This is a genomic window from Candidatus Pseudoscillospira sp. SGI.172 (assembly GCF_050313575.1).
Classification (GTDB): domain Bacteria; phylum Bacillota; class Clostridia; order Oscillospirales; family Oscillospiraceae; genus Vermiculatibacterium.
In genome coordinates this window covers 1-51,158 of sequence record NZ_JBNPLQ010000022.1, presented here as the reverse complement: position 1 = coordinate 51,158, position 51,158 = coordinate 1, and the positions used below count along the sequence as shown (strand labels likewise).

Below are 51,158 nucleotides of genomic sequence, written 5' to 3'. Positions count from 1 at the left end.
CGGTCAGGGGGCCGCCTTTTTGCTTAAATTCCATTTCTCTGCGTGGTACAAACCAAAAACCTTTATGTTTTCTTCATGCCCGCGAAAGAAAGCCTACATGCATCACTGGTATACTTGGACTTGAGGAATTACAAAGCCGTCCTCACGATGGGGGGCGGTGTGTCCATCCAAAAGAAAGGCGGGCCGGAACATGAAAGCCATTTTGACTGTAGAACAACTGACCAAGACCTATGGCAGGGGAGACAGCCGCACCCACGCGCTCCGCGGGCTGGATCTCTCCGTCCTGCCCGGAGAATTTGTGGGGGTCATGGGTCCTTCCGGGAGTGGTAAGACCACCCTTCTCAACTGCATTTCCACCATTGATGCACCTTCCTCCGGGCGGGTCCTTGTGGAGGGAAAAGAGCTTGGCACCCTGCGGGGAAAAGAGCTGGCCCGGTTTCGCCGGGAGCGGCTGGGATTTATCTTTCAGGACTGCAACTTGTTGGATACCCTCACCGGACTGGAAAATATTGCGCTGGCGCTGACCATTGGAGGTGTGCCCGCGCGGGAAGTGGAGCCCCGGGCCCGACAGGCGGCCGCGCTCCTGGGGGTGGAGGAGGCACTGGAGCAATTTCCTTATCAGATGTCCGGCGGTCAGCAGCAGCGGGTGGCTGCGGCCCGGGCGATGGTGACCGCCCCGGCGCTCATTCTGGCTGATGAGCCCACCGGAGCGCTGGACTCCAAATCGGCCCGCCTGCTGTTGGAGCAGCTTTCTGCCCTCAACCGGGAGCGGGAAGCCACCATCTTAATGGTGACGCATGACGCCTTTGCCGCTTCCTGGTGCAGACGGATTCTCTTCCTGCGGGATGGAGAGCTCTATCGGGAGCTCTGCCGGGAGGGGGAGGACCGGCGGGGCTTTTTCCGGGAAATCCTGTCGGTGGTGAGTGAGCTGGGAGGTGACGGGACCGATGTTTTGTAAATTGGCCCTTCGAAACGTGCGGCGGAGCCTTCGGGACTACGCCGTCTACTTTCTGACCCTCACCTTTGGGGTATGCCTTTTTTATGTGTTCAACGCCCTGGACAGCCAGAGCGCCATGGAGTTTCTGCGGGCCGGCAGGGGGAGCGGGACGGTGGAGGCGATTTTTCGGCTGGTAGAAGTATTTTCCGTTTTCGTGGCAGCCGTGCTGGCAGGACTGATCCTCTACGCCGACCGCTTTCTCATCCGCCGCCGCAAGCGGGAGCTTGGAACCTATTACCTGCTGGGGATGCCGCAGGGAGCGGTGGCCCGGCTGCTGGTAGGGGAGACCCTGCTGATTGGACTGGCCGCGCTGGCGTCGGGGATCGCCTTGGGGATGCTTGGCTCCTGGGCCCTGGACCGTCTCACCCTGTCCATGTTTTTGGCGGTGCCGGACAGTCTGGCCGCTTTCCGCCTGTCGCTGCCCGCAGTGGGAAAGACCGTCCTCTACTTCGGGGGGATCTTTTTACTGGTAATGCTTCTCACGGGCCTGTCGGTCTCCCGCTCCCGGCTGATCGACCTCATTCGGGGCGAAAGGAAGAACGAGGAGCAGGCCAGGCGGCCCCTGTGGGAGTCCGTTTTCCTCTTTATTCTGGGCTGTACCCTGCTGGGAACGGCCTACGCCCTGCTGCTCACCCGGGGACTGCTCCGGGTGGATGGGATCTTCTTTCTCATGCTGGCCCTGGGTACGGCGGGGACCTTTCTTTTGTTTCGCTCTCTTTCCGGTTTTCTTCTGCGGCTGACCCGAGGGCACGCCGGATATTATCGGGGCCTGAACATGTTTGTCCTCCGGCAGTGGAGCGGCAAGGTACACACAAACTGCCTGTCCAATACGGCGGTGTGTCTGCTTCTGCTCCTGGCCATCGGGGTCACCGCCTGCTCGGCGGGGCTCAACGACACCATCTCCGGTGCAGTGGGAGAGGACGCCCCTTATGATCTCACCGTGCTCAATTACGGGCGGGGCGCGGTCTACGAGCGGGCCGATCTGGCGGCGCTTTTCCGCGGGGCGGGGATCGACCCGGACACGGCTTTTGATCGTATGGAGAGTGTTACGGTCTATTATAATGACCCCGCTGTGACCGGCGTGGGAGAGGAGTCGGCCTACGCCGCTGTCTCCCTGAGCGATTACAACGCCGAGATGGCGGGCCGCAGTCTGCCTGAGATGGAGGAGGGGGATCTCCCAGCGAAAACGGAGTATCCCCTGGTCAACGGCCCCGCCGCACAGGGGGTGATCGTGGTGCCCAACGCCATGACCGCCGCTCTGGAGCCCAGGAGGCAGATGGTGAACATCAACTATCGGGGCGATACCGCCCGGGTGGATGCCGCCGTTCGGGAGGCGTTGGAGCGCGGCGGTTTTGGGCGGGGGCTGGACATCCAGGGAAACTACCGTCTGGATACCTACTACGACCTCATGGGCAACAAGCTCCTGACCCTTTATATGGGCCTCTACCTGGGACTGACCTTCCTGCTGACAGCGGCGGCGGTGCTGGCGCTTCAGCAGCTTTCCCAGGCGTCCGACAATGCTGTCCGCTATCAGCTTCTCTCCCGGCTGGGCGCTCCGGAAAAGATGCGCCGGCGGGCGCTGACCGCCCAGGTGGCGCTGGCCTTTCTTCTTCCGCTGGTCCTTGGGATTGTCCATGCGGCGGTGGGAATGACAGCCGCCAACGCCGTGATCGCTCAGGTGGGCAAGGTGGATTCCGTCCGTTCCAGCGCCGTCACCGCACTGTTCCTGCTGGTCGTCTATGGAGGTTATTTTGCCGCCACCTGCCTGGGAGCCTGGCGGGCGGTGCGGGAAGCGGGGGGACGGGAGAGCGGATCAAGGCCGTTCCGGTAAAAAATGACGCCGGAAAAAGAATAAAAGCCGCCCGGGGCCTTAATGGCTCCGGGCGGCTTTGGTATTTAATCTTTTTTGAAGAGACCGATAAAGTCGTTCCAGAGGCCTTTGAACAGGTCGCCTACCCGGCTGAAAAAGGTGCCGTTGTCCGTCTTTGCCCGGGTGGCGGACGCCTCAGGTTCGTCGTCGGGGATCTTGATCTCCTGGGTGCGCATGATGTACTGGATGCTGTGGGGGGAGGGGTTGCGGGAATCGGTCATGGACAGGGGCGCGGCCCCGGGATCCATGAGGAGAAGATTGTTATCTCCTCCGGTGTGAGTGTCCCACTCGTCGTCGATGAGGTTGGTGATGGTGTCTTTGGAAGCGCGGATGGTGCCGGTCTGGCTCAGCCCGGTAGTGGAGCGGCGCAGGGCGTCGGACAGGCCGGAGAGGGTCTGACGGGTGCCGCTGTCCAGTCCCTGACCGCTCTGGCGGATCAGGGCCTCGGCGGAGGAAAGGGCGCTGCCCGTGTCGTGGAGGGTGGACTGGGCCGAACCGGACAGGATTTTGCCGTCGCCGAGGGCCTGCTGGAGCTGGGGCTCATAGGTGTTGAGGATCCCGTTGAGAGAATCCAGTTGGTCCAGTGAGTCCTGCGCGGTTTGGCTGACCCGGCTTGCCAGAGAACCGAGGTCGTCCAGGTGGCCGAGGAGGGCGGAACCATCTCCCTCGTGGGCTTTCATGGTTTTCAGCAGATCCCGGCAGAGCTGGGCCAGAGAAGTGAGATCGTCGGTCATGCCGCTGTCGCCTATCGTTTCACACAGATCTGAGAGGCTCCTGACCAGGTTGGCGGTGGGGCCGGTGAGGTTGGAGATGAGTGTGTTGATCTCGGTGATCTTGGCGTTGGCGGCCGGGATCACGCTGGTGTTGGCGGTATCCAGCAGCTTGAGCTGCTCCTGGAGCTCATCGGAGCTCATGGAGTGGACGGTGTCATAGAGCTGCGCGGCGCCTTTGGCGGTGGCGGCGGCCTCCTGCCCCTGGGCGGTCTGCAGGAACTCCGCCTGAGAGACTGGCGTACCGCCTGCGGCCACGACGGCCTCCGCATACTTTTTGTAAGAGGCGGCAATCAGGAAGTTTTCAAAGGAGAGCTGATCGGGGGTTAAATTATTTTGGGCCAAATACCCTTGGTACTGAGCGTGGTATGCCTCCACTTCGGCCACTTTTCCTTTGATCTCCGAAGAGGAAGTCATGCCTCCGATCTCAATCTTGTCGAGTTTGGAGACACCCTTTGTATTGTTCAGCGCTGTTTCCAGCAGATCCAGACGCACTCTGAGATCGTTCATATTGTCGTCCAGATCGTCCATTCCGTTTGCCAGACTGGTAGCGATGGCGGTGGCCTTTTTGTTGTAGCTCTCCACGTCGGTGAGAAGCTGGCTCAGAGCCTTGGTGTCCTTCTGGAGGTCGGCGATGGTGCCGCGGAGCTTCTCCAGCTCCGGCTTCAGGGACTGAACCGAGCCGTTGAGCTGATTGAGGGTGGCGGTGGAGTCGGTGAGCGCCTGGGAGGCGGTGTCCAGATAGGTATCCATGCTGCCCAGAGCTCCGGCCAGGCCGTCCAGATCGGAGATGGCCAGCTCGGCCTTGTCATAGACCGGATCTTTGCCTGCGGAGATGGTCCCCCGGGCACTGTTGAGCTGATCCAGGCCGTTGGCGGTGGCGTTGAGGCTTCCGCTCATGCCGTCCAAAGAGTTCAGGATCACGTCCAGGCTGGCGTTGATGGCGTCGTAGGAGTCCTCCACCTTTTCCTTGGCTTCCCGGAGGTCGGCCACCTGATCCAGCTGCTGGAGGGTGGCGGGGACGGCCAGAAGGACCAGACCGGGGAAGGTAAAGCTGTCGCTGCCCACCCGGATGGCAAAATGCTGCTCCTCTCCGGGGAGAACCGCGAAGAGCACTGCCCGCAGGTTGCCCAGCAGCTGGACCTGGGCCCCCGGGGCCTCCAGGGAGAGGATGTCGTCGTCGTTGAAGGCGGTAGCGGCGGTGAGCACCAGGTTGTTCCGGCTGTACTCGGAGGCGGCGGGGTTGGGCACCACGTCCAGGTCGATTTCCACCAGCCCGGTCTTGCCTGCCAGATCCTCTGCCAGGGCGGGAGCCCCGTTGAGCTGATAGGAGACGGTGATGGTCCAGGGCAGTTCCCGGAAGGGCTGCTCGGTCTTGCCCTCAAAGTAGAAGCGGCTGGGGGCGTCCTCTCCCAGGTCGAAGGTGACCGCCCCGTCGGAGACGGTGGGGGTGCGGTCATCGGTGAGGTTGATGATGGCGTCGTAGACGCCGTAGTCGGTGAGCTTGCTCTGGCCCCGGGTCTGGAAGCTCTTGACCACACTGGAGTCCATCAGTCCGCCGTAGTAATTCAGGGTGGCATAGTAGGACTCGTCAAAAGAGGGGGTGAGGGCTGCGTCCGCAGCCAAAGCGGCGGGGGAGAGAAGAGCGGCGCTCAGCGCGGCGGTGAGGGTCAGCGCCAAGACCCGTTTGGTGTTGTGTTTCATCCTTACGGACTCCTTTCAGTGTTTTTCTGCGGCGGCGGGTTCTTTTTCGGGGGCTTCCGGCGCAGGCTGACCGGCGGGCGCTTCCGGCAGCGCCTCGGTCTGGGCGGCGTTCCTGGCGGCCTTGGCCGCCAGGGCCTTCCGAACCTGAGAGACCTTCAGGGGCTTGGGCGTCCGCCACCAGCGGCTGGTGCGGGCAATGACGGGCTCGCAGACCGCCAGCAGGGAGGGGAGGATGAACACGCTCACCACGGCGGAGATGATGGCGCCCCGGGCCAGCATCAGGCACAGGCTGCTGATGATCTCGATCTTGGAGACGGTGCCCACGCCCAGGGTGGCGCAGAAGAGCACCAGAGCGCTGGTGAGGATGGAGTTGTCGGAGGCTGTGGCCGCCACATGGATGGCCTCCTTCCGGTCCCGGCCTTTCTGGATTTCTTCCCGGAAACGGGTGGTCATAAGGATGGCATAGTCTACGGTGGCGCCCAGCTGGACGCAGCCGATGATGGTGGGTGCCACGAAGGGCACGGCTGTACCGGTGAAGTAGGACACGCCCTGGTTGATGAAGATGGCCAGCTCGATGGCGGCCACCAGCAGCAGCGGCACCGAGATGGACTGGAAGAGGATGGCCACGATGAGGAAGATAGCGGCCACCGAGATGTAGTTGGTCATCTTGAAGTCCACGGCGGCGGTGGAGATGAGGTCCTTGGTGAGGGCCGCTTCGCCGGTGATGTAGGCATTCGGATCCAGTGCCTTGACGATGCCGTCGATGGCGTCCAGCTGCTGGGCCACCTCATCGGAGGCGGCGGGATAGGCTGAGTTGACCATCATGAGCTGGAGGCCGTCCTTTTTGCACAGATCCTTGAGCTCCTGGGGGACAAAGAAATCCGGTACGGCGGCGCTCATGAGCTTGTCGTAGGCCAGCACGGAGGTGACGCCGGGTACGGCGTCCACCTCTTTCTCCATTTTCTTCAGGGCGTTGTGGCTCAGATCGTCCCGAAAGACGATGAAGTGGGAGGAGGCCATGTCGTAGTCGTTTTTCAGTTTGTTGGTGGCCACGATGGAGGGCAGATCCTGGGGCAGGGCCTCATCCAGCTTGTAGTAGACGGCGGCATGGTTCTGGGCGTATACCGCCGGGAGGAAGAGTACCAGGAAGAGGGCCACGAAGGCCTTGCGATGGCGGACCATAAAGCGGTTGACCCGGTCGAAGTCCAGATTGAGCGTTCTGTGGTGGTATTTGCGGATGCCCTTGTCCAGCACCAGCAGGATGGCGGGGAGGACCAGCACCACGGTGGCCACGCCCAGCACCACGCCCTTGGCCATGACGATGCCGATGTCCTTGCCCAGCAGCAGCCGCATGGCGCACAGGGCCAGGAAGCCGGCGATGGTGGTCAGGGAGCTGCCCGACAGAGAGGTGAAGGCAGCCACAATGGCCTTGGCCATAGCATCCCGGTTGTCGTCGTAGTTGGCCCGCTCTTCCTCATAGCGGTGGTAGAGGAAGATGGAGTAGTCCATGGTCACGCCCAGTTGGAGCACGGCGGCGATGGCCTTTGTGATGTAGGAGATCTGGCCCAGAAAAAGATTGGTGCCGAAGTTGTAGAGAATGGCCAGACCGATGCTCATGAGGAAAGCCAGGGGGAGGAGCCAGGAGTCCATGGTGAGGGACATGGCGAGAAAGGAGAGCACCACGGCCAGCAGGATGTAGATGGGCAGCTCCTGATCCACCAGGTCCTTGGTGTCCTTGATGAGGACGGAGAACCCGGCCAGGAAGCAGCGCTGGTTGCAGAGGCTGCGCACCTGGGAGATGGCCTGCATGGTCTGCTCCGAGGCGCCGGGCATGTCGTACTGGACGATCATCATGGTGGAGTTGCCCGAGAAGAAGGTCTCCCGCAGATCCTCGGGGATCATCTCTTGGGGGATCTGGATGCCCACCAGGGAGGACACCCACACGGCGCTGCTGACGCCGGGGACCTGTTCAATGTCCCGGCGGAGCTGATTGGTGTACTCGGGCGGCATATCCTCCACGATGAGCATAGTGGTGGCCGCCATGTGGAAGGGCTCTTCCAGCAGGGCCTCGCCCTTGGAGGAGTCCAGGTCGGGGGGCAGATAGGTCAGGATGTCGTAGTTGATGCGGGTGGCGGCTGTCCCTATGAGGCTTGGAATGAGGAGCAGGACGGCAATGAACACCACCAGCTTGGGTTTCCGGGTCAGACCCCGGGCGATTTTTTCCAGCAAGGCTGTCACCTTCCAAACAGGATTTCCGGTCTTTCATTTCCCGCCTATCTTAGCTGTCCGGAGGGAAGAAAGTCAATCAAACCGGGCCAACTCTCATAATTCTTAATAAATGGACAGGCCGGAACTATTTTTCATCATTCTTCATGGTATGACAGGTCAAAGTGTGCTATCATCATAAAAAAAGGGAGGTGCCGATCATGGAGGGAACACTTTTGCTGGTGGACGACGATGTGTCCATCCTGCTGCTGGTCTCCGACGTGCTGGAGGAGAAGGGCCTCGACGTGACTACGGCCCGCTCCGGGGAGGAGGCCCTGGCCATTTTGGAGGGGAAGTCCTTCGACCTCATTCTGCTGGACATCATGATGAAGGGCATCGGCGGACTGGAGGTCTGCCGCCGCATCCGGGGGCGGGTGGAGTGCCCCATTCTGTTTCTGAGTGCCAAGGACACGGTGGAGGACATCGTCAAGGGCCTGGATCTGGGGGCGGACGACTACCTCACCAAGCCCTTCGCCCTGGAGGAGCTGGCCGCCCGGGTCCAGGCACACCTCCGGCGGCAGTCCCGGCTCCGGACGGACACCCCGGCGGGAGGCGTGCTGGAGATCGGAGAGATCCGGCTGGATCCGGGGCAGATGACGGTGACAAAGGCGGGGGTCCCGGTGTCCCTCTCCACCCGGGAACTTCAGCTTTTGGCTTACCTCATGGAGCACGCGGGACAGACCCTCTCCCGGGACCGCATTTTCCGGGATGTGTGGCGCACCGACTACGGTGATGTGAGCACGGTGGCCATCAACATCAAGAATTTGCGGAACAAGCTGGATCCCGACTGGCGCTACATCAAGACGGTGTGGGGTTCGGGCTACCGCTTCGTGACCCGGAGCGGTTTTGCCGAGGAGGATGGAAATGGCGCAGACAAATGAGTCCCGGCGTTTTCCGGGGGTGGGCTGGCTGGGCAGTCACCTGACCCGGAAGATGATCCTGGCGCTGGTGGCCTTGGCTGCAGTGAGCTGCTTTGCCCTGTGGGGAGGTTTCCTCGCCTACCTGGGGGACTTTGCGGACAGCACCTATGACGAGGTGCTGGATCAGGCAGCGGAGGAGGCCCGCCAGGCGGGGGCGTTTTTGGAGGGCTGCGGCGCAGAGGCATCGGCCATGGAGGACTACCTGTCCCGGCGGGGCCTGGCCTGCGTGGTGCGGGACAACGGGGGAAATATCATATATGAGCGTATCCCCGACGGCGCGCCGCAGATGCTGGCCTCCTCAGGCACTGTGGAGGTGACCCTGTCGAGGGGGCAGACAGCCAGACTGACCGTGTGGAGTCAGGCCCTCCAGCGCAGTGAGATCACCCAGTCTCTGCGCAGCAAGGCCCTCACCGGCCTGTGCGCCATCAACCTGGGGATGTTTGTCGTGGTGGCACTGGTGATGTATCTGGTGCTGGTGTCCCCCATCGTCCGGCTGCGGCAGACCATGCGCCGCTATTACGAGAAGGGGGAGCAGCCCGAGCGCAGTCAGCGCATGGACGAGGTGGGCAAGCTCCAGAACGCCTTTGCCGATCTGGCAGGGGTGCTGGACTGCAAGGAAAAGGCGGAGCACCGGCTCATCGCTTCCATCTCCCACGATATCAAGACGCCCCTCACCTCAGTGCTGGGCTACTCGGAGCGGCTGCGAAGCGCGGAGCTGGCCGAGGAGAAGAAACGGCGGTATCTGGAACTGGTCTATGAGAAGGCCCTCCGGATCAAGGCGGTGGTGGACGAGTTTGACGAGTATCTGGACGCCGGACTCCGGGATCGGGCCCCCATGGTGCTGACCACGGCGGGGGAGCTTTGCCGGCGGCTGCGGGCGGAGTACGCCGACGAGCTGGCCGACGCGGGGGTGGAGTTCCCGGTGGAGTGTCTCTGCCCCGACGCCCAGCTCATCTGCAACTGGGAGCACATGCGAAGGCTCTTCGGCAACCTCATCAGCAACGCCTTTCAGCACGCCGGAGCGGAGCGGCTGGAGCTCTCCCTCACCTGCCGGAGGGAGGAGGAGCAGGCGGTGTTCCTTTTCCGGGACAACGGAAAGGGAGTGCCTCCCGAGCTGCTCCGGCAGATCTTCGAACCCCTCTACACCTCGGATCAGGGGCGGAAGGTCTCGGGGCTGGGGCTGTCCATCTGCAAGAGCATTGCCAAGGCCCACGGGGGGGGCATCCTGGCGGACAACGCCCCGGATGGGGGCCTGGTCATCCGGATGAGCCTTCCCATCGTAGATCTGTGAGCGGAAAGAACAAAGAATGTGCCTCCTTTATTGAACGCCGGTCGGGAAGGCCGGAAAAAACCAAACTGGACGGCCGGCAAACAAGGCCGCAAAAAAGAACAGGCAAGAAGCCAACAGCTTCTTGCCCGTTCTTTTTTGCGCTTCATTCGTCCGATATGTCACGCGATGGGACGCCGGTTGGCAGGGGACAGGGGTTTTACATCGCCCGCTCCCTTTTCACACTTGCAAATCTGTGCCGATCAAGGCGTTTTTGATGGCTAAAGCACAACATGGGCCCATCCTATTTTGCCGCGGCTGTCCAGGATGAAAAACGGGGGTCGACGGATTCCGGCCCCGGGGGCAGGATGAAAAAAGCTGCCTGCAAAATCCACCCCGGCCGGGGGTGCTCAGCCATCTGGGCGCCTTGCCGAAGCGGACTTTTATCGCCCTTCCGCAAAGGTGGGGGCATATCGTCCATCCAGCCCCAAAAGACTCTGCCGGCCCTGCCCGCTGCTTCGAGTGCTTCTCCTGGGATGCCGGCTTGCTGATATCATAAATGCCTGATTGATATCTTGATTGCCGAGAAAGCTTAGGATCTGCCGTACCCGAAAGGGTTTTGATAGACTGCTCCTTCGGTAAAGACCAGGTCGGTGGGCCGATCCCACCCGGCGGCGGGCACCCGGGGGACCTTTTGCACTTCAAAGGCCACGGAGGCGATCCGGGCCTGTCCGCACCGGGGCAGGTATCGGTCATAGAAGCCGCCCCCCATTCCCATGCGTCCGCAGTCTGCGTCAAAAACTGTGCAGGGACACAGCACCAGATCCAGTTCGTCCGGAGGGATCGGCGTTGACTGTTCCGGTACGGGTTCCTGGATGCCGAAGGGACCTGACATCCAGGGATCCGGTCCCGCGGGCAAAAAGGCGGTCAGCCGGCCTGGGCCGGTGCAGCGGGGGTAGACCAGGCGTTTTCCGGCGGCCTCCGGTGCGGCCTCCAGGGAATTCAGCCGGACTTCCCCCCGGACGGCCCGGTAAAGGAGCACAGTCTCTGCCCGCCGGAACTCCGGGGAGGCCAGGATCCGGCTCACCACCGCTCGGGAGAGGGCCTCCCGGAGGCCCGGGGCAAGCCGGTCTCTGGCCCGGATCTTTTCCCGGCGCAGCCAGCTTCGATAGGAGGGGGAGCCAAAGGTGAGGGAGGGGGCTGTAAGCATGGTGGATGCTCCTTTCAAAAAGATGAGGAAGGAAGAGAAGCACACGCCGCGTCCTGAGACGCGGCGTGTGCATAGACCGTTATCCGGCGTAGTAATTGATGAGACACCCGGCCAGGACGATATCCCGTTCTTCCCGGGTCATGCCGGGCAGACGCAGGGTGACGGGTTTTTCACTCCCGTTCTGAAGCAGTACTGCCTGCGCCGCTTCCCCGTCGCCCTCCAGGACCGCCCGGATGCCGGGGATCCAGAGCCGGTCGCCGGGCTGGATATTCCAGTCCTTCACGTCCTCGGCGATGAAGGGGAGCATGCCCCAGTTGATCACATTGGAGCGGTAGCGTTTGGTGGCGTACTCGGCGGCCAGGTTGGCACAGCCGCCCAGCACCCGCTGGCAGGAGGCGGCCTGCTCCCGGGCAGAGCCGTCGCCGGGCTTGAGGGCCATCACGAAGGAGCCCAGTCCGGTAGTGGCGGCGTCCCGGCCCATGAGGGCCTCGACAGCCTCCCCGCCGCGCCGCTTCTGCTCCTCGGCCTGCACGGCCCGGGCACGGGGGACATACTGGGGATCCTTCCGGCTCAGGGCAAACTGAGAGAGCTTGACGGGGTTGGAGCGGTAGGAGGAGGTCTCCCCGGAGGGGATGAGTTCATCAGTGGTGGTCACGGGGTCGTAGATGGCGGCGCAGCAGGTGAGCAGCAGATTCTCCGGGAGCGCCACCTGCTGGGGCCAGTCGGCAATGTTGGGGCCGAACTGCAGCTTGGTGTCGGGCTGGGGGCGGCCCACCCCGTAGTAGACCCGGTGCTTGTAGGCGCTGTCGTCGTAGGTGTAGGGCTCCTCCGAGCGGTCGGGGGTGAGAAGCTCAGCGGGGAGCTCGTCCGCGCCGGTGAGGATGCCGCCGTTCAGCGCCGTGGCGGCGATGGAGCGGGCATCCATGAGAGCCACATAAGACAGCTGGCCGTCGGTGGGCTTGCTGCCCTCCCGGTTGGGGAAGTTGCGGGTGGAATGGCGGATGGAGAAGGCCCCGTTGGCGGGCACGTCTCCCGCGCCGAAGCAGGGGCCGCAGAAGCAGGAGCGCACCGAGGCCCCCGCCGCCATCAGATCGGCCAGATAGCCCCGCCGGGTCAGCTCCTGCATGATGGGCATGGAGCCGGGGTAGCAGGACAGCCAGAAGGCGCCGGAGCCCACGGATTTACCCCGGAGGATCTCGGATGCGCGCACCAGGTTCTGGTAGGTGCCGCCGGAGCAGCCGGCGATAACGCCCTGATCCACGACAAATTCGCCGTCCACGATTTTCTCCCGGAGGGAGGGGACCGGCGTCTTCAGCTCCAGCTGCCGGGCGGTGTCCACGTCCACCTGGTGGAGCAGGTCATCCAGATTGGCCTTGAACTCACGGATGGGGAAGGCGTTGGAGGGGTGGAAGGGGAGGGCGATCATGGGCTCCACCTCGTCCAGGCGGATCTCCACCAGGGCATCGTAGCAGGCCCCTTCGGCGGGGGACAGGGGGCGGTAGGACTCGCCCCGGCCCAGCACCCGAAGGTGGTTCCGGGTCACCTCATCGGTGGCCCAGACGGAGGAGAGACAGGCGGTCTCGGTGGTCATCACGTCGATGCCGGAGCGGTAGTCCATGGACAGTCCGGATACGCCGGGGCCGAAAAACTCCAGCACGGCGTTCTTCACCGCCCCGCTTTTGAAGGTGGCCCCCACCAGAGCCAGGGCCACGTCCTGAGGACCTACGCCGGGCCGGGGGCTTCCGGTGAGGTATACGGCCACCACAGGGGGATAGGCGATGTCGTAGGTCTTGCGCAGGAGCTGGCGGGCCAGCTCTGGGCCGCCCTCTCCGATGGCCATGGTGCCGTAGGCGCCGTAGCGGGTGTGGGAGTCGGAGCCCAGGATCATTTTGCCGGGGGCGGCGTAGCGCTCCCGCATATAGGAGTGGATGACGGCCTGATGGGCAGGCACAAATTCCCCGCCATACTTTTTTGCGGCGGAGAGGCCGAAGAGGTGGTCGTCCTCGTTGATGGTGCCGCCCACGGCGCACAGGGAGTTGTGGCAGTTGGTGAGCACGTAAGGGACGGGGAAGGCCTGCAGGCCGGAGGCGCGGGCGGTCTGGACGATGCCCACATAGGTGATATCGTGGGAGGCCATGGCGTCAAAACGCAGCTTCAGATGGGCCATATCACCGTTTTCATTGTGGGCGTGCAGAATGCCGTAGGCCATGGTGCCCTTCCGGCCCTCTTCCATGTGGGCTGGGTCGGCCGAGGTTGGGACAAAGCCCCCGTTTTTATAATAAAAGCCCTCCCGGGCCACCGTTACCATCATGCGTCCTCTCTCCTCATTGTCTTTTCTCATTTTTAAGTGCAAAATATCATATCAAATTTCCGATGAAATGGCAAGGGGGCAGAGGGGACGGGACGGGAGAAGCGGGGGGATTTTGGCTGGAAAAATTTATATGGGAGAAATCGGGAGGCCTCGGTTGACGCCTTTTGTGGGATGGTCTACAATAGAGATAATACTTTGTCGAAACCAGCGAGGAGCACACTCATGAAAAAATTACTGGCAATTCTCTGCACCGTGGCCCTGCTCACCGGGCTGCTTCCGCCGTCTCTGGCCGCCGGACCGGCCGGGACGGAGCGGGTCCAATTCTACGACGAGGCCTTGGGCCGCTATTCCAACCAGACCGAGGCGGACCGGGTGACCATCACGCTCAACGGCGCAGCGCTGGATCGGCCCGGCGTGGTGCAGACGGTGGACGGCGTGGACGGGCGGACCCTGGTGCCCGTCCGGGACATCGCCGAGCCGCTGGGCGCCACGGTGCTCTGGATGGGAGATACCCGCCAGGTGCTGCTCTTCCGGGGGAGCGACACCATCGTGCTGACCCTTGGCTCGGCGGCGGCGGTGGTCAACGGGCAGAGTGTGCAGCTCCCCGGCGGGGTGCCTGCGGGAGTGGTGAAGCTGGGCGGGGAGGAAAAGACCATGGTGCCCCTCCGCTTTGTCTCCGAGCAGCTTCAGGCCGAGGTGGCATGGGACAACGACACCTTCACCGCCGCGGTGACCGCCCGGCTCCCGGAGCCGGAGCCCACCCCGACCCCCACGCCGGAGCCGACTCCTACGCCCACCCGGCCGGACCGGGGGATGCTGCTGCGGATCGCGGCCGACGACAACGCACAGACGGTCACACTCTATCTCTCCCAGGCACCCCGGTACCGGGTGAGCGATCTGGGGGACCGGGTGGTCATCGACCTGCCCGGGGTAGCCATCGGCAGCGGCAAAGACGGGAGCCTGACGCCCGAGAATCCGGTGATTGAATCCATCCGCTATGCCCAGCACGACAGCAGCCTGTATTCGGACTACACACGGACCACGCGGGTGGTGCTGGACCTGGCGGATGGCTGCACCTATGCCAAAAACGTGGTGGTCACCGGAGACAGCAATCTCCTGGCGGTGGTGATCTCCGTCAAGCCGCCGGAGACAGGGAGCGCCCCCTCTGAGCCAACTGCGCCCCTGGACCCCACGGCATTTACTGTGGTGCTGGACGCCGGACACGGCGGTTCCGCCTCGGGCGCGGTCTATGAGGAGATTATGGAGAAGGACATCACGCTCCCCATCACGCTGCGGGTGGAGGAACTGCTGCGGGAAAAGGGCTGCAACGTGGTGATGACCCGGACCAAGGACGTGTACATGGATCTCTACGACCGCTGCGACATCGCCAATGAGGCGAAGGGGGATCTCTTTGTCAGCATCCACGCCAATGCCAGCTCCTCCAACCCTGCATTCCAGGGGACGTTTACTTATCACTATCCCAACAGCGCCCGGGGCAAGAAGCTGGCCGGCGCGGTGCAGGCGGCGGTGGTGGCCTCGACGGGCTCCATTGACCGGGGGCTGCTGAGCAACGACTATGTGGTGCTGCGGGAGACAAAGATGGCCGCCTGTCTGGTGGAGACCGGCTTCATGTCCAACCATGAGGAACTGATGAAGCTGATCCGGCCCTCCTATCAGGAGAAACTGGCCCAGGGGATTGCCCAGGGAATTTTGGATTATCTGGCGTCTCTTCCGGTCAAGACTTTGGTACCCGCAGAGGAAAACGCCTCCCCGGCCGCGTGACTGGGGAAGCAGAGTGCTTCAGAGCAGCAAAAACGTCCGCAGGCATGCCTGCGGACGTTTTTGCTTTGCGCTTACAGCCTTCGTTTTTGGAAGGCCAGGGAGACAATGAAGAAGGCGGCCAGATACAGAGTGATGGAGGATCCGGCGGAAGAGCCGATGTAGTAAGAGGTCATCAGTCCGGCAATGCCGCACACCACTGCGCCGAGCAGGGAAAAGAGGTGGTACTGGCGGGTGTTTCTGGCCAGATTCCGGGATGCGGCGGCGGGGAGGACCAGCAGGGAGTTGATGACCAGCAGGCCCACCCAGGTCATGGAGACGGTCACCACCACGGCGATGGCGGCGTTGAGCACAGCCTCCTGCCAGAATACCCGGATCCCCCGGCTGTTGGCCAGGGCCGGGTGGAGCGCGGAGAGGAGGAGAGTGTTGTAGGCGCACGCCCACAGCACCAGGATGACGCCCAGAATGCCTGCCAGCAGACCGATCTTGACCGGTTCCACGCTGAGGATGTCACCGACGAGCAGGGCGTTGAATTTGGTGAAGGAGCCGCCGTTCAGGGTGGCGATGAAGATGCCGAGGGCCACAGCAGTGGAGGAAAAGACCCCAATCACCGTATCGCTGGCCATGGAGGAGCGGCGGCGGACAAGGGTGAAGAGGAATGAGAATACCAGGGCGAAGAGTACGGCGGCCCACATGGGCTCGCTGAGGCCGCACAGGGTGCCGATGGCGATGCCGGTGAAGGCCGAGTGGCCCAGAGCGTCGGAGAAGAAGGACATCCGGCTCTGGACCACCATGGTGGAGAGCAGTCCGAAGAGCGGGGAGATCACCAGTATGGCCAGCAGGGCGTTTTTCATGAAGTACATGCCCCCCGGCTGGGCCCAGTCAAAGGGGAGCAGGGCGACAAGGGAATACCACCAGTCCATCATGCCTCCCCCTTTCCCATCCGTAGGTGGAACACATCCTGAAATTCCGGGCTTGCCAGGACCTCAGAGGGTGCGCCCACCTTCAGGACCGTGTGCTTGAGGAGGATCACCTTGTCGGCGTAGTGCTCCAGCGTGGCAAAGTCGTGGGTGGAGAGCAGAATGGACAGGTCATAGGTTTGGCGGATCTCATCCAGCATGTCCAGAAGCTGCCGCTCTCCATCGATGTCCACGCCGGACAGCGGCTCGTCCAGAATGAGGATATGAGGAAGGGGGTCCAGGGCCAGAGCCATGAGCACCCGCTGGATCTCACCGCCGGAGAGCGCTCCGATGCGCTTGTCCATGAGGCCTTCGGCGTGGGTGCGCTCCAGGCAGAAGCGTACCCGGGCCCGGAGCTTGGCGGGAATGGGCAGAAAGACCGGCCAGTCGGCCACGGCGGCGGCGAAAAAGTCCAGCACGCTCACCGGATCGCCCCGGTCGAAGGCGGGGGACTGGGGCACATAGCCGATGACAGGGCGGCTTTTTTTGCCGTCGGAGCGCTGGAAGTCAATGGCTCCGGTGTGGGGGAACTGGCCCAGGATGGCCTTGAAGAGGGAGGACTTGCCTGCCCCGTTGGGCCCGATGAGGGCCACGATCTCCCCGCAGTGGAGGTGGAAGGACACATCCCGCAGAAGTTCGGTGTCCCCCAGGGAGACTCCCATGTTCTGTACTTTCAGGCAGCACAGCCCGGAACAGCCGGAGGCGCAGTTTTGGTGTTTGCGGACGCTCACTCCATCCTCACCTTCCCCTCGCCCAGCGCGTTGAGGATGGTCTTTACATTTTCACGTATGGCGTCCGTATAGGCGGAGAGGCTGTTGTCCGTCCCGCTCATGATCATGGAGAGGGGGCAGACCTCCACCCCGGTCTCCCGGGCGATGGCTTGGGCGGTGGCCTGTGAACCGTTGACCTCGGTAAAGATAGCGGGGAGGTCGTGTTCCCCGATGAGGGAGACGATCTCCCGGATCTCCTGGGCGCTGGCCTCGCTGCCCTCCTCCTCTTCAATGGCCTTGAGGATGGTGAGGTCAAAGGCGTCGGCGAAATACTGGAAGCCATCGTGGAAGGTGATGAGCTCCCGGTGGGGAAGCTGCATGTCCGGCTGCCGGGAGGCGATGCCGTCCCGCAGGGTGGACTTCCGGTTGCGCAGCAGGAACGCACTGTCAAAGGCGTTCTTCTGATACACCTGGGCCTGGGCCTCGTCCAGGGCGGAAAGGCCTTTTCCGATGTTTTCCACCATCTGGGCGGCCCGGTCCGGGTCCATCCAGATGTGGGGGTCGTATTCGTCCTCGTCCATGTCCTCAGGGTCGTGCTCTTCATGGTCCAGGGCGGGTAGAAGGGCGACTCCCGTGGAGCAGTCGATGACGCTGGCCTTGGACTGCTCCAGCGCATCGGACATGAAGTCCTCCAGCCCGACCCCGTTCATCACGATCACGTCGGCCCCCTCGATGGCCTTCATGTCGGTGGTGGTGAGGGTGTAGTCATGGAGGCAGGCGGTCTGGGCGTTCACCAGCAGGGAGACCTCTACACCCTCTGCGCCGCTGGTGACCGCGGTGGTGAACAGGTAGACCGGGTAGGTGGTGGCAAGAATCTGCAGGACATCCTTGCCTGCCGCCGTGGGGGCCTTGCCGGCGGCAGATTGAGCAGATGGGTTAGAAGAGCAGGCGGTGAGGGTGAGAATGAGGGCTGTCAGAGCGGCTAGCAAACGTTTTTTCATGAGATACCTCACTTTTTTGAAATGCGGGATTATTATAACCGATTTAAACCAGTTTGTAAAATGAGGGGGTGCTCATACGTTGCAGAGTGAAAACCCGCGCCCCGGCGGGGGAATTGGTGGCACAGGAAAACCTGTGAAAACGGGAGAAAGGTTGAAGAGACGGTTGAGATATGGCCAAATTTATGATAAAATAAGATAAAATTTTGAAATAAGGGGAGCTGCACGGAATAGGATCGCAGACCCCGGACGGGGGTAAAGACCATAATCACACTTGATTTAAACGTGACGCTGCTCTTTAATGTTGGGATTGATATTTTTGCGGCCATTATCACAGTGATTATCTATTACAGCTATAAAAATGATTTTGGCAATACCTATGACAACTGGCTGATGGTTCGGATCGAAGGGGCCGTTCTCTTGGCCATTCTGGCGGATATTGCCATGTGGGTGCTCAATGGGAAGAGCGGAACAGGGGTGCGGGGGTCCAGCTACGCAGTCAGTATGATCTATTTCATGATGCAGCTTTTGGTTGGGCTGGCATGGCTGAAATATGCGTGGTACCGGGTTTTTGGAGAGAATATGTCCCGGAAGGGGGAGCTTCTCTCCCGTGGGATTCCTCTTTTCCTGCTGGGAGTGTGCATTGCGTTCACTCCGCTGACGGGGTGGTGCTTTTACCTGGATGAGTACAATTATTATCACAGGGGAGCCCTGTCTACTCCCATGTTTGTTTTCATCTTGGCCTATCTGCTGACGGCCTCGGCGATGGCGCTGGCGCGGTACAGGCAGGAAGTGTTCGTCGATCGGAAAAAAGAACTTCTGTCCATTGCCTTTTTTGCAGTCCCGCCGCTGGTTGGCGGAGTGATACAGGTCGCCATCTACGGCGTCAGTCTGGTGTGGCCGAGCATGGTCATCTCTTGTCTGATGATCCTGCTCAACAAGGAGAGCCGGACCATTTCCCAAGATTCCCTCACCGGCCTGAACAACCGCAGAAGCATGGAAAAATACCTGAGGGGTTACGGGGAGGGCGGACAGGCGGGGGCCATAGCGCTCCTGATGATGGACATCAACGATTTTAAGCAGATCAACGATCAATACGGCCACCACACCGGCGACGCCGCCCTGATCCAGACGGCGAACATATTGAGAAGGACATTTAACGGAACTTCCGCATTTTTGGCGCGGTTTGGCGGGGATGAATTTGTGGTGTTTCTGGCCGGTGCCAAAGCAAGTGAGGTCGACGAGACGGTGCGGAAAATCAGGGATCATTTTGCTGCGTTCAACCAAACCGGGCAATTCCCCTTCGGGCTGACCGTCAGCATTGGGTACGCCGTATCTGAGGGAAAGGCTCCGAACCGGATCGCCAACCTGATCAAGCAGGCCGATGAAAACATGTACCGGGAAAAAACCCGATACCATCAGAGAAAGCCGTAAAACCGGGCCTGATTTTCTGCGGACCGTTCGTTTTCATCCAGAGAACTGTCGGATGGGGAATCAAAACAGCCGGATGGGCTGCATGGGAAACCATGCGCTCATCCGGCTGTTCTTTTATGATTCTTTACCGACAGATGCCGGTCAGTGCTCAAGAAGCGGATCAGCCCATCAGGGAGCTGAGGTTGAAGTGGACCACCAGAGTGGAGAACACGATGGAAACGGTGGAGCACAGCTTGATCAGGATGTTCAGAGAGGGGCCGGAGGTATCCTTGAAGGGATCGCCCACGGTGTCGCCGATGACGGCGGCTTTGTGGCAGTCGGAGCCCTTGCCGCCGTGCTTACCGCTCTCGATATACTTCTTGGCGTTGTCCCAGGCGCCGCCGGCGTTGGACATGAATACGGCCACGGCAAAGCCGGAGACGGTCACGCCGCCCAGCAGGCCCACAACGGCCTCGGGCCCGAGGATCAGGCCGGTGATCACGGGGACGATGATGGCCAGCAGAGAGGGAGCCACCATCTCATGGAGCGCGCCGCGCGTGCACAGATCCACGCAGGAGGCATAGTCGGGATCGGTCTTGCCCTCCATGATGCCGGAGATCTCCCGGAACTGGCGGCGGACCTCCACCACGATGGACTGGGCGGCGCGCTGTACGCCGGACATGGTCAGGGCGGCAAAGACGAAGGTCAGCATGGCACCGACGAAGAGACCCACCAGCACGGCGGGGTTGGTCAGCTTCAGATCGATGGCGGCGTTGGTCAGGTTGGCGGTCTTGGCGTTGACCACGTCCACGTAGGAGACCAGGAGGGCCAGGGCGGTCAGAGCGGCGGAGCCGATGGCGAAGCCCTTGCCGGTGGCGGCAGTGGTGTTGCCCAGGGAATCCAGAGCGTCGGTGCGGTTGCGGACCTCTTCGCCCAAGCCGCTCATCTCAGCGATGCCGCCGGCGTTGTCGGCCACGGGGCCGTAGGCGTCGGTGGCCAGGGTGATGCCCAGGGTGGAGAGCATGCCCACAGCGGCGATGCCGATGCCGTAGAGGCCCTTGGCGAAGCTGGCCTCATAGGCGGCGCTGGCGGTGTGCAGAGAGCCTCCGGCGGCCAGGAAGGCCACGATGATGGCGATGGAGATAATGACAATGGGGGCCGCGGTGGAGTTCATACCCAAGGACAGACCGCCGATGATGGTGGTGGCGGCGCCGGTCTCGGTGGAGTCAGCCAGAGTCTGAGTGGGCTTATAGGTGTCGGAAGTGAAATACTCGGTGAAGTAGCCGATGGCACAGCCGGCGATCAGACCGGCCAGGATGGAGATATAGGCGCCCCAGGAACCCATCAGGAAGTAGGTCAGGGGAGCGGCCACAACGGCGGCCAGAACAGCGGCGGTGTAGGTGCCCTTGCGGAGGGTCTTCAGCAGAGACAGCTGAGTGGCGTTCTCCTCCGTGCGGACCAGGAAGGAGCCTATGAGGGAGCAGATCACGCCCACCACGGCCACGGCCAGAGGCAGCAGCATGGCGTTCCAGCCCATGCCGTCGGCGGTGAAGGCGGTGGCACCCAGGGCGAAGGTGGCGAGAATGGAGCCCACGTAGGACTCGTAAAGGTCGGCGCCCATGCCGGCCACGTCGCCCACATTGTCGCCAACGTTGTCGGCGATGGTGGCGGGGTTGCGGGGGTCATCCTCGGGGATGCCGGCCTCGACCTTGCCCACCAGGTCGGCGCCCACGTCGGCGGCCTTGGTGAAGATGCCGCCGCCCACACGGGCGAACAGAGCCATGAAGGAGGCGCCCATGCCGAACATGACCATGGTCTGTGCGATCTGAGCGGCGTCATAGCCGGCGACATAGCGCAGGATGTGGAACCACACAGTCACGTCCAGCAGGCCCAGGCCAACCACGGTGAAGCCCATGACGGTGCCGGAAGAGAAAGCCACGTTCAGGCCGCGGTTCAGGCTTTCGTGAGCGGCGTTGGCGGTACGGGCGTTGGCGTTGGTGGCGATCTTCATCCCGATGAATCCGGACAGGGCGGAGTAGATACCGCCGGTGAGGAAGGCGAAGGGAATGAAGAAGTTGTCCAGCATACCGTTGAAGGCCAGGATCAGCAGGATCACAAAGACCACAGCAAAAATCTTGACCACGGTGGTGTACTGGCGCTTGAGATAGGCATTCGCGCCCTTGCGGATGGAGGAGGCGATCTTCTGCATGAGCTCAGTTCCCTCGGAGAACTTCATAACTTTGCGGGCCTGCAGCACGGCGAAGAGCAGTGCCACCACGGAACCGACAAAGCCGATCCAGAAGAGGTTTTCAATTTGCAATTTCTATCCAACTCCTTTTTGCGTTTCGGGGCAGCGCCCCACTCTTTAGACAACGACGCAATTTTATCAACTTAGTGTTCATTTTGCAAGCTCTTACCCGATTTTAAACCCTTTGAAAGGAGTTTTTTGACGAAATACACAAAATGGCTCAGAAAGAGACGGAAGGTATAGGCAATTTAACAAGCAAAAACGGCCGTTCTCTCTTCCTATATGAGAAGCCCGGAAGAGGCCTGCGGAAGGAAAAAATTCCCCCACCCGGCGGGTGGGGGAGAGGGTCAGATGGTCCACTGGCTGTGGATGACGCCGGTGAGGTACCAGTCGTTTTCCCACACTTCAAACACCAGCTTCAGAGAGCACCAGTCAAAACCCTGGTTTTCCGGCACGAGACCGGGAAAGTGGTATTCCACATACCGGCCCTCGGGGTATGCGTCGGAGGCGTTTTCCAGCGCGTTGCCGGACTCCAGCACCGTATCCACGCCGATGAGGGGGGCGGTGGTATAGTCGGCATTGAACACAAAGAGGGCGAAATAATCCGGGATGGTGTAGACCAGAGGGGAGCCCTTTCCGTCGGAGATCCCCCAGGTGTAGGCGCGGCTGTCCTCCCCGGCGGCGGCAAGGCGCTCGGAGGTGAGCTCCAGATCGCTGTCGGGATCCACGGTGGAGTAGGGGGTGAAGCGCACGCCCTTCTCCGGGTGGGCCAGCGCGGCCAGAGCCGGATAGTCCCGCGCCTTCATGGCCTTCAGAACGGCCTGCCCCCGTTCCAGCAGGGGGCCGTTGTCCCCCTGGTCCAGAGCGGCCTGGGGGGCGGCGGAGGCCGGGGCTGTGATCAATGCGGCGGGGGAGGCGGCGCGGGAGAGGGCGGGATTGGCAAACTGCCCCACGCCCCAGCCCAGGGCGGCGCCTATGAGCAGAGTCAGGAGACACAAAATAAAGGTTTTTTTCATGGTATCGTTCCTTCCATATCGAAGCGGCTCAATTATTTTACTGGAAGGTGGAGAAAAAAACAACAACAAAAGGTTACAAAACACGCCGCTGTTTTGTGAGAAACTTGCAAAGGGACCGAAAATGAGGTATACTGATTTGACAATTCTTCAAAAAATAAATGAGGTGACCCATATGCAGGAGCACGAGCTGCAGTTCCATATTCAGTGTAAAGAGGGGGATGTGGGCCGGTATTGCCTTCTTCCCGGGGACCCGGGCCGATGCGAGAAGATCGCCGCCTGGTTTGACGACGCCCGCAAGGTCCAAGCCAATCGGGAGTACACCGTTTACACCGGGACGCTCCTGGGAGAGAAGGTTTCGGTCTGCTCCACCGGCATCGGCGGGCCCTCTGCCGTCATCGCCATGGAGGAGCTCCACAATATCGGTGCGGATACCTTTATTCGGGTGGGCACCTGTGGGGGAATCGCTCTGCCGGTGCAGTCCGACGACGTGGTCATCGCCACCGGCGCCATCCGGCACGAGGGAGCCAGCCGGGAGTATGCGCCCATTGAATTTCCGGCGGTGTCCGACTACCGGGTGCAGGACGCCCTGGTCCGGGCGGCCAAGGCGCTGGGCAAACCCTGGCATGCCGGTGTGGTACAGTGCAAGGACTCTTTTTACGGCCAGCATGACCCCGGGCGGATGCCGGTGAGTTACGAACTGCTGGCCAAGTGGGAGGCGTGGAAGCGGCTGGGGGTCCTGGCCTCCGAGATGGAGTCGGCCGCGCTCTTCTGCTGTGCCGCCGCCCTGGGCGTGCGGTGCGGCTCCTGCTTCCACGTCATCTGGAATCAGGAGCGGGAGGCAGCCGGGCTGGATCAGAAGGAGAGCCACGACCTCACCGCTGCCATCGAGGTGGGCGTGGAAGCGCTGAAGCTGCTGATCCGGGAGGATCGCGGCGAAATTTGAGAGAAAGCCCCGAACCGGCTGAACCGGTTCGGGGCTGTTTTTTGGGTGGAACAGGCCTGCTTACAGCTTGAGAGACTGGGCAATCTCCCCCAGAGTGACGGCGGAGCGGAGGAATTCCTCCCGCTCTTCCGCACTCAGCTCGATCTCCAGCACTTTTTCCACGCCGTGCCGGCCCACGACCGCCGGCACGCTCATGCACAGATCCTTTACGCCGTAGAGGCCATGGAGGTTGGTGGACACAGGGAGCACGGAGTGCTCATCCCGCACGATGCACTGGGCGATGCGGGCCACGGCGGCGGCGATCCCATAGTAGGTCGCCCCCTTCTTTTCAATGATCTCGTAGGCCGAGTCCCGCACGTCCTGGTAGATACGCTCCATGTTCTCCCGGTGCCGGGTGTGGCCGCACAGCTCGCAGAAGTGGTCCAGATCCACCCCGGAGACGTTGGCTCCGCTCCACACGGCCAGCTCACTGTCGCCGTGCTCGCCGATGATGAAAGCGTGGACGCTGCGGCTGTCGATCCCCAGGTGCTCGCCCAGCAGATATTTGAGCCGGGCGGTGTCCAGCACGGTGCCCGAGCCGATGACCTGGTTTTTGGGCAGCCCGGAGAGCTTCTGGGCGGCGTAGGTGAGAATATCCACCGGGTTGGAGACCACCAGGAGGATGGCCTCCCGGTTATACCGGACGATCTCGGGAATAATGGCCTTAAAGATGGCCACGTTTTTGTGGACCAGATCCAACCGGGTCTCGTCGGGCTTTTGATTGGCTCCGGCGGTGATGACGATGAGGGCGCAGTCCTTTAAATCTGGGTAGTCCCCCGCGTGGATCTTCATGGGCCTGGTAAAGGGGAGTCCGTGAGAGAGATCCATGGCCTCTCCCTCGGCCTTGTCACGGTTGACGTCGATGAGGACCAGTTCGGAAAAAACACCTGTCTGCATCATGGCAAAGGCGGTGGAGGAACCCACGAACCCACAGCCGATGACGGCGGCTTTCTGGATGTTGACCATCGGGATCGCTCCTTTCATAGAATCCGTTTGATTGAGTATGTCCGGCGGAAGCCCCCGCCATTCACTGTGCATATCATACTATAAAACTATGGTTTTGTCTGTTGAAAATTCAACGGGAAAAATATTTTTTAACCGCCTTGACAAACCCTATAAAATGAGTATAATAAAACATGTGAACAATAGCTCATATATTGAATCGGGAGGGAATCGTATGGAAGACGACGAGCTGCTGGAGCCGGAGCGCTGTGAATTTATCCATGTCCACGAGGACGTGGTGGAGCAGGTGAAGGGAAACATGCCGGACGATGAGACCCTGTATGATCTGGCCGATCTGTTCCGCATTTTTGCCGACTCCACCCGCATCAAGATTTTGTATGTCCTCTTTGAATCGGAGATGTGCGTGTGCGACATCGCCCAGCTCCTGGGGATGACCCAGTCTGCCATCTCCCACCAGCTCCGGGCGCTCAAGCAGTCCAAACTGGTAAAGTACCGCCGGGAGGGCAAGACCGTATTTTATTCCCTGGCCGACAGCCACGTGCGCACCATCCTGGATCAGGGCATGGAGCACGTGGGAGAATAAAGGGGGAGAATCCAATGAAGAAGCGCTACAAGCTCAGTGATCTGGACTGTGCCAACTGCGCGGCCAAAATGGAAGACGCCATCAACAAGCTCGACGGCGTCACCGCCGCCACCGTGAGCTTTTTGCAGCAGAAGCTGACCATCGAGGCAGAAGACACCCGGTTTGACGAGATCATGGATCAGGTGGTGAAGGTCTGCAAGCGGATAGAGCCCGACTGCGTGATCGAACGGTAACGGCCCGCCGCGCCAGAGGAAAGGAGTCTCCGGCGCGGCTTTTTTTACCATTCTTATAAGGAGGGATCGGGATGACCCCGAAACAGAAAAAAATGCTGACGCGTATTGCCGTCTCCGCCGTCCTGTTCGGGGCGGCGGAGGGGCTGACCCGTGCGGTGTCTCTGCCCGGGTGGGCAGTCCTGACCGTGTTTCTGGTGCCTTATCTTGTCATCGGCTGGGACATCCTCTGGCGGGCGGCGCGCAATATCGCCCACGGGCAGGTCTTTGACGAGAACTTCCTCATGGCCCTGGCCACCCTGGGGGCGCTGGCCATTGGGGAGTATCCGGAGAGCGTGTTCGTCATGCTCTTCTATCAGGTGGGCGAGTTCTTCCAGAGCTGGGCGGTGGGCCGCTCCCGGCAGTCCATTGCGGCGCTGATGGATATCCGCCCCGACTATGCCAATTTGGAAGAAAACGGGAGCACCCGGCGGGTGGATCCGGAGGATGTGACGGTGGGGGAGACCATCGTCATCCGCCCCGGCGAGCGGGTGCCTCTGGACGGCGTGGTGCTGGAGGGGGTCTCCACCCTGAACACCGCCGCCCTCACTGGCGAGTCCCTGCCCCGGGACATCCAGCCCGGGGACGATGTGATCTCGGGCTGCGTCAACCTCACCGGGGTGCTCCGGGTGCGGACCACCAAGGAGTTCGGAGACTCCACCGTGGCAAAGATCCTGGACCTGGTGGAGAATGCTGGGAGCCGGAAGGCCCGGTCGGAGCAATTCATCACCCGCTTTGCCCGCTGGTACACCCCCGTGGTGGTGGGGAGCGCTGTCCTGCTGGCGGTGCTGCCGCCCCTCATTACCGGCGGGGATTGGGCCAAATGGCTGGAACAGGCCCTCATTTTCCTGGTCATCTCCTGCCCCTGCGCATTGGTGATCTCGGTGCCCCTCACCTTTTTCGGGGGCATCGGCGGAGCCTCCCGGCAGGGGGTGCTGGTGAAGGGGAGCAACTATCTGGAGGCGCTGGCCCGCACCGAGACCGTGGTTTTTGACAAGACCGGAACCCTTACCCGGGGCGTGTTCAACGTCACCGCTATCCATCCGGACGAGTGCTCCGAGGCCCGGCTTCTGGAGCTGGCCGCGCTGGCCGAGAGCTACTCCACCCACCCCATCGCCCGCTCTCTCCGGGAGGCCTACGGCCTGGACATCGAGGAGGGCCGGGTGACCGGAGTGGAAGAGCTGGCCGGCCGGGGGGTGAAGGCTGAAGTGGACGGCCGGCCGGTTTACGTGGGCAACGACAGGCTCATGGAGGAGGTGGGGGCCTCCTGGCACCCCTGCCATCACGTGGGTACCACCGTCCATGTGGCGTTCCGGGGGGAGTACCTGGGCCACATCGTCATTTCCGACGAGATCAAGCCCGACGCACGGGAGGCTATTGCCGCGCTGAAGCGCGCCGGGATCCGGCGGACCGTCATGCTCACCGGGGACGCCCAGACCGTGGGCGAGGCGGTGGGCCGGGAGCTGGGGCTGGACGAGGTCCACGCCCAGCTTCTCCCCGCCGATAAAGTGGACCGGGTGGAGCGGCTGCTGGCGGAGAAGAGCCCCAAGGGCACTCTGGCCTTTGTGGGAGACGGCATCAACGACGCCCCCGTTCTCTCCCGCTCCGACGTGGGCATCGCCATGGGGGCTCTGGGGAGCGACGCCGCCATCGAGGCCGCCGACGTGGTGCTCATGGACGATAAGCCCTCCAAGATCGCCGCCGCCATTTCCATTGCCCGGCGGACCCTGTCCATTGCCCGTCAGAATATCATTTTTGCCCTGGGCGTGAAGGCGGTGTTCCTGATCATGGGGCTGTTCGGCGTGGCCAACCTGTGGGAGGCGGTCTTTGCCGATGTGGGGGTGAGCGTCCTGGCCATTCTCAACGCCACCCGGGCGCTGAAAAGCAAGGAGTAAAGACAGCTCGGCCCGCCGTCCGGATGGACGGCGGGCCGAGCTGTTTTGGAGGGAAACGAAAGATCACGCGGCGACGGCGTAGGGGCTTTCCAGCAGCCGGGCTTTTTCCAGCAGCAGCACCAACGGGGGGAGGACCACCAGCTGGATGACGATGCCGGGCAGCGCCGTGACGAATGCGCCGGAGAGGAAGACAGCCATGGAGTACTCCCCGGCGGAAAAGACCAGGGCGTTCATCACCCCGTAGACCACCCGGCCGATGAGCATGGCACCGATGAGCTGGAGGTAGAGGTCGACGCTCCGGCGGCCGGTGTGGAGGAATCGGGCCAGCAGACCGGAGATGAGCCCGTAGGCGGCCAGTTCGCAGAGCATGGAGGGCAGATAGGCCGCGGGGGGCATCCCGGTGATGAGGCTGGAACACAGGGGGGCCAGCACTCCGCAGGCCAGGCCGTAGGGCCAGCCGCAGGCCAGACCGCACAGCAACACGGGAATATGCATGGGCAGGAAGATGCTGCCGCCCCGGGGGACGGAGTGGAAGGCCATGGGCAGGACCACGCCCAGCGCCACGCAGAGGGCCGCCATCACCAGGCGGCGGGTGGAGGATCGTTTCATGGAAGAGAGCTCCTTTCCGTCAAAAAACGCCGCGAAAACAGTGCCCGCTTCCTGCGGACCTGCCTTCGTGGCGTTTGACGTTCCAAAATAAAGAATAACAACAGAAAAAAATTGCGGAAGCTGCCTTCGTGGCAGCTTGTTTTCCTGCTTATTTTACCAATCGGGGCAGAAAAAGTCAAGAAAAGACGCGGCGCATCAGGGATGCTCCCTCCAATACTGCCCGGCCCTATCTTCCCAATCCTTCCGATCCTCCTCCGTGATGGGGCGGAGGACGCGGCAGGGGTTTCCTGCGGCAATGACGCCCCCGGGCAGGTTTTTGGTCACCACGGAGCCTGAGCCCACAATGGTTCCGTCGCCGATGGTGACCCCCGGGTTGATGACGGTGTTCCCGCCGATCCAAACACTGTTTCCGATCCGCACGGGCTTTCCGTATTCCGATCCGCTGTTCCGGACCGCGGCGTCGATGGGGTGGGTGGCCGTAAAAATGCACGCTCTGGGAGCCAGAAGCACATTGTCCCCCAGGGTGATGTCACACACGTCCAGCAGAATGCAGCCGCAGTTGAAGCAGCAGTTTTTCCCCAGAGAAATGTGGCTTCCGTAATCGCAGTGAAAGGGCGGCTCCACTCAGGAGCCCTCCCCCATTGCACCCAGCAGCTCCTGAAAGAGGGAGAGCAGTTCCTCCCGCGCCGGGGCGGCGTTGATGCGGGAAACCAGCCGGTACCTGCGGGTGTGGGCGGCCTTCAGCTCGGGATCGTCGGCCCGGTAGCGCTGACCGGCCAGCATCCGCTCCCGCTCTGTCATCGCGCGCCTCCCCCAGTGGGCAGCCGGGAGGTGTCCAACGTCACATCGCACTGGTCGGAGATGTGAAGACCCGCAAGGTAGGCCTCCTCCAGAGGGATCCACTTTTCCCGGAACCGCTCCAGACTCTCGGGGGTCTCCCGCCGCTCCAGGCGGGAGAGCTGGACGGCGGCGTCGCAGGTGAGAAAGAGGTGGAGCCCGCTGTATCCGGCCAAAGCGGGGTGGAGGGCATAGCTCCCCTCCACAATGCTCAGGCGGCGGAAGAGGGTGGTCACCGGGGGGCGGAATCCCCCGGTGGAGCAGTCGAAGGGGCGGACGGTCACGGCCTCTCCCCGGGAGAGAGGGGCAAAGAGCTCCTGGGCCGCCCGCTCATAGTCCACGTTCCCCCCGGGGGCGGACAGCCGTTCGGGGGTGCGTTTTTCCGGCGGGAGAAAGTAGTCGTCCATGTGGAAAACATTGCACTCGAAGAGCTGGGCCAGCCGGGCGGCAAAGGTGGTCTTGCCCGCGGCGCAGCGTCCGTCCACCGCCACCACCACCGCACCGTCGGTCTCCCGCAGCGTCCGGTCGATGGCCCGCAGGGCGGGGGCGTAGCAGGAGAGATCCCGGTCGATCACCCGGTAGTGGGGGCGGTAGGCGCTGTCGTAAGCCTCGCTGTGGTGCAGCGGGGGGCAGCCCGCCCCGTCGTATTCGGCGAGAAAGTCGTCCAGTTCGGCGCAGTCCAGGGGAAGCTGTCCGGCCCAGGCGAGCCCGGACAGGAGTCCCAGCTTTTCCCAGAGCCCCCGGCCGGAACCCCGGGGGCGGGCGGAGAGGGCAAAGCAGCGGGCCAGCAGGGGAAGATCCTCCTCCGTCAGCCGCTTGGGGTCCAGGTGGCAGCGGCACAGCCCGTCCCCGATGGCTTCCACGGTGTAGGCGGGGACGTAGCCCTCAGTCTGTGCCCGGGCAAATTCCTCGCGGAGAAAAGGGAGGGCGTCCCCCTCGGCCACCAGATGGCCGGGGCCGAACTCGCTTTGATAGAGGAGCTTTGCGTAGTCCCGGCTCTCCATGGCCGGGTAACGTCTGGCGTGGAGCTTCAAAATGTTGGCGAGAGCACTCATCGGCCGGACACCTCCCCGGCGGCCAGCTCCACCGCGCTGGTCAGGGCATCCTCCAGCCGGCAGTTCTCGCTTCCGGCCACCAGGATGCCGCAACTGGACACGGGGACCAGAATGCGGCGGGCGGGGGCGGCGGAAACGGCGGCGGCGATGGCGGGGCTGATCTCTCCCATAAGGGAGTTGGCCGCCAGCAGGCCGATGGGCCCCATGATGAGATCGGCCCGGCCGGCGTTCCAGCAGGCGGCGTTTTCTCCGGTGGCCCCTTTGTCGGCTCCTGCCTTGAGCATGGCGGAGGTGGCCATGGCGTTGGTCCCCACCCCCCATATCTGAACGGAAGGGCCCAGCCGGGCCTTCAGACGGGACACCAGACTGGCCCCCAGTCCGCCGCCCTGGCCGTCAATGACAACAATACGCATCGCTTGCAGCTCCTCTCGAATTTCCGGCTGCGGGGCGCGGAGGTGAGCGGAGAAAACGTGCCCGGCAGATTTGATTTGCTTCTATTATACCGGAATGGAGGGAGCGGGGCAAGGGGCAGCCGTCCGGAAAGAAAGAGAATTCGGAACACCTGTTGCGTATCTTGAAACAAAAAGAAAAATGTGGTACAATCCGGCGGAAAGGAAGTGATGGGGCGTGGTAAAGACGGGAAAGCCCCCTGTGGAGGATCTGCGCCAGCGCAGGAGCAAACAGCATCTGTCGGAGGCGCTGCTGGAATTGATGTCGGAGAGGCCCTTTCGGGAGATCTCGGTGGTGGATGTCTGCCAGCGTGCCAGGGTGCACCGCACTACGTTTTACGCCCATTTTGAAGATAAAAATGCACTTTTGCGCTATGTGCTGGCCGAACTGCGCCGCTCTTTCGAGGCCGAGCAGGAGGGCATCGGGGGCCAGACGGGGACCCGGGGGTATCTGCTGGCGGAGTTCCACAGCGCCCTGTCCTTTCTGAAACGGAACCGGCAGGTCTATCTCTCCGGGCTGAAGGGCGGCAGCACCGAGCTGTGGCTGGTGGAGGACGCGGTGACCCAGTGGCTGGAGAGCCGGTTTGAGGCAGAGGGCTTTTACGCCGGCCGGGAACGGATGGCCCAGTCTGCGGCGCGGTATTATTCCGGAGCTTTGCTGTCGGTGGTCCGCTGGTGGCTGGAAAGTGAGATGCCCATCAGCGAAGAGGAACTGGTGGAGCAGGTGACGCTTCTCCTGCCCAGCCACCCAGGCGGAGCCGAAGAGAAAAACGAGGCGGCCGGGGCCCTTTGAACCGGACGCCGTGCGGCGGAACCTTTCGGCGCTTCTTTTCTTGACACCCATGGGGTGCAATGCTAAAATAATCACGGTAATTCGGTTAAAATGAATATTTTCAATTCAAAATAGAAAGAAAAGGGAGCGTTTTTATGTCAATCGGCATCAAGGCCCCGGGAAAGTATACCCAGGGGGCGGGCGAGCTGTCCAAACTGGGCATGAATGTGAAAAAGATGGGGAACAAGTTTTTCATTCTCTGTTCCGCCAACACCCGCAAGCGCATCGGCACCGTGATGGAGGAGTCCCTCCGATCGGTGGAGAAAGAGTATGTTTTCTGCGACTTCAATGGTGAGTGCTCCAAGGCGGAGATCAGCCGGGTCATGGAGGAGTTTGAGAAGGCCGGCTGCGACGTGATGGTGGGCGCGGGCGGCGGCAAGGTCATCGACACCGCCAAGGCTTCCGCCGAGAACCTGGGCGGCAAGCCGGTGGTCATCATCCCCACCGTGGCCTCCAACGACGCGCCCTGCTCCGGCGTGGCCGTCATCTACAACGAGGCGGGCGTGGTGGTCAAGGCCCTGCTCACCAAGCACAACCCCGACCTGGTGCTGGTGGATACCGACGTCATCGCCCACGCTCCCGCCCGACTGCTGACCGCCGGCATGGGCGACGCTCTGGCCACCTGGTTTGAGACCCGGGCCTGCAAGCGCTCGGGCGCCAAGAGCATGGCCCGGGGCCTGTGCTCCAACACCGCGTACATGATGAGCAGGCTCTGCTACGATCTGCTGATCCAGGACGGTGTGGCCGCACTGGAGGCGGTGAAGCGCCAGGAGAGCGACCAGCACCTGGAAAACGTGGTGGAGGCCAGCATTTACCTCTCCGGCATCGGCTTTGAAAGCGGCGGCCTGGCTGCGGCTCACGCCATCAACGACGGTTTTGCCTACGTCCCCGCCGCCCACGGCATGTACCACGGCGAGAAGGTAGCCTACGGCCTGCTGTGCCAGCTCCTGCTGGAGAAGGCCCCCCAGGAGGAGTGGGACGAGGTGTTCGGCTTCTGCAAGGCGGTGGGTCTGCCCACCAAGCTGGCCGATTTGGGTATCGCCGAGGTGAAGGAAGAGGAGATCCGCAAGGTGGCCGAGGCGGCCTGTGTGGCCACCCAGTCCACCAAGAACGTCCGGGCGGACATCACCCCCGACGAGGTCTATGCCGCCGTCATGAAAGTGGACGAGCTGGGCCGGAAGTAAGGGCCGCAGCTCTTCCGCGTTTGGTTATGAGAAAAGGCGCAGGAAATTTTATTTCCCGCGCCTTTTCTGTTGAAACAGCCGGAGACAGAGGCCCGGAATACGGACCCTTGCAAAGAGGGTGGGCCAGCGGTATGATAGGGAAAAGAAATCCGCGTGGGAGCGATGCGGGGGTAAGCCTGATTTGGACGGGAGGGGAATCATGAAAAAAGCGGTGAGATCTGCGGCGGCATTGGGGCTGCTGATGTTGCTGCCAGGATGCCGTCAGGCGCCGGGGGCAAGTTTTGGGACGCCTGAGCCCAGTCTGGAGACTTCTGAGCCAGGTCTGGAGACACCGATGGCGGGCAGTAAAACGGAGGCGATCCCCTTTGCCGGCGATCAGCTTTATGCCGTGGCCTGGGTGGGGTACGACGACTTAACGGAGCTCCCGTCCTATCTGGACCGCTATGTGGGCAGCGGCCATGTGCCCACCCACTATTTTTCCGATGGTGAATACTATTTGGTCATCCCCAGATATTCGGATATGGATCTGAAGTTGTACAAAAACGACATCGAGGCGGAAACGCCTGCGCTGGTGTTTGAAGAGAGCGAATGCGGCCCCTTCCTGATCCAGTGCAATATCAGCGATATTTTTTCCGATGTCACCGTCTCTTTCACCCGCGGAGAGGATACCGCCGAATTCTCCCCCTATATTTCGTTGAAAGACGGAAGCGTTGAGGTGGGGGAGAGAGGACTCCATCTTATAAAATAAGGCTTGCTTATGAGAAGCCCCGCTGTTGATGTTTGGCCAACAGCGGGGCTTCCTGAATTATGCAACGCCTACGGTGAGAAGCAGATTGGCAAAGACCCGGCCTTCACCGGTGGAGACGGCCAGCTTGACGCCCTTTTCACAGCAGGCGTCGTAGAATTGATACCGGCCCAGTTTTTTCAGCTCCATCCCGCCCAGCATCCGGGTGAACTCCCCAAAAATGGGGGGGATGGAGCCGTCGCCCGGGTCCATGACCTCCGCCTGCTCAAAGTGGGCGGCGGACTGGAGGGCGGCCAGGACGTCGGTGACGGCGGGCAGGCCGGGGGTGAGACCCAGATAGACCTTCTCGGCCCCGGCGGTCCTGGAGTCCAGAGGGTAGTTGCCGTCGGCGATGAGGATCTTGTCCCCATGGCCGCAGAGGGAGAGCACCCGCATGAGATCCGGGTGGATCAGCGCTCCGGTGAGCATGATTTGATCTCTCCTTCCCGAAGCTGGCCCAGCGCTCCGCCGGGGTGGCAGCGAACATATTGCTGAGGGGTCTGCCCGCCGTCGGCCTGAAGGGCCACGGACAGAGCCTGGAGGGTGAGCACCTCGGCCAGAATGGAGTTGCGGGGGGCCCGGTTGAGCGGCCCTCCCTCCTCGGAGACGCCCGCCAGCAGCACCGCGTCTCCCTCCCGGGCCAGCCAGGAATCGGGGTTCCCGGTGACGGCGATGACCTTGCAGCCGTTGTTTTTCACGGCCAGTACGGTGGATTTGAGTTCCGTGGTCTCTCCGGAGTTGGAGATGGCGATGACCACGTCCCCGGCCATCAGCTGGCCGCAGGAGCCGTGGACGGCCTCGGTACCGTGGAGAAAGTAGGTGGGAGTGCCGGTGGAGGAGAGCAGGGAGGCCAGGTAAGCGGCCACGTGGCCGGGCTTGCCGATGCCGGTGATGTGGACCCGGCCGCCCCCGGCCTGACAGGTGCGGATGAGGGACAGGGCGGCTTCATACTCCTCCGGACGGCGGGCGTCCAGGAAGGCGTTGAACTCCGTCCTGACGGAGGAGAAAAAGTGTTCTACTGCCTTTTTGCTTTCGGCGTTCATCATAACATCACTCCTTGGTGAGGGGATCGGGCCTCATTTCAGCGCGTCCAAAATCCGGGGATCAAAGCCGGCGTACTTCCGCTCTGTGAGCAGGGCCTGCACTTCGTCCACCGTGGGCAGACTGGGCATGGCCCCCATCCGGGAAACGGTGAGGGCAGCGGCGTGGCTGGCAAAGGCCAGGGCCTCCCCCTGGGGCAGTCCGGCGGTGAGTCCGGTGCAGAAGGCGGCCACAAAGGAGTCGCCGGCGGCGGTGGGGTCTGCCACATGGGGCATCCTGACACAGGGCGTGTGGTGGATGCCGTCCTCCCCGGCGGCAATGGAGCCGTTCTCTCCCAGCGTGATGATCAGGTTTTTCACCCCCCTGGCCCGGAGCGCCCGGGAGACGGCGGCCACATCCGCCATATCCACACCGTGGGAGACGTCGATGGGGTGGTCCGCCAGCTGGGCTGCCTCGTGCTCGTTGGGGGAGAGATAGGTGGTGCAGGCCAGGAGCCGTTCAGACATGGGGGCGGCGGGGGCGGGATTGATCATGACGATCACCCCTGCGTCGCGGGCCCAACCGGCCACCGTTTCAATGACGTCCATGGGCAGTTCAAACTGTATCATGAGGAGGTCGTAGCGGCCGATCTCGTCCTTGAGCCAGGCCACGTCCTCCACCGTGAGGGTGAAGTTGGCCCCGGGACAGACCGTGATGCGGTTCTGCGCGCCGTGTTCGGTGACCTCCAGGGTGATATGCCCCACGCCGGAGGACTCTTTCGGGTCCACTGAGACGTGGGAGACGTCCACGCCGGAAGCCCGGGCCGTGTCCACCATGGCCTTTCCGAAGGCGTCGTCGCCCACTTGACCCACCATGGTGACGCGAGCGCCCAGGCGGGCACACTGCACTGCCTGGTTGGCCCCCTTGCCGCCCGGGGCGGTCTGGAACTTGAGGCCCACTACGGTCTCCCCGGAGCCCGGAGCCCGCCGGGTGGAGGCGATGAGATCCATCATAAAGGACCCCACCACCAAAATGTTTGGTTTTTTCAGCACGGCAGCCCCAGCTCCTTGCGAACATAGTTTTCCAGGCGGATCAGGCTTTCCACCTCACCCCGGGCGTTTTTGTCCAGCTTGGCACAGTCGGCGCTGCGGGAAAAGACGTTCATGGGCACGCCCGCCAGACTCTGATGATACTTGGCGCTGCAGGGGTAGATGCGCATCTCGATCATGGCGGCAGCTGTGAGGAAGTCAGCCGCCAGGCGGGCCTTTTCCGGTTGGTCGTCCCTGTGGTCGAAGCACCACTTGTAAATGTCGGGGTGGAAGTTGGCCATGACGCCGTTGTAGCCGGCGGAGCCGTGGCAGTAGCTGTCGAACCAGGACTGGGCGTTGGCGTTGAAAATTTTCAGCGGGGTGCCCTCCACGGCCTTGAGCCGCTCCCGGATGAGTTCATAGTCGCAGCAGGTGTCCTTCAAAAAGACCATCCGCCCCTCGGGGGCCACCTGCTTCAAAAACTCGGTGGAGACCAGGCGTTTCCAGGGCATGGGGCACTCATAAATGCCGAAGTCGATCTCGGGGAAGCGATCAAAGATCTCCCGGGCGTTCCGGAGAAAAACCTCCTCACCTTCGTGCTTTTGATCCAGCCGGTTGGACACCAGCACATAAGCGCCGATGCCCGGGATCTGCATCATGTCCTCGATCTCCCGGAACTGGGTGGGCTTGTCGTCGGCGGTGTGGCCGGAGGCCACGACCTGGATGCGGCCGTCCACCGTCTCGGCCACGGCCCGGGCGATGTCCAGTTTTTCCTGCCGGGAGAGAAAGGCCATCTCGGAGGACTGACACACGGCAAAGATGCCGGTGCAGCCCTTTTCGATGTACCAGTTGCAAAGGCCTTCGATGGCCTTGAAGTCCGGCTTGTCGTCATCGGTGTAGGGGGTGATCATGACCGGCCATACGCCGGGGTTGATGGAAAAAGGCATAGTTATCTCTCCTCAAAAGCAATTCGCGTCCGCTGCGCAGCCGCAGTCCGGGGCGCGGTCACATCATGCCGAAGGTTTTTGGCAGGAACAGGACCACTTCCGGAATAAAAGTAATGATAAAGAGGACGATCAGCATGACCACAATGGGCCACCAGATCTCCTTGACGATGTCCTTCAGCGGCGTGCCGGAGATGCCGGAGGTAATGAAGAGACACATGCCGAAGGGCGGTGTGGACAGGCCCACCATCATATTAAAGACGATGACCAGGCCGAAGTGAATGACGTTGATGTCCAGGGCCTGAGCCACAGGCCACAGGATGGGGATCATCACCAGCTGGATGACCGAGGTGTCCACAAACATGCCCAGGACCAGGATGATGAGGTTCACCAGTAAGAGGAAGATGTATTTGTTGCCGGTGACGGTGAGCAGCCAGTTGCCCAAAATGGTGCCGATCTGCTCCTTGGCGAAGATGAAGGAGATGGCGGAGGCGGCGCCCACCATGATGGACACCGAGCCGGTGGATTTCACTGTGTCGATGAGCACCTGCTTGAGCCCCTCCCATTTCAGCACCCGGTAGCCCAGGCTGGCCACCAGCAGGGCATAAAGCCCGGCGATGGCGCCCGCCTCGGTGGGGGTCATGACGCCGGTATAGATGCCGATGAGGAGGATGACGGGTGTGAGCATGGCGGGGAGCGCCCGGACCAGATAGCGGAGGTAGGGGGACAGCTTGGGGGGCGGATCTTTCGGATATTTACGCTTACCGGCTATAATGGCCACATAGATGCACAGCGCGACGGCCAGCAGCACACCGGGGACCATGCCTGCCATAAAGAGCGCGCCCACGGAGGCACCGGTGAGCATGGAGTAGATGACCATGGGGATGGAGGGCGGGAAGATGGGGCCGATGGTGGCGGAGGCGGCGGTGATGGCGCAGGAGAAGCCGGCGTCATAGCCCTCGGCCCGCATGGCGTCGATCTCCATCTTGCCAAGGCCTGAGGCATCGGCCACAGCGGAGCCGGTCATGCCGGAAAAGACCAGGGAGGCCAGCACGTTCACGTGGGCCAGACCGCCCCGGAACCGGCCCACAAGACCCTTACACACGCCAAAGACGTATTCGGTGATCTTGCCGGCGTTCATGATGTTGGCCGCAAAGATGAAAAGTGGGACCGCGATGAGGGTGTTGTTGGTAAAGACCTGCTCGATGGTTTTCTGTGCCACCAGGTGGAGGGAACCGCCCTCCCCCAGGAACATTGCCCCCACGGGCACGCCCTTGAGCAGGGCGTCGGTGACAAAATAGGTGAGACAGGCGGCGATCATGCCGGTGGGGATGGGCATCCGCAGGAGGAAGATAAGGACGAAAACCGCCAGAAAGAGGATCAGAGGCAGGTGTTCCAGCATGTCATTTTCCCTCCTTTGTGTCGGCGGAGCCGTAGTTGATGTCCAGGAGATTCAAGGGTTCCTGTGCCAGAGAGGCCTCCACGGCCAGCTCGGCCTCGCTCTTGCTCTCGTTGAGCATCTTTTTGGTATAGTGCTCATCCCCGCGGAGGACCATGATCTCCTCATAGCAGTCCAGCACGGTGTAGATCAGAATAATGACCAGAAAGATGACGAAGGGGAAGAACACCACAGTCTTGGAAATTTTCAAAATACTGGTGACCTGAGCCCGGGCCTGAAGCCCCCAGACATAGCGGAAGGAGGGGATCACGGCGGCCAGGAAGGTCACGGCGATGATCAGGTTGCCGATGAGGGTGGTGATCGCCTTGCCCCTTACACTCAGGTTGTCATAGAGCAGGGTGAAGGTGACGTGGCTTTTTTCCCGCTGGGCAAAGCAGGCGCCCAGGAGCACCAGCCACAGAAAGCACATCTGTTCCACCTCCAGAGTCCAGGTCTGTGGGTTGTTGAACAGATAGCGCATGATGACCTGAAAGCAGAACACCAGGAAGAGGGCGGAGAAGGAGAGAAGTGGAATATAAAGCTCCACACAGTTGCGGAAAAAACGGGCGATTTTTTTTAGTGCCTCCAAGCAGTACAGCTCCTTTCTGGAGAAGAAAGACCGGGAGGCCGGGCTCTGGTCCCAGCCTCCCGGAGGGCGAATACAATCAGGCCATTTCCTGGATCTGAGTGAGGAGATCCTTGTCCCAGGCATCGGAGACGGGGTCGTTCAGATAGGCGTTCAGCACGTGATCGGCAAAGGCGGCCACATCGGCGGCGTAGATCTTCAGGTCCTGCTCCTTGAGGAAGTCCTGAACCTCGCTCTCGGTCTTCAGGTTTTGCTCGTCGCAGGCCTTCCTTCCGGCCTCGACGGCCTCCATGACCCAGCCCTTCTGGGTGTCGGTGAGCTTGTTCCAGGTGTCCACATTGATGGTGGGCCACACGGAGTCTACCAGGTGATTGGTCAGAGAGATGGACTTCTGAACCTCGTAGAACTTGGCGGACTTCACGGTGGGCAGAGGATTGTCCTGGCCGTCCACGGTGCCGGTCTGCAGGGCCAGGTACAGGTCGTTGAAGGCGATGGCAGTGGGATTGGCGCCCATGGCCTTGCCCAGGAACACCCAGGCGTCGGAATTGGGCATCCGGAGGTTCACGCCCTTGAGGTCGTCAGGGGTCTTGATCTGGCGGTCCTCACTTAGGGAGATCTGGCGGGTACCCAGGTAGTAAGCGCCCAGAGGCAGGATGCCCTGTTCGTCGGCGATCTTCTGGAAGACTTCCTTGCCGATGTCGCCGTTGAGGACCTTGGTCATGTGGTCATAGCTCTGGAATACGTAGCCGGCAGTGAACATGCTCACCCAGGGGGAGCCGTCGGTGAGCCAGGAGGCGGAGGAGTAGATCATGTCTACGTCTCCGTTTTTCAGGGCGTCGTGTTCCGTGTCCTGACCGTAGAGGGTGCCGGAGTCATAGCACTCCACAGTCATGTTGCCGCCGGAGATTGTCTCCAGAGTCTCTTTAAAGACCTTCTGTGCGGCGCCGTGGGCGTCGGTGGGGACGGCGGCGATGGAGAACACCAGGTTGACGGGATCGCCCGCGTTGTCGGCAGCGGCGGCGCTTTCAGACGGGGCGGCGGACGCGGCAGGGGCCGGGGTGGTGGAGCTTCCGCCTCCGCAGGCGGTCAGGGCGCCGGCGAGCATGGCGCCGCTCAGGGACAGTGCAAGCAGTCTCTTCCAGTTTTTCATGATGCGTGATCCTCCTCAATTATTTTATAGAATGCGTATGCTTCGTTCCCGCCTTCCGGAGCGGGAGCGGCGGGAACTCAGTGATAGATGCGCTCCCGCATCTTCAGGGCCGCAGAGTGAAGGATATTGGCACACTCAATGAGCTTGGCGTCGGTCATGACATGGGCAGGGCCTGAGGTGCTGATCCCGGCCACCAGCTGTCCGGCGGCGTTGTAGACCGGCACGCCCACACACCGCAGGCCGGACTCCCGTTCCATGTTGTCAATGGCATAGCCCCGACGGCGGGTTCGGGCCAGCTCCTCCAAGATCTCTTCGGGATCCGTCATGGTGTTGGGGGTGTAGCGGACAAACTGCTCCGGCAGGCGGGCGCGCCACTCCCCTTCGGGAAGATGTGCAAGGATGGCCCGCCCGATGCCGGTGGCGCACAGCGGAGCCCGTTCTCCCAGGATCTCCCGGTAGGGGAAATCATTCATCCTGGCCTTGGGGTGGGCCACATAGAGGTAAAGGACCTCGGTGCCGTAGGGCAGGCCGAAATAGACGATCTCATCGGTGAGGGCGGCGGTGTCGTAGAGAATGTCGTAGACAGCCTTGGGATAGCCCAGATGCTGGTTGATGATGAAAGCGTACTCCAGCATTTTCAGCCCCAGGGCATATTTGCCGTTGGGCATCTTCGTCAGATAGCCCAGCTGCTGAAACGTGGAGAGAATATTATGCACGTTGGATTTGGTAACGCCCATGCGCTCGGCAAGCTCAGTAACGCCAAGCTCAGGCTCCCGCACGGAGAAGCACTCCAGGATCCGCATGGCCTTGGCCAGAGACTTTACCTTTGGGTCGGTCTCGTTTTCCATGTGTGACTTCCCTTCTTTTGTTCTCTATTGATGAACAAAGGTTCTTATTACGATACAATCATATCTGGTTGCACAGAAAAATGCAAGGGGAGGAGCTGATTTTTGGCGAACTGGAAAAAGGCAAAGCGGGAAAGTGAGAAAAATCGAAACGCCTTTTCTCAATGATGAACGAGGGGGGCGGTTTCTTTGACAGGGGCAAAACACGGGGCCCTTGTGCGGCGTGCCGGAGACCGCTATAATGGGCGGGAACGGAAAGGAGCGATCCCTATGATTTATGATACGCTGGCTCACGCCGGACAATATGCCGGAATCCATCCCAACCTGGCCAGAGGGCTCCGCTTTTTGGCGGAAGCCGATCTGGCCGGACTGCCTGTGGGGCGGGTGGACATCGACGGTGATGAGGTCTTTGCCCTCATTCAGGAGTATACCACGAAGCACCCCGCAGACGCGGTGCCGGAGGCCCACCGGGTCTATGCGGACATCCAGTACCTGGTGCGCGGGGAGGAACTGATGGGGGTGGCACCTCTGGAGACCATGGCCCGGGAACTTGAGGCCAGACCGGAGAACGACATCCGCTTTTACGAGGGAGAGACGGTAAAATTTCCTTTGGGAGGGAAAAACTTTACCGTGCTGTTTCCCGGTGACGCCCACGCCCCCTGCATCGCCCTGGGGCAGCCTGCCCCGGTGCGGAAGTGCGTGGTGAAGGTCAAGCTTTGACAGAGTTCTTTTCTCTGCAAAATCTTTCTCGAAGGCATACCATTTCCCTCGCAAATATGATAAAATAACAAACAGTCGTTTGGCGGGCCCGCTCTGCGGGTGAAAGCAAGCGGGAAATTACGGGAAGGGGGCGGCAAGATGAAAAAACGAACCGCGCTGCTGGCATTTCTGCTGGCCCTGACACTGACAGGCTGTTTCTTCCGGGGCGCGGACGAGCTCTATACCGTACCTCGCCCCTCCAAGGATTACGAGGCGCTTCAGGTGCGGCTCAGTGAGTTTATCGCCAAGGGCGGGGAGTACGCCGCCCCCCTGTCGGGAGAGCTCATCCAGTCGGTGCAGCTTCAGGACCTGGACGGGGACGGCATCCAGGAGGCCATCGCCTTTTTCCGATTCCCCAATGAAGAGAAGCCCATGAAGATCTGTGTGTTCCACCAGACGGACGAGGGCTACGAGACGCTCACCGTTATCGAAGGAGCGGGCACCGCCATCAACTGTGTGGAATATGCCCAGATGGATGACGAGCCCTATCAGGAGATCGTGGTCAGCTGGCAGATGAGCGACAAGGTCCACTCCCTGGCGGCCTATGCCATTGGCCCCGGACAGGCAGAAGAGCTGCTCCGCACCGACTACGACAGCTACAGGCTCTCCGATCTGGACCAGGACGGCCAGCAGGAGCTGGTGGTGTTCCGCACTCCGCCTGAGGGCGGCCCCAGGGCGGAGCTCTATGACTATCAGGGCGGCCTTGCCATGGTGGGGACTGCCCCTCTCTCCGGCGGGATCACCGCCGTGGCGGACGGCGGCGTGCGCGCAGGGAACCTGATGGGCCGGGTGCCAGCCCTCTTTGTGGTTTCGGCCTATGAGGAAAACGGCACCATTACCGATATTTTTACCTGCCAGGACGGGCGGCTGAAAAACATCACACTGGATACCGCTATCGGGGAGAGCGGGGAGACCATCCGCTTCTATACTCAGGTCACAGGCAGCGACATCAACGGCGACGGGATTGTGGAACTGCCTCAGCCGGTCCCTCTGCCCGATTACAAGATCACGACCGCGGCGGTGAATTTCTGGCTCATCCACTGGCGCCAGTTCGACGCCCAGGGGGTGGCCCATCCGGTGTTCACCACCTACCACAACGACCGGGACGGGTGGTATTTCATCCTGCCCGAGGCGTGGGGAGACAACGTGACCCTGACCCGCTCCGATCTGCCCGGCGGGGGAGAGCGGGCGGTGACCTTTTCCTACTGGGAGGGGGACGAGAGCGTGGAGCCTAAGCCCTTCCTCACCATCTACAAACTCACCGGCAGCAACCGGATCAGCCGGGCCACCATGCCGGGACGGTTTATCCTCTTCCCGGAGGACGGGCTGGAAGGGGCCTCTGAGGCCAACACCATCTATGCTGCCGAGTTCCGGGACGGCTGGGATCACAGCCTCTCCGAGCGGGAGATCCGAGACCGGTTTTCCCTCATCAAGACCGACTGGTTTGCCGCGGGCTGACCCGGCTTTGCGGGAAATATCACTGCATTAGGAAGGAGAATCCAAGTGAAAAAGGTATTAGTCCTGGAGGATGAGACCAATATTCGCTCCTTTGTGGTCATCAACCTCAAGCGTGCCGGTTACGAGGCCATTGAGGCCGGCACTGGAGAAGAGGCGCTGGAGCAGCTGAAGAAAAATCCCGATGTCAGCGTGGCTCTGCTGGATATCATGCTTCCGGATATGGACGGCTTTGAGGTCTGCCGGCGCATCCGGGGGAGCAACAGCCGAATCGGCATCATCATGCTCACCGCCAGGACCCAGGAGATGGACAAGGTCACCGGCTTGATGACCGGCGCGGACGACTATGTCACCAAGCCCTTCTCCCCGGCGGAGCTCACCGCCCGCATCGATGCCCTCTGCCGCCGGGCCGGCGGCGGGGAGACGCCGGCGGACAGCGGAGAGATCAGCCAGCCGCCGTTCCTGCTCAACACCCGCAATCGGACGCTGGAGAAGAACGGACAGCGGGTCAAGCTGACCCAGGTGGAATACTCCATTGTCAAGCTCTTTATGGACAATGCGGGAAAGGCCCTCTCCCGGGAAGAGATCCTGGACGCGGTGTGGGGGAAGGACTACTTCGGCGAGCTGAAGATCGTGGATGTAAACATCCGCCGCCTGCGCATCAAGATCGAGGACGACCCCACGAACCCGTCCTATATCACCACGGTGTGGGGCTACGGGTACAAGTGGGGATTCTGAATTTTCCGGGGGGCCGTCCCCGGGGCCCCATCGAAGATGGGACGGCGCAGAGCGCCGCGGGTCCACCTCCGCCGGAAACGACGATGGACCGCGCAGGTCGGATTCACTCCGACCGGGCAGATTGAAAAAGGGGTCCCCGCAAAACGGAGCTTTGTGGGGCCGGGGCCCACGGACCCGTCCTATCTCACCACGGTGGGGGCTGCGGATACAAGTGGGAATTTTAAATCAGACCGCGGCGCGGCGCACAGAGAAAGGAGGCGGCGGAGCTATGACAAAGTTCAAAGGAATTCGCAGGCGTTGGATGACCAACTCCATCGGCGTGCTGCTGTTCGTCATCTTGCTGGCGGTCACCGCCTTCTCCGTGGCAATGGGGAGCTATTACTACGCCACCATGTCCAGCGGGCTCCAGGTGAAGGCAGAATACGCGGTGGAGTTTTTCAGCGACTACCGGACGAAGAACGAGTATTATCAGCACGTGCTCACTTACGTCAACAACAACTTTGAGGGCAAAGACGTGATGGAGATGCAGTTTTTGGACACCGCCGGGTCTATCCGCTTTTCCTCCTTCGGCCTGGCCGCCTTCAGCGCCCCCGGCACGCCGGACATCGCCGGCGCGCTGGACCCGGAGCACCCTCAGACCACCCCGTGGACCGGGGACGATCCCTCCACCGGGGAGCACATCATGGCGGTGAGTTCTCCCCTGACCATCGACGGAAAGCCCGTGGCCGCCATTCGCTATGTCACCTCCCTGCGGCTGGTGGACCGCCAGCTGGCCGTCATTGTGGTCCTCTCTCTGGCGGTGGGGATGGCTATTCTGGCGCTGGTGTATTTCTCCAACCTCTATTTTGTCAAGTCCATCGTGGAGCCGGTCTCCGACATCACCGAGATCACCAAACGCATTGCCGGGGGCAGCTACGGCATCCAGATCGAGAAACAGCACGACGATGAGATCGGCGACCTCACCGACGCCATCAACAACATGTCCGCCCGGATCAACGAGTCGGAGAAGATGAAGTCGGAATTCATCTCTTCGGTCTCCCACGAGCTGCGCACCCCCCTCACCGCCATCAACGGCTGGGCCGAGACCATTATGAACGGGGAAGTGCGGGACGCCTCCGACGTGAAAAAGGGCATGGGCATCATCGTCTCCGAGGCGAGAAGGCTGACCAACATGGTGGAGGAGCTGCTGGAGTTCTCCCGCATTGAGGACGGCCGCTTCACCCTGTCCATCGAGCCGGTGGATCTGAAGGCGGAGTTTGAGGACGCGGTATACACCTATCGGGAGTTCTTCCGCAAGGACGGCCTGGAGCTGCGCTATCAGGAGTCCGACGAGGACTTCCCGCCCGTGAACGCCGACCCTGAGCGGCTGCGTCAGGTGTTCTGCAACATTATGGACAACGCCGCCAAGCACGGCGGCAGCGGCGGCCGCATCGACGCCTCCATCCGGCAGGAGGAGGACTGGGCGGTCATCACCATCCGGGACTACGGTCACGGGATCCCGGCGGATGAGCTGCCCCACGTGAAGTCCAAATTCTACAAGGGCTCCTCCAAGGCCCGGGGCTCCGGCATTGGCCTGGCAGTGTGCGACGAGATCGTCTCCAGGCACGGAGGCGAGCTCCTCATCGGCAATGCCGAGGGCGGAGGCTGTATCGTCACCATCCGCCTGCCCGTGGGAAAGAAAACGGTAATTGGAACATAAGTTCTATTTTTGACCCGCACCCCTTGCAAATGAGGTGCGGGTCTGTTACAATACGTTCTGTCGAAATCGATGGAGCGAAAATGACCCCCTGCACTGCGGGGACAAGGAGATACCGCATGTTCAAACGATTGCTGCTCACCGCCGCGGCCGGGTTCAAGACTATGATCGGCGGACAGGCCCTGATTGAGGGCATCATGATGCTGGGCCCGGACAAGAAGTCCGTGGTGGTCCGCAAGCCGGATGGGGAACTGGAGGTCAAGACCGGGCCCCGGAAGCTGCTGAAGGACCGGCATCCCTTCACCGCCTGGCCTCTGATCCGGGGTGTGGTGGGCTTTTGCTCTTCCATGTACAACGGCATCAGCGCGCTGATGTATTCTGCCGAGTTCTTCTCTGAGGATGAGGAATCGGGGGGGGAGCCCTCCAAATTTGAGGCGTGGCTGGAGCGGAAGCTGGGGAGCGAGAAGATGTACAATTTGATCCTCACCGCATCTATGGTGCTGGGGATGGCGTTTTCCGTGTTCCTCTTTTTCCTGCTGCCCACGGCGCTGGGCGGCGCGGCCCTTCATTTTATTCCCGGATTTCCGCTGTGGGGGAGAAACCTGGTGGAGGGCCTGCTGCGGGTGGTCATATTCCTGGGTTACCTTATTTTGTGCTCCCATTTGAAGGACATCCGCCGGACGTTCCAATATCACGGCGCGGAGCACAAGACCATCTTCTGCTATGAAAAGGGCCTTCCCCTGACAGTGGAGAACGTCCGGGCTCAGCCCAAGCACCATCCCCGCTGCGGCACCAGCTTCCTCTTTGTGGTGATCTTTGTGTCCATCCTCCTCTCCAGCATCGTGTTTTCCTTCATCCATGTGGAGAACACCTTTGCCCGGATGGGGCTGCACCTGCTGTTGCTGCCGGTGGTGGTGGCCATTACCTATGAGATCAACCGCTATGTGGGCGGGCACGACGGCGCGCTGTGCCGCCTCATTCGGGCGCCCGGGATGGGCATCCAGCGCTGGACCACGTTCGAGCCCGACGACAGCATGATCGAGGTGGGGATCCGGGCGCTGCGCGAGGTCCTGCCCCAGGTGGAGGGCGCGGACCGCTGGTAAAAGCGGCGAGAAGAGAGAAACGCGGGGTGAGGTCGTGGCGACCACATACAATAACCTCTATCTGGAGGTTCGCAGGCAGCTGAGAGCGGCGGGGATCCCGGCGGCCCAGCTGGAGGCGCGGGAGATCGTGTGCTATGCTGCCGACAAGAATCGGGAGCAGTTCTTCCGGGACATGTCCCTCTACGCCTCCGATCCGGTGGAGGAGCGGGTCCGGGCGCTGGCCAAGCGGCGTCTGGAGGGAGAGCCTGTGGCTTACATCATCGGGGAGTGGGAGTTTTACGGCCTGCCCCTGGATATTTCCCGGGACGTACTCATTCCCCGCCTGGACACCGAGGTTTTGGCCGAGCAGGCCATCCTGGCCGCACGGGCGGCGGGGGAGGGCTGCCGGGTGCTGGATCTGTGTGCCGGCAGCGGCTGCGTGGGACTGGCGGTGGCGGCCAACGTGCCCGAGTGCCGGGTGGTGCTGGCCGATCTGTCCGAAGGGGCGCTTCGGGTGTGCAAGCAGAACATCCGCCGGTGCGACCTGAATGCCCGGGTGACCTGTCTGTCCGCCGACGCCAAGCTCCCCCCCCTGCCCGCCCTCTGGGACTTTGACGTGATCGTATGCAACCCGCCTTATATCCCTTCCGGAGAGATCGCGGGACTGGACGCGTCGGTCAGGGACTATGAGCCCCATCAGGCCCTGGACGGCGGAGACGACGGACTGGACTTCTACCGGGCGGTGGCCTCCAAGTGGAAGGGGGCCCTCCGCCTGGGCGGCACCCTGCTGTTCGAAGTAGGGATGGGCCAGGCCCCCGATGTGGAGCGGATCCTGGGCAAGAACGGCTATGAGGATGTGCGCAGCTTTCAGGATACCCAGGAGATCTGGCGAGTGGTAGCCGGCACCATCAACGAGTAAACAGCCCGGGGCAAGGCCAGGCCGGGCCCCTTTTTGAGAGGAGATCAGACGTTATGGCAGAAAAAAAGAAGATGCAGATCACCCAGCCCGGCCAGGCTTCCGACAAGAAGAAGGCGCTGGACACGGCCCTTGCCCAGATCGAGAAGGACTTCGGCAAGGGCGCCGTCATGCGCCTGGGAGAGAACGCCCATGTGGTGGTGGAGTCCATCCCCACCGGCTCGCTGTCCCTGGACTTCGCGCTGGGGATCGGCGGTGTGCCCAAGGGGCGCATCATTGAGATCTACGGGCCGGAATCCTCCGGTAAGACCACTCTGGCCCTTCACATCCTGGCGGAGGCCCAGAAACGGGGCGGCGAGGTGGCCTTCATCGACGCCGAGCACGCCCTGGACCCGGCCTATGCCAAGGCGCTGGGCGTAGATATCGACTCCATGCTCATCTCTCAGCCGGACACCGGCGAGCAGGGGCTGGAGATCTGCGAGGCCCTGGTCCGCTCCGGCGCCATCGATGTGGTGGTGGTGGACTCGGTGGCCGCCCTCACCCCCCGGGCCGAGATCGAGGGCGACATGGGCGACAGCCACGTGGGCCTGCTGGCCCGCCTGATGAGCCAGGCCCTCCGCAAACTGGCCGGCTCCATTTCCAAGACCAACTGCATCGTCATCTTTATCAACCAGCTCCGGGAAAAGGTGGGCGTCATGTACGGCAACCCGGAGGTCACCACCGGCGGCCGGGCGCTGAAGTTCTATGCCTCGGTCCGGATCGACATCCGCCGGGTGGAGTCTCTGAAAAACGGCAGCGAGGTGATCGGCAACCATGTCCGGGCCAAGGTGGTCAAGAACAAGGTGGCTCCGCCCTTCCGCCAGGCGGAGTTCGACATCCTGTTCGGCCAGGGCATTGCAAAGGACGGCGAGCTGGTGGATCTGGGCGTTCAGCTGGGCCTGGTGCAGAAGTCCGGCTCCTGGTTCTCCATGGGTGAGGTGCGCATCGGCCAGGGCCGGGACGCCGCCAAACAGTATCTGAAGGAAAACCCGGAGGTGGCTGAGCAGTTGGAAGCCGACATCCGGGCCAACGCCGCCAAGCTGCTGGCCGCACCCGGGAAAACCGCCCCACGGACCGGGGCTGCCGCTGCTGCTCCCGCTGCTGCCGCATCCCGCGGCGGGAGCAGCGGGGTGGATGTGTCCGCCGAGGATTTCGAGGATGCGGATCAGTAAGCTGGAGCCGTCTCAGCGGGTGAAGGGGCGGTGGCTGGTCTGGCTGGACGACGGCAGTCTCCTGCGGATCAGTGAGAATGAGGTGATCTCCTTCGCCCTCTATACGGGGATGGAGCTCACAGAGGATGCCTTTGACGCCCTGACCGCCGCCGCGGGAGCGAGCGCCGTCAGGAACAGGGCCCTCGATCTGATCTCCGCCCGTCCTCTGTCCCGGCGTGAGCTGATCCAAAAGCTCACCGCCCGGCCCAGAGACCGGGAGAGACCGCCTTTGGCCACGCCGGAGCAGGCCGGAGAGGCCGCCGACTGGCTGGAGGGGCTGGGATACCTCAATGACGCCGCGTACGCTGGGATGGTGGCCCGCCACTATTCCGCCAAGGGCTATGGGGAGCGGAAGGTCCGGGACGAGCTCTTTCGCCGGGGCGTGCCCCGGGATCTGTGGGACGCCGCGCTGGAGGAGGCCCGGCCCCCGGAGGAGGGGGTGGACGCCTTTTTGCGCAGCCGCCTGAAGGGGCGTGACCCTGACGCCCGGGAACTCAAGCGGGTGTCCGACGCCTTGGCCCGGCGGGGCTACCGCTGGAATGAGATCAGGGAGGGGCTGCGCCGCTATGGCGCGGAGATCGAAGAGGAGTGACGGGCTCCTCGTCCGGCGCGGAAAGGCCGGGGCCCCCATTAACATTGAAGGAGAATTCACTTTGAAAATCGCTTTTATCTCTCTTGGCTGCTCCAAGAACCTCATCAACACCGAGCAGATGATGGCCCTCTGCCGGGCTGCCGGACATACCGTCACGGGAGAGCCGGAGGGGGCCGATGTGGCTGTGCTCAACACCTGTGGGTTCATTGACGCCGCCAAAAGCGAGGCCATTGAGAATATCCTGGCGCTGGGGGAGCTGAAAAAGGCGGGGCGGCTGGGCAAACTGCTGGTCTGCGGCTGCCTCTCTCAGCGCTATCGGGCGGAGATGCTGGATGAGCTGCCTGAAGTGGACGGACTCATGGGCACCGGCAGCTATGACCATGTCGTCGCGGCGGCGGAAGCCGTGGCAGCGGGGGAGCGGTTCCAGGACTTCGGGGACATCTCGGCCACCACCGAAGAGGGCGCGCGCATGATCACCACCCCTTCCTATACCTCTTTTCTGAAGATCGCGGAGGGCTGTGACAACTTCTGCGCCTTCTGCATTATCCCCTATCTCCGGGGCCGCTACCGCAGCCGTCCCATGGAGTCCATTCTGGCCGAGGCCAGGGCCCTGGCCGAGGGAGGGACCCGGGAACTGATCCTGATCGCCCAGGACATCGGCCCCTACGGCAAGGATCTCTATGGGGAGCGCAGGCTCCCGGAGCTGCTGCGGGAGCTGTGCAAGCTGCCCTTCTACTGGATCCGGCTGCACTACCTCTACCCCGACCACCTGGACGACGCGCTCATCGATGTGATCGCTTCAGAGCCCAAGATCGTCAAGTATCTGGACATTCCTCTCCAGCACTGTGACGATCGGATCCTGAAGTCCATGGGCCGCTGGGGAACCCGGGAGACGCTCACCGGGATGCTGGCCGAACTGCGCCGCCGCATCCCGGGCTTGGTGCTGCGCACCTCGCTCATCTGCGGCCTGCCCGGGGAGGGAGAGGAGGAGTTCGAGGCGCTGTGCGGGTTTGTCTCCGAGACCGGCATTGAACGGGCGGGCGTGTTCCAATACTCCCGGGAAGAGGGCACCCGGGCGGCCAAGATGGAGGATCAGGTGCCGGAAGAGGTGGCCGCACAGCGGGTGGAGCGCCTGGTGGAGCTCCAGTCCCGGGTGCTGGACGCCTATAACGAAAGCCGTCTGGGCACGATGATGGAGGTCCTCTGCGAGGGCTTTGACGCCGAAGAGGGCTGTTACGCGGGCCGGACCTATGCCGATTCGGTGGAGGTGGACGGCCGGGTCTGGTTTACCGCCGCCAGGAGCATCCCTGCGGGGACCTTTGTCAATGTCCGCATGACGGGGACTCGGGACGGAGATCTGACCGGCGAGATCGAAGCGTAAGGGGGCCGGGACGTGAATACAGCCAACAAGCTTACCCTTCTGCGGGTGGCCATGATCCCCCTGTTCCTGGTGATCCTCTACTGGGGCTTTCCGGGGAGCGACTATGCCGCCCTGGCCGTTTTTATCCTGGCCAGCCTGACGGACTTCGCCGACGGCTATATCGCCCGACACTGCGATCAGATCACCGACTTCGGAAAATTTATGGACCCGCTGGCGGACAAGGTGCTGGTGGTCACGGCCATGCTGTGGTTTGTCCAGTGCGGCCGGCTGCCCGCCTGGGCGGTGGCCATCGTGATCTTCCGGGAGTTCGCCGTCTCCGGAATGCGGCTCATTGCCGCAGAGCGGGGCAGGGTCATCGCCGCGGGCTGGTCGGGAAAGGTCAAGACCGCATCCACCATGGTGGGGCTGTGCCTGATGTTTCTTCCTCTGCCCGGCTGGGTCACAACGGCCTGTGTGACGGTGATCGTGGTGACCACTCTTTACTCCGGGATCGAGTATTTTGTAAAGAATCTGGATATTATGGACTGGAGCAACCTGTAACGGGGCGGCCCGACGATGGGCTGGCCGTGTTTTGAAACTGGACCTGGGAGGCGGCGCGCATGCTGTTTCAGAAAAAGATAGAACCGCGGTGTACCTATTGCGCCAAAGGGGCGCCGCTGGAAGACGGGCAGATCCTCTGTGCCAAAAAGGGCGTGGTCTCCCCCGCGGGGAGCTGCTCCGGGTTTCGGTATGATCCGCTCAAGCGGATTCCGCCCCGCCCGGCGGTGCTGGACACCAGCCGGCTGAAGGATGAAGATTTTCGCCTGGAGTGAAGAGCGAAACGAAAAGGGCGGACCGGAATGGACATTCCGGTCCGCCCTTTTTATACCTGCGTCCAGCGCTCTGTCATTTGGAACAGTGTGTTCAGAACGGCGGGGGAACCAAGCAGGCAGTAATTTTTTCCGTTCCAGCAGATCCCGCCTCCGGAAGTCAATTCAAAGAAGGCCATGTCCGCTTTATAGTAGACCGTGAAGCAGTAAGAGCGCTCCGAAGAGGGCGGATTTGTTTCGAAGGGGGACGGGACCAGCAAAAGGCGCGTCAATTCGGACAGAAAACAGTGGATTTCCACGATGTTTTCCGTATACCGGCCCACAACGGAGGCGGGGCCGGAAACGGTCACCGACACCATGGCGGCTTTTTCCGCCGGCTGAGGGAGCAGCTCCCCCGCCTGACGCGGGAAAAAGATTCCAAGGCATAGGATGGCAGCCGCCGCTGCCACGGTTGAGATCACACTCCTCTGTCTCATTTTACACACCCCATCCCTTTGCCCTATAAAGAGTCCTTTATTAAGACAACGGTTCAAAGGGCAAAAATGTGACAGGTTTTTAAAAAATTTTATTTTAAGAAGGCCGGGGAGCAT

At 62.0% G+C, this 51,158-nt stretch carries 47 protein-coding genes and 1 pseudogene; 25 read left to right on the top strand and 23 right to left on the bottom strand.

Going from position 1 to position 51,158, the window contains the following annotated elements; translation table 11 throughout:
- Window positions 1–190 precede the first annotated feature (190 nt).
- Both ACQRD3_RS09480 and ACQRD3_RS09475 read left to right on the top strand, forming a co-directional pair.
- Window positions 191–958 carry an ABC transporter ATP-binding protein gene (locus ACQRD3_RS09480; protein ID WP_080906941.1) on the top strand — a complete coding sequence of 256 codons (768 nt, stop codon included), beginning with the start codon at window positions 191–193 and terminating at the stop codon, window positions 956–958.
- Window positions 948–2,828: an FtsX-like permease family protein gene (locus ACQRD3_RS09475; protein ID WP_427781171.1), complete on the top strand. Its 1,881-nt coding sequence runs from the start codon at window positions 948–950 to the stop codon at window positions 2,826–2,828. Before ACQRD3_RS09480 ends, ACQRD3_RS09475 begins: the two co-directional genes overlap by 11 nt.
- Window positions 2,829–2,893: 65 nt before the next feature.
- Here ACQRD3_RS09475 and ACQRD3_RS09470 read toward each other — a convergent pair whose 3' ends face one another.
- On the bottom strand, window positions 2,894–5,341 hold the full coding sequence (locus ACQRD3_RS09470) for a hypothetical protein (protein WP_427781169.1): 2,448 nt from the start codon (window positions 5,339–5,341) through the stop codon (window positions 2,894–2,896).
- Window positions 5,342–5,356: 15 nt separating this feature from the next.
- Window positions 5,357–7,570, bottom strand: a complete 2,214-nt coding sequence (locus ACQRD3_RS09465; RefSeq protein ID WP_080906944.1) for an MMPL family transporter — start codon at window positions 7,568–7,570, stop codon at window positions 5,357–5,359.
- Window positions 7,571–7,767: 197 nt separating this feature from the next.
- On the opposite strand from ACQRD3_RS09465, the gene ACQRD3_RS09460 reads away from it, so the two are divergent.
- Genes ACQRD3_RS09460 through ACQRD3_RS09450 form a run of 3 tightly spaced genes read left to right on the top strand, consistent with a single transcriptional unit; the run spans window position 7,768 to window position 10,078 of the window.
- Window positions 7,768–8,487, top strand: coding sequence for a response regulator transcription factor (locus tag ACQRD3_RS09460; protein ID WP_198933226.1), 720 nt, complete (start codon window positions 7,768–7,770; stop codon window positions 8,485–8,487).
- Window positions 8,471–9,817, top strand: coding sequence for a sensor histidine kinase (locus ACQRD3_RS09455; protein WP_427781166.1), 1,347 nt, complete (start codon window positions 8,471–8,473; stop codon window positions 9,815–9,817). Before ACQRD3_RS09460 ends, ACQRD3_RS09455 begins: the two co-directional genes overlap by 17 nt.
- A 30-nt stretch (window positions 9,818–9,847) precedes the next feature.
- Complete coding sequence (locus ACQRD3_RS09450; RefSeq protein ID WP_427781164.1) at window positions 9,848–10,078, top strand: hypothetical protein; 231 nt, start codon at window positions 9,848–9,850, stop codon at window positions 10,076–10,078.
- Window positions 10,079–10,385: 307 nt separating this feature from the next.
- Here the strand turns inward: ACQRD3_RS09450 and ACQRD3_RS09445 are convergent, their stop codons facing one another.
- Together ACQRD3_RS09445 and ACQRD3_RS09440 are read right to left on the bottom strand one after the other, a co-directional pair.
- On the bottom strand, window positions 10,386–11,003 hold the full coding sequence (locus tag ACQRD3_RS09445; protein WP_158082916.1) for a 5-formyltetrahydrofolate cyclo-ligase: 618 nt from the start codon (window positions 11,001–11,003) through the stop codon (window positions 10,386–10,388).
- 79 nt (window positions 11,004–11,082) lie between these two features.
- Entirely contained in the window at window positions 11,083–13,311 is a 2,229-nt protein-coding gene (locus ACQRD3_RS09440; RefSeq protein WP_427781175.1) for a hydratase, read from the bottom strand.
- 225 nt (window positions 13,312–13,536) lie between these two features.
- Between ACQRD3_RS09440 and ACQRD3_RS09435 the strand changes: the two genes are divergently transcribed.
- On the top strand, window positions 13,537–15,096 hold the full coding sequence (locus ACQRD3_RS09435) for an N-acetylmuramoyl-L-alanine amidase (RefSeq protein WP_427781161.1): 1,560 nt from the start codon (window positions 13,537–13,539) through the stop codon (window positions 15,094–15,096).
- Window positions 15,097–15,167: 71 nt separating this feature from the next.
- On the opposite strand, the gene ACQRD3_RS09430 is transcribed toward ACQRD3_RS09435, so the two are convergent.
- Genes ACQRD3_RS09430 through ACQRD3_RS09420 form a run of 3 tightly spaced genes read right to left on the bottom strand, consistent with a single transcriptional unit; the run spans window position 15,168 to window position 17,763 of the window.
- A complete protein-coding gene (locus ACQRD3_RS09430) occupies window positions 15,168–16,019 on the bottom strand; it encodes a metal ABC transporter permease (protein WP_198933230.1) in 852 nt (283 codons plus the stop codon).
- Window positions 16,016–16,783: a metal ABC transporter ATP-binding protein gene (locus tag ACQRD3_RS09425; protein ID WP_427781159.1), complete on the bottom strand. Its 768-nt coding sequence runs from the start codon at window positions 16,781–16,783 to the stop codon at window positions 16,016–16,018. Before ACQRD3_RS09425 ends, ACQRD3_RS09430 begins: the two co-directional genes overlap by 4 nt.
- On the bottom strand, window positions 16,780–17,763 hold the full coding sequence (locus ACQRD3_RS09420) for a metal ABC transporter substrate-binding protein (RefSeq protein WP_427781157.1): 984 nt from the start codon (window positions 17,761–17,763) through the stop codon (window positions 16,780–16,782). Before ACQRD3_RS09420 ends, ACQRD3_RS09425 begins: the two co-directional genes overlap by 4 nt.
- A gap of 282 nt (window positions 17,764–18,045) precedes the next feature.
- Here ACQRD3_RS09420 and ACQRD3_RS09415 point away from each other — a divergent pair, with 282 nt between their 5' ends.
- The gene (locus ACQRD3_RS09415; protein ID WP_080906950.1) at window positions 18,046–19,194 is read left to right on the top strand and encodes a diguanylate cyclase domain-containing protein; all 1,149 of its coding nucleotides are present in this window, start codon (window positions 18,046–18,048) and stop codon (window positions 19,192–19,194) included.
- Between the two features lie 160 nt (window positions 19,195–19,354).
- Here ACQRD3_RS09415 and ACQRD3_RS09410 read toward each other — a convergent pair whose 3' ends face one another.
- Together ACQRD3_RS09410 and ACQRD3_RS09405 are read right to left on the bottom strand one after the other, a co-directional pair.
- The gene (locus tag ACQRD3_RS09410) at window positions 19,355–21,487 is read right to left on the bottom strand and encodes a sodium-translocating pyrophosphatase (protein WP_427781173.1); all 2,133 of its coding nucleotides are present in this window, start codon (window positions 21,485–21,487) and stop codon (window positions 19,355–19,357) included.
- Window positions 21,488–21,768: 281 nt separating this feature from the next.
- Window positions 21,769–22,437, bottom strand: coding sequence for a hypothetical protein (locus ACQRD3_RS09405; RefSeq protein ID WP_427781155.1), 669 nt, complete (start codon window positions 22,435–22,437; stop codon window positions 21,769–21,771).
- Window positions 22,438–22,609: 172 nt separating this feature from the next.
- Here ACQRD3_RS09405 and udp point away from each other — a divergent pair, with 172 nt between their 5' ends.
- Window positions 22,610–23,380, top strand: coding sequence for a uridine phosphorylase (gene udp / locus ACQRD3_RS09400; RefSeq protein WP_427781153.1), 771 nt, complete (start codon window positions 22,610–22,612; stop codon window positions 23,378–23,380).
- A gap of 60 nt (window positions 23,381–23,440) precedes the next feature.
- On the opposite strand, the gene ACQRD3_RS09395 is transcribed toward udp, so the two are convergent.
- Window positions 23,441–24,385 carry an L-lactate dehydrogenase gene (locus tag ACQRD3_RS09395; protein WP_080906953.1) on the bottom strand — a complete coding sequence of 315 codons (945 nt, stop codon included), beginning with the start codon at window positions 24,383–24,385 and terminating at the stop codon, window positions 23,441–23,443.
- A 211-nt stretch (window positions 24,386–24,596) separates the two neighbouring features.
- Here ACQRD3_RS09395 and ACQRD3_RS09390 point away from each other — a divergent pair, with 211 nt between their 5' ends.
- From ACQRD3_RS09390 to ACQRD3_RS09380, 3 genes are all read left to right on the top strand, one after another.
- Window positions 24,597–24,965, top strand: coding sequence for an ArsR/SmtB family transcription factor (locus ACQRD3_RS09390; RefSeq protein WP_080906954.1), 369 nt, complete (start codon window positions 24,597–24,599; stop codon window positions 24,963–24,965).
- A gap of 14 nt (window positions 24,966–24,979) precedes the next feature.
- Window positions 24,980–25,198, top strand: a complete 219-nt coding sequence (locus ACQRD3_RS09385) for a cation transporter (protein WP_427781151.1) — start codon at window positions 24,980–24,982, stop codon at window positions 25,196–25,198.
- A 71-nt stretch (window positions 25,199–25,269) separates the two neighbouring features.
- On the top strand, window positions 25,270–27,129 hold the full coding sequence (locus ACQRD3_RS09380; protein ID WP_080906956.1) for a heavy metal translocating P-type ATPase: 1,860 nt from the start codon (window positions 25,270–25,272) through the stop codon (window positions 27,127–27,129).
- Between the two features lie 63 nt (window positions 27,130–27,192).
- Here ACQRD3_RS09380 and ACQRD3_RS09375 read toward each other — a convergent pair whose 3' ends face one another.
- From ACQRD3_RS09375 to ACQRD3_RS09360, 4 genes and pseudogenes are all read right to left on the bottom strand, one after another.
- On the bottom strand, window positions 27,193–27,738 hold the full coding sequence (locus ACQRD3_RS09375) for an ECF transporter S component (protein WP_427781149.1): 546 nt from the start codon (window positions 27,736–27,738) through the stop codon (window positions 27,193–27,195).
- Window positions 27,739–27,933: 195 nt separating this feature from the next.
- Window positions 27,934–28,539: pseudogene (locus ACQRD3_RS09370) on the bottom strand (sugar O-acetyltransferase).
- Window positions 28,536–29,630 carry a uridine kinase family protein gene (locus ACQRD3_RS09365; protein ID WP_427781147.1) on the bottom strand — a complete coding sequence of 365 codons (1,095 nt, stop codon included), beginning with the start codon at window positions 29,628–29,630 and terminating at the stop codon, window positions 28,536–28,538. The pseudogene ACQRD3_RS09370 and the gene ACQRD3_RS09365 overlap by 4 nt, the downstream one beginning before the upstream one ends.
- Window positions 29,627–30,043, bottom strand: coding sequence for a DUF3842 family protein (locus tag ACQRD3_RS09360; RefSeq protein ID WP_427781145.1), 417 nt, complete (start codon window positions 30,041–30,043; stop codon window positions 29,627–29,629). Before ACQRD3_RS09360 ends, ACQRD3_RS09365 begins: the two co-directional genes overlap by 4 nt.
- Window positions 30,044–30,257: 214 nt before the next feature.
- On the opposite strand from ACQRD3_RS09360, the gene ACQRD3_RS09355 reads away from it, so the two are divergent.
- The 3 genes from ACQRD3_RS09355 (at window position 30,258) to ACQRD3_RS09345 (ending at window position 32,843) form a co-directional block, all read left to right on the top strand.
- Window positions 30,258–30,872 carry a TetR/AcrR family transcriptional regulator gene (locus ACQRD3_RS09355; protein ID WP_427781143.1) on the top strand — a complete coding sequence of 205 codons (615 nt, stop codon included), beginning with the start codon at window positions 30,258–30,260 and terminating at the stop codon, window positions 30,870–30,872.
- Between the two features lie 134 nt (window positions 30,873–31,006).
- Entirely contained in the window at window positions 31,007–32,095 is a 1,089-nt protein-coding gene (locus ACQRD3_RS09350; protein WP_427781141.1) for a glycerol dehydrogenase, read from the top strand.
- 199 nt (window positions 32,096–32,294) lie between these two features.
- Window positions 32,295–32,843 (top strand): hypothetical protein, encoded by a 549-nt coding sequence (locus tag ACQRD3_RS09345; RefSeq protein WP_427781139.1) that lies wholly within the window; start codon window positions 32,295–32,297, stop codon window positions 32,841–32,843.
- Window positions 32,844–32,900: 57 nt separating this feature from the next.
- Here ACQRD3_RS09345 and ACQRD3_RS09340 read toward each other — a convergent pair whose 3' ends face one another.
- The 8 genes from ACQRD3_RS09340 to ACQRD3_RS09305 form a co-directional block, all read right to left on the bottom strand.
- Entirely contained in the window at window positions 32,901–33,308 is a 408-nt protein-coding gene (locus tag ACQRD3_RS09340) for an RbsD/FucU family protein (RefSeq protein WP_080906962.1), read from the bottom strand.
- Window positions 33,290–33,925, bottom strand: a complete 636-nt coding sequence (locus ACQRD3_RS09335; protein ID WP_080906963.1) for an SIS domain-containing protein — start codon at window positions 33,923–33,925, stop codon at window positions 33,290–33,292. Before ACQRD3_RS09335 ends, ACQRD3_RS09340 begins: the two co-directional genes overlap by 19 nt.
- A 30-nt stretch (window positions 33,926–33,955) precedes the next feature.
- Window positions 33,956–34,951 (bottom strand): ribokinase, encoded by a 996-nt coding sequence (locus ACQRD3_RS09330; protein WP_427781136.1) that lies wholly within the window; start codon window positions 34,949–34,951, stop codon window positions 33,956–33,958.
- Window positions 34,945–35,874, bottom strand: a complete 930-nt coding sequence (locus ACQRD3_RS09325) for a dihydrodipicolinate synthase family protein (RefSeq protein ID WP_080906965.1) — start codon at window positions 35,872–35,874, stop codon at window positions 34,945–34,947. Before ACQRD3_RS09325 ends, ACQRD3_RS09330 begins: the two co-directional genes overlap by 7 nt.
- 58 nt (window positions 35,875–35,932) lie before the next feature.
- Entirely contained in the window at window positions 35,933–37,273 is a 1,341-nt protein-coding gene (locus ACQRD3_RS09320) for a TRAP transporter large permease (protein ID WP_143476600.1), read from the bottom strand.
- Between the two features lies 1 nt (window position 37,274).
- The gene (locus ACQRD3_RS09315) at window positions 37,275–37,898 is read right to left on the bottom strand and encodes a TRAP transporter small permease (protein ID WP_427781133.1); all 624 of its coding nucleotides are present in this window, start codon (window positions 37,896–37,898) and stop codon (window positions 37,275–37,277) included.
- A gap of 76 nt (window positions 37,899–37,974) precedes the next feature.
- The gene (locus tag ACQRD3_RS09310; RefSeq protein ID WP_427781131.1) at window positions 37,975–39,045 is read right to left on the bottom strand and encodes a sialic acid TRAP transporter substrate-binding protein SiaP; all 1,071 of its coding nucleotides are present in this window, start codon (window positions 39,043–39,045) and stop codon (window positions 37,975–37,977) included.
- A gap of 77 nt (window positions 39,046–39,122) precedes the next feature.
- On the bottom strand, window positions 39,123–39,893 hold the full coding sequence (locus ACQRD3_RS09305) for an IclR family transcriptional regulator (RefSeq protein WP_080906967.1): 771 nt from the start codon (window positions 39,891–39,893) through the stop codon (window positions 39,123–39,125).
- Between the two features lie 267 nt (window positions 39,894–40,160).
- Here ACQRD3_RS09305 and ACQRD3_RS09300 point away from each other — a divergent pair, with 267 nt between their 5' ends.
- The 11 genes from ACQRD3_RS09300 (at window position 40,161) to ACQRD3_RS09250 (ending at window position 50,571) form a co-directional block, all read left to right on the top strand.
- Entirely contained in the window at window positions 40,161–40,610 is a 450-nt protein-coding gene (locus ACQRD3_RS09300) for a YhcH/YjgK/YiaL family protein (protein WP_427781129.1), read from the top strand.
- Between the two features lie 138 nt (window positions 40,611–40,748).
- The gene (locus ACQRD3_RS09295; protein WP_427781127.1) at window positions 40,749–42,107 is read left to right on the top strand and encodes a hypothetical protein; all 1,359 of its coding nucleotides are present in this window, start codon (window positions 40,749–40,751) and stop codon (window positions 42,105–42,107) included.
- A gap of 45 nt (window positions 42,108–42,152) precedes the next feature.
- Window positions 42,153–42,842 (top strand): response regulator transcription factor, encoded by a 690-nt coding sequence (locus ACQRD3_RS09290; protein ID WP_080906970.1) that lies wholly within the window; start codon window positions 42,153–42,155, stop codon window positions 42,840–42,842.
- 268 nt (window positions 42,843–43,110) lie between these two features.
- Complete coding sequence (locus ACQRD3_RS09285; protein WP_427781125.1) at window positions 43,111–44,541, top strand: sensor histidine kinase; 1,431 nt, start codon at window positions 43,111–43,113, stop codon at window positions 44,539–44,541.
- A gap of 116 nt (window positions 44,542–44,657) precedes the next feature.
- Window positions 44,658–45,641, top strand: coding sequence for a DUF1385 domain-containing protein (locus ACQRD3_RS09280; protein WP_427781123.1), 984 nt, complete (start codon window positions 44,658–44,660; stop codon window positions 45,639–45,641).
- A gap of 34 nt (window positions 45,642–45,675) precedes the next feature.
- Window positions 45,676–46,539 carry a peptide chain release factor N(5)-glutamine methyltransferase gene (gene prmC / locus ACQRD3_RS09275; protein ID WP_080906972.1) on the top strand — a complete coding sequence of 288 codons (864 nt, stop codon included), beginning with the start codon at window positions 45,676–45,678 and terminating at the stop codon, window positions 46,537–46,539.
- A 53-nt stretch (window positions 46,540–46,592) separates the two neighbouring features.
- Window positions 46,593–47,747 (top strand): recombinase RecA, encoded by a 1,155-nt coding sequence (gene recA, locus ACQRD3_RS09270; RefSeq protein WP_427781121.1) that lies wholly within the window; start codon window positions 46,593–46,595, stop codon window positions 47,745–47,747.
- The gene (locus ACQRD3_RS09265) at window positions 47,734–48,378 is read left to right on the top strand and encodes a regulatory protein RecX (RefSeq protein ID WP_080906974.1); all 645 of its coding nucleotides are present in this window, start codon (window positions 47,734–47,736) and stop codon (window positions 48,376–48,378) included. Before recA ends, ACQRD3_RS09265 begins: the two co-directional genes overlap by 14 nt.
- A gap of 61 nt (window positions 48,379–48,439) precedes the next feature.
- A complete protein-coding gene (gene rimO, locus ACQRD3_RS09260; protein ID WP_427781118.1) occupies window positions 48,440–49,759 on the top strand; it encodes a 30S ribosomal protein S12 methylthiotransferase RimO in 1,320 nt (439 codons plus the stop codon).
- A gap of 12 nt (window positions 49,760–49,771) precedes the next feature.
- Window positions 49,772–50,299, top strand: a complete 528-nt coding sequence (gene pgsA / locus ACQRD3_RS09255) for a CDP-diacylglycerol--glycerol-3-phosphate 3-phosphatidyltransferase (RefSeq protein ID WP_427781116.1) — start codon at window positions 49,772–49,774, stop codon at window positions 50,297–50,299.
- 59 nt (window positions 50,300–50,358) lie between these two features.
- Window positions 50,359–50,571, top strand: a complete 213-nt coding sequence (locus ACQRD3_RS09250; protein ID WP_080906977.1) for a hypothetical protein — start codon at window positions 50,359–50,361, stop codon at window positions 50,569–50,571.
- A gap of 50 nt (window positions 50,572–50,621) precedes the next feature.
- Here the strand turns inward: ACQRD3_RS09250 and ACQRD3_RS09245 are convergent, their stop codons facing one another.
- Complete coding sequence (locus ACQRD3_RS09245; protein WP_427781114.1) at window positions 50,622–51,029, bottom strand: hypothetical protein; 408 nt, start codon at window positions 51,027–51,029, stop codon at window positions 50,622–50,624.
- Between the last annotated feature and the right edge of the window lie 129 nt (window positions 51,030–51,158).

What these genes read in the sequence shown, in the direction of transcription:
- ACQRD3_RS09480 (WP_080906941.1), top strand. Translation starts at nt 191, where the DNA reads ATGAAAGCCATTTTGACTGTAGAACAACTGACCAAGACCTATGGCAGG.
- ACQRD3_RS09475 (WP_427781171.1), top strand. Translation starts at nt 948, where the DNA reads ATGTTTTGTAAATTGGCCCTTCGAAACGTGCGGCGGAGCCTTCGGGAC.
- ACQRD3_RS09470 (WP_427781169.1), bottom strand. Translation starts at nt 5,341, where the DNA reads ATGAAACACAACACCAAACGGGTCTTGGCGCTGACCCTCACCGCCGCG.
- ACQRD3_RS09460 (WP_198933226.1), top strand. Translation starts at nt 7,768, where the DNA reads ATGGAGGGAACACTTTTGCTGGTGGACGACGATGTGTCCATCCTGCTG.
- ACQRD3_RS09455 (WP_427781166.1), top strand. Translation starts at nt 8,471, where the DNA reads ATGGCGCAGACAAATGAGTCCCGGCGTTTTCCGGGGGTGGGCTGGCTG.
- ACQRD3_RS09445 (WP_158082916.1), bottom strand. Translation starts at nt 11,003, where the DNA reads ATGCTTACAGCCCCCTCCCTCACCTTTGGCTCCCCCTCCTATCGAAGC.
- ACQRD3_RS09440 (WP_427781175.1), bottom strand. Translation starts at nt 13,311, where the DNA reads ATGGTAACGGTGGCCCGGGAGGGCTTTTATTATAAAAACGGGGGCTTT.
- ACQRD3_RS09435 (WP_427781161.1), top strand. Translation starts at nt 13,537, where the DNA reads ATGAAAAAATTACTGGCAATTCTCTGCACCGTGGCCCTGCTCACCGGG.
- ACQRD3_RS09430 (WP_198933230.1), bottom strand. Translation starts at nt 16,019, where the DNA reads ATGATGGACTGGTGGTATTCCCTTGTCGCCCTGCTCCCCTTTGACTGG.
- ACQRD3_RS09420 (WP_427781157.1), bottom strand. Translation starts at nt 17,763, where the DNA reads ATGAAAAAACGTTTGCTAGCCGCTCTGACAGCCCTCATTCTCACCCTC.
- ACQRD3_RS09405 (WP_427781155.1), bottom strand. Translation starts at nt 22,437, where the DNA reads ATGAAAAAAACCTTTATTTTGTGTCTCCTGACTCTGCTCATAGGCGCC.
- udp (WP_427781153.1), top strand. Translation starts at nt 22,610, where the DNA reads ATGCAGGAGCACGAGCTGCAGTTCCATATTCAGTGTAAAGAGGGGGAT.
- ACQRD3_RS09395 (WP_080906953.1), bottom strand. Translation starts at nt 24,385, where the DNA reads ATGGTCAACATCCAGAAAGCCGCCGTCATCGGCTGTGGGTTCGTGGGT.
- ACQRD3_RS09390 (WP_080906954.1), top strand. Translation starts at nt 24,597, where the DNA reads ATGGAAGACGACGAGCTGCTGGAGCCGGAGCGCTGTGAATTTATCCAT.
- ACQRD3_RS09385 (WP_427781151.1), top strand. Translation starts at nt 24,980, where the DNA reads ATGAAGAAGCGCTACAAGCTCAGTGATCTGGACTGTGCCAACTGCGCG.
- ACQRD3_RS09380 (WP_080906956.1), top strand. Translation starts at nt 25,270, where the DNA reads ATGACCCCGAAACAGAAAAAAATGCTGACGCGTATTGCCGTCTCCGCC.
- ACQRD3_RS09375 (WP_427781149.1), bottom strand. Translation starts at nt 27,738, where the DNA reads ATGAAACGATCCTCCACCCGCCGCCTGGTGATGGCGGCCCTCTGCGTG.
- ACQRD3_RS09365 (WP_427781147.1), bottom strand. Translation starts at nt 29,630, where the DNA reads ATGAGTGCTCTCGCCAACATTTTGAAGCTCCACGCCAGACGTTACCCG.
- ACQRD3_RS09360 (WP_427781145.1), bottom strand. Translation starts at nt 30,043, where the DNA reads ATGCGTATTGTTGTCATTGACGGCCAGGGCGGCGGACTGGGGGCCAGT.
- ACQRD3_RS09350 (WP_427781141.1), top strand. Translation starts at nt 31,007, where the DNA reads ATGTCAATCGGCATCAAGGCCCCGGGAAAGTATACCCAGGGGGCGGGC.
- ACQRD3_RS09345 (WP_427781139.1), top strand. Translation starts at nt 32,295, where the DNA reads ATGAAAAAAGCGGTGAGATCTGCGGCGGCATTGGGGCTGCTGATGTTG.
- ACQRD3_RS09340 (WP_080906962.1), bottom strand. Translation starts at nt 33,308, where the DNA reads ATGCTCACCGGAGCGCTGATCCACCCGGATCTCATGCGGGTGCTCTCC.
- ACQRD3_RS09335 (WP_080906963.1), bottom strand. Translation starts at nt 33,925, where the DNA reads ATGATGAACGCCGAAAGCAAAAAGGCAGTAGAACACTTTTTCTCCTCC.
- ACQRD3_RS09325 (WP_080906965.1), bottom strand. Translation starts at nt 35,874, where the DNA reads ATGCCTTTTTCCATCAACCCCGGCGTATGGCCGGTCATGATCACCCCC.
- ACQRD3_RS09320 (WP_143476600.1), bottom strand. Translation starts at nt 37,273, where the DNA reads ATGCTGGAACACCTGCCTCTGATCCTCTTTCTGGCGGTTTTCGTCCTT.
- ACQRD3_RS09310 (WP_427781131.1), bottom strand. Translation starts at nt 39,045, where the DNA reads ATGAAAAACTGGAAGAGACTGCTTGCACTGTCCCTGAGCGGCGCCATG.
- ACQRD3_RS09305 (WP_080906967.1), bottom strand. Translation starts at nt 39,893, where the DNA reads ATGGAAAACGAGACCGACCCAAAGGTAAAGTCTCTGGCCAAGGCCATG.
- ACQRD3_RS09300 (WP_427781129.1), top strand. Translation starts at nt 40,161, where the DNA reads ATGATTTATGATACGCTGGCTCACGCCGGACAATATGCCGGAATCCAT.
- ACQRD3_RS09295 (WP_427781127.1), top strand. Translation starts at nt 40,749, where the DNA reads ATGAAAAAACGAACCGCGCTGCTGGCATTTCTGCTGGCCCTGACACTG.
- ACQRD3_RS09285 (WP_427781125.1), top strand. Translation starts at nt 43,111, where the DNA reads ATGACAAAGTTCAAAGGAATTCGCAGGCGTTGGATGACCAACTCCATC.
- ACQRD3_RS09280 (WP_427781123.1), top strand. Translation starts at nt 44,658, where the DNA reads ATGTTCAAACGATTGCTGCTCACCGCCGCGGCCGGGTTCAAGACTATG.
- recA (WP_427781121.1), top strand. Translation starts at nt 46,593, where the DNA reads ATGGCAGAAAAAAAGAAGATGCAGATCACCCAGCCCGGCCAGGCTTCC.
- ACQRD3_RS09265 (WP_080906974.1), top strand. Translation starts at nt 47,734, where the DNA reads ATGCGGATCAGTAAGCTGGAGCCGTCTCAGCGGGTGAAGGGGCGGTGG.
- ACQRD3_RS09250 (WP_080906977.1), top strand. Translation starts at nt 50,359, where the DNA reads ATGCTGTTTCAGAAAAAGATAGAACCGCGGTGTACCTATTGCGCCAAA.